Raw genomic sequence first — 57,671 nt, 5'->3', positions numbered from 1 at the left:
TCTGGTCCACTTAATAAAGATATAGAAAATGGCATTAAAAACAAAAACTTAACCGTTGCTGCAGTTTTATCTGGCAATCGTAACTTTGAAGGAAGAATTCATCCGTTAGTCAAAGCTAATTACTTGGCATCTCCGCCACTTGTTGTTGCATATGCACTTGCTGGTACTGTGCAAATTGATCTGACAAAAGATTCAATATGCAAAGATAAGAATGGAAATGATGTCTATCTCAAAGATATATGGCCAACAAACAATGAAATCGAAGATTGTGTTAAAAGTGTGGTAACACGTGAGATGTTCATACAAAAGTATAAGGATGTTTTTTCTGGTGATGAACATTGGCGAAAGATAAAGTGTGAAAAAAGTGAAATCTATAATTGGGATGCAAACAGCACTTACATACAAAATCCGCCTTATTTTGATAACTTATCACCTAAAAATAATAAAATCGATATAAAGGGTGCACAAATATTAGCAATGTTTGGCGATAGCATAACTACTGATCATATTTCCCCTGCGGGAAATATTGCCTCGAGTAGTCCTGCCGGTCTATATTTAAAAGGGCTTGGAATTGAACCACAGGATTTCAATTCATATGGATCTCGTCGTGGTAATCACAATGTAATGATGCGTGGGACTTTTGCTAACATTAGAATAAAAAATGAAATGGTTAGCACCGAAGGTGGATATACAAAATATATTCCTTCTCAAGAAACTATGCCAATTTTTGATGCGGCGATGCGCTACAAGGAAGCTCTCATCATTGTGGCAGGAAAGGAGTATGGCACAGGTTCAAGTAGGGATTGGGCAGCAAAGGGTACTTTATTGTTGGGGATTAAAGTTGTAATTGCAGAAAGCTTTGAGCGTATACATAGGTCCAACTTAGTTGGTATGGGTGTTCTTCCACTTATATTCCAAAATGGAATAACCAGAAAGATATTTGATGGTAGCGAGGTAATAAGCATAAAAGGTGAAATAGTGCCGAGTGGAAATCTAGAATGTATCATCAAAAGAAAGGATAATTCAAGGCAATCAATTCAACTCAAATGCTGTGTACAAACCGCAACTGAGACTAAATACTTGATGTGTGGTGGAGTGTTGAGCTACATACTTGCACAATCTTTTTGATTTAGTGAAGTTATTGCATGGACTTCTTTTAGCCAGCCCTGATCCCTTTGTAAATAGCAATTTGCTCTGCGCAAAGTTATGATATAATTTCACCATACATATGGTGTCGGAGTATTTTTTGGAGATAATTATATATGATAAGCTCTATACAAGAACCTAATGAACTCAGAAAACGTTTACAAGGATTTTATCGTACTGATGAAAAGAGTTATATACGTTATCTTGTAGAAAAAGCAGAGCTTTCGGCTGATTCAAAAAATAGAATTTATAATATAGCAAAACAAGTTATTGAAAAAATCAAACACAATAAATTAAGTATTGTAGATTCCTTTATGCAGCAATACTCGCTTTCCAATGATGAAGGAATAGCGCTTATGTGTCTTGCTGAGTCACTACTTAGAATACCAGATGATTATACAATAGACGAGCTAATCAAAGATAAAATTGCCAATCAGGAATGGAATAAATATTTAGGGCACTCTTCTTCGTTGTTTGTTAATGCTTCCACATGGAGCTTGATGATAGGTAGCAGTATATTGAGAGATAATGAAGGCGATTCGAAGTTCTATTACGCAATTTCTAAGTTACTTAAGAATTTAGGAGAACCGATCATTCGCAAAGCAGTAAAACAAGCAATGTCTATGCTTGGTAATCATTTTGTTGTTGGAGAAACCATAGAAGAAGCTTTAAGGTACGCAAAACTAGATGACAATAGTAAGTTTTTATACTCTTTTGATATGCTTGGCGAAGCTGCTCACACAACTGAGGATGCAGAAGAGTATTTTAATTCATACATGCACTCAATAAAAGCTATAGGTGAATCCACTGAAATAAATGATTGTTTTAAATCCCATGGAATTTCAATCAAACTTTCTGCTTTACACCCACGTTATGAATTTAGTCAATTTGGCCGAATTGCTGGTGAGATATTCACTAAGGTTTTAGAGCTCTGCCGCGAGGCAAAAAAATACAACATTTCACTATGCATAGACGCAGAAGAAACAGAAAGGCTTGAAATTTCCTTAATCTTGTTTGAACAATTACGGCTTGATGAATCACTTTCTGAGTGGGAAGGGCTCGGCTTGGCTGTACAAGCATATCAAAAACGTGCTTTATCTGTTCTTGACTTTGTAGAGGATGTTGCTATTCGATCAAATCATAAAATTATGGTGAGGCTTGTAAAAGGTGCATATTGGGATTCAGAAATCAAGTGTACGCAAGAATTGGGATTAAATGATTACTCAGTATTTACAAGAAAAAGCTATACTGACGTATCTTACCTCGTGTGCGCACAGAAACTTTTGAGTAAACCAAACAGCTTTTACCCATGCTTTGGAACTCATAACGTCTATACTTTTGCTTCTATCATGGAACTTGCTGATAAAAACCACCCTGGATTTGAATTTCAACGCTTACATGGAATGGCAAAAGACTTATATGATTATGCAATGTCAGAGCTTGCAACAAATGTTAGCTGTCGTGTCTACGCACCCGTTGGGGAACATAGTGACTTGTTGCCTTATCTTATAAGACGCCTTCTTGAAAATGGAGCTAATAGTTCGTTTGTTAATCAAATAAGTGATCCTAACGTTAAAATCGATGAGTTAATTTCAGATCCACTGGAAAAAGCTATAAATTTTAATTATGAACCTCATCCAGGCATTCCATTACCACAAGATATTTTGGGACCAGAAAGAAAAAATTCCTTGGGGATGGATATTAGTGATTCTGTGATAGTCTCACAATTTGCAGATGATATAAAGGGTTTTAGTGAAAAAAAGTGGCAAGTTGGACCAATAATTGATGGAAAAGCACTATTTGATAATGCTGAATTTATCGAAGTAGTGAATCCTGCACATTTGGAAAATGTAATTGGAGAAGTGTCAAGTGCAACAAGCGATCAAGCTTTAAACGCTCTTGAAATAGCACATAGTGCTTTTGCTAAGTGGCAGAATGTTTCAGCAGAAGAGCGCGCTAAATGCCTTGAAAAAGCTGCAGATTTGCTTGAGGAAAGGATGAAAGAGTTAATTTACATTCTGATTGTGGAAGCAGGAAAAATTTTATCCGATGCAATAGCAGAAGTAAGAGAGGCAATCGACTTTCTGCGTTATTATGCAATGATAGCAAAAAATGAACTGAGCGACTGGAAAAAATTGCCGGGCCCAACAGGTGAAGATAACTTCATCTTTTTTGAAGGCAGAGGAGTTTTCTTATGCATATCACCGTGGAATTTTCCGCTCGCTATCTTCATTGGGCAGGTCTCAGCTGCACTTGCAGCAGGTAATGCAGTGCTGGCAAAACCGGCAGAGCAAACGCCGATTATTGCCTACGAAGCTGTTAAGATACTACATGAAGCTGGGATACCAAAGAATGTGTTACACCTCATTCCTGGGGATGGTGGATATTTAGGCAAAATATTAGTTCCAGACAATAGAATTGCCGGAGTAGCTTTTACTGGCTCAACACAAACTGCTCAAATAATCAATAAAATGCTTGCAAATAGGGATGGTCCTATTGTGCCACTTATTGCTGAAACAGGAGGGCTCAATGCTATGATAGTTGATAGCTCTGCTCTTTTAGAGCAAGTGGCTATGGATGCTTTGCTTTCTGCGTTTCGTAGCAGTGGTCAACGCTGTTCTGCGCTTAGAGTGCTGTTTATTCAAGAGGACATAGCAGAGAAGCAGATAAAAATGATATGCGGTGCAGCGCAAGAACTCAAGATTGGTGACCCAATACAACTTAGTACTGATATTGGTCCAATAATTGATAAAGCATCTATCGATATGCTCACTCAACATACGCAAAAAATGTCAGAGGATGAAGATTCAAATCTGTTATTTAAAGTACCCATGGATACAAATTCTCATAATGGTTATTTCTTTCCTCCATATATTTATGAGATACAAAAAATTTCGCAATTAAAGCAAGAGGTATTTGGTCCTATTTTACATATCATACGTTTTAACAAGTCACAATTAAATGAAGTTATAAGTGATATAAATAGTACTGGATATGGGCTTACGTTTTCTTTGCAGAGTCGTATACAAAGTCAAATTGACACTATAAGTAAAAAAATATCAGTTGGAAATGTCTACATCAACCGTAACCAGATAGGTGCAGCAGTTGGGATACAACCATTTGGTGGTAGAGGACTATCTGGCACTGGGCCAAAAGCTGGTGGTCCTCATTATTTACAGCGTTTTTCTACAGAAAAAGTTGTAAGTGTTAACACTACAGCATTTGGTGGTAACACTACACTTATGTGTTTGGATTAATTTGCAGGCCCTAATTTTTCTTACCCCTAAACTAGACGTTCGTGCAGTTATGTACACAGCGCTAAAATCCGAAAAGGACCAGCTCATGCACTGAAATAAATCGTATCCGTTCAGCCAATGGCGTCAACTTAAGAACTTTCATTAGCAAACTCTCCTAAAGACATGATGGCGTTTAGGCTTATCTACTTTATTGCGGCTGTCCCGGTCGGATTTTAACTTTAGCGCGTATACTTAAAAAGGGCTTGAAAGTTTTTTGGTGCAATAAGTACCTGATAGAGTTTCTGTCTCATTACACTAAATAAAACTGAAAAATTTAAACGATACTCAGAGGTTGTCCGGAAACTAGTAAATTCAAGCATATTCCCTCTTTAACATAACCCTACTCATAGCTAGGTATATGAAATTCTCAGTGGATGTTGTGAGTAAATCATACTCCTTCGATAGCCTTCTATTCCTATTAACCCAAGCAAAAGTCCTTTCTACAACCCATCTTCTTGGCTGTACTTTAAACCCTTGTTCTCTTGTTGGTAGTAGCTCAGGTGGCGTATCTTTGTGCACCCAAAATCTACATGGAGGCCTTGTAACAATTTCAATATCTATGTCATATTCTTCCTTTATGTGATTCTTTAAATTTCTTCCTTGGTATCCCATGTCAGCCCACATTTTTTTAACTTTAGTATATTTTGTTCTCATATTGTTTAATGCTATTTTAATACCATCTCTATCATTTTCGTTAGCAGCGCCTACGTAACAACCTAGTATAAAACCCTGAGTGTCTGTAATTATATGCCTTTTTCTACCCTTTACTTTTTTACTTCCATCATAGCCTTTGATCCCCCCTTTTCTGTAGTCTTTACAGATTGACTATCTACTATACAGGCACTCGGCTGCTCATTCCTTCCTATTTTTCTTCTACTATATTTTGTAATTTCATAATTCATTTTCTCAAAAATTCCCTGCTTCTTCCATTGCCTGAACTGCTCATACACAGTCTTCCATAGCGGAAAATCATTTGGTAAATACCGCCATTGACACCCTGTACGCAATACATAGAAAATTGCTTCTAATATTTCTCTTTTGCTATACTTTGGCGGCCTTCCTCCTTTCTTGTATGATACTCTGAAGTGTTTTTCTATTCTTGCCCATTCCCTTTCGCTTAGATCTGTTGGATACTTTTTTCTCATCTTTACCCCGTACTAAAATTTCAGATATTATAGCCTTTTACTTGTTTCCGGACAACCTCTGATACCAATTCCCATTACAGGGCAAACAGATGGACAATGATGGAAGAAAAGCCATACTGAAGTAAGTAAAATAGCGAGGTTTAAATGGCATTAAGATCAAAATTATTGGATGAAAAAGTAGTAGAATCAGCAAAAGAAATGCTGAAGAAAGTAAGGAATAATGCATATGTTTCAAAAAAACTAAATGCTGTAATTGCAGCAAAAAAGTACAGTATAACGGCTGTAGCAAAAATATATTGCATTTCAAGAAGCGCACTAACTTCGTGGGTAAAACTCTTGAAAATTGGCAGAGAAGAAAAACTGTTTGCTCCTTCACAACGTCGTAGAAAAACTAAATTAAATCAGGCTCAACTACAGCAAATTGAAGAGTGGATAGAAGAAAATCCTAATATCACCATTAAAGAAATGAGAATAAGAATCCAGGAAAAGTTCGGATTAAATATCAGCAAATCTACAGTACACCGCCATATGCAAAAGATGAAATTCTCATATATTACACCAAGACCAGTTCATAATGGACAAGATAAAAGCAAACAAGAGGAATTCAAAAAAAAATCTCAATGGAGCTATTAGCAAGTATCCAGAAAAAGAGCTATTTTTCTTTGATGAATCATGGTTTGGCACACATTCAAAAGTTGGACATGGGTGGTTTAAAAAGGGGATTAGAACACAGGTTAAAACAAAATTAGGTAGGCAAAATTTCTATCTCTATAGTGCAGTTAATCCTAGAAATCGAGAGAGTTCTAGCTTATTTGCACCAAATGTCAACACTGATTGCATGAACATATTTCTTGAGCAAATTTCGCAATATCTAGAAACACGAGAGGCTTTTCTCGTTATGGACTGTGCTAGTTGGCATAGGTCAAAAAATTTAAAGGTACCTAAAAATATCGACATTATATACCTACCTCCATACTCACCTGAGCTAAATCCTGTTGAGAGGCTTTGGTTATATATAAAACAGAACATTTTGCGCAATAAAATATACGATACAATTGCTCTACTTGAGGGTGCTTTGTGCAAATTTATTACTTCTCTTGCCAGCTCCACAATTAAACAACTCTGCAATGTTTCCTATTTGACTGGACAACAATGAGAATTGGTATTATTATTGTCTTTCTTTGTTACATCTGCTTTGAGCTTGTCTATCAAATACTTGATAATTTCTATTCTGCTATCATCTTCTGCTTCAGTGCACTGCCTAGCAGCTAAAAACAGAGCTGTTCGCCCATTATTGTCCACATCTTCAATATCTTGTCCCTTATCAATTAAGGCTTGTATTATATTTTTGTTCCCATATAAAGCAGCAAAGTGAAGAGGAGTATACCCTTCGGTACTTTCTCTTTCATTAATCAATGCACCATGGCTAGCTAGTAATTCTATAAATTCTGGCGTATTTGCAAAAACTGCAAAGTGCATTGGTGTTAGATCATCTTTACCATGATTTTGAGTTTTTGCATTAACGTTTGCTCCATTTTTTATCAGCAATTTTGCTATTTCTAATTGTTTGCGTCCGATGGCAATATGCAGTGGCGTACGATTGCGTTCATAATGATCATTGACGTTTGTGCCACATTTTATTAGTAGTTCTGCAGCTTCAATATTACCTTCCTGAATTGCAACGTATAAGGAAGCATATCCATCTTTTGTTTCCTCTGTCATACGAAATTGCGAACATGTTAGTTCATATATTATTAAGGATTATTATTAAGTTTTTATTAATACAATATTAATGTAGCGGGATGACGAGCTTATCGTCATCCCGCCGCGAACCGTCATACCACTGCGAACCGTCATACCGCCGCGGTATCTCTAGATCCCGCTAACAAGCAGCGGGATGACGGTTTTTCAAATTATCGTAAGTCAGTTTAGCTATAGCTACAAGTTTCATTCTTCCCTTACAAATAACTTTACTGCGTCCTTTTTTCGGATTCAGAATTAGCAAGAAACGTTCTTGTAAGGTGGTCTACTAAAATTTTGCTTTATAAAACAATGTCTGAACTATGCAATTAATACATTATCAACACAACTGATTCATAAAAGCAAATATTATAACCACGAAGAGAGAAAATGTTATGCTTAGTTTAATAAGAAAGACCTTGAGAAAAAAAATGACTCATCAGGTAAACGATTCGAAATTGAAAGAGAAAGATGAAAAAAGTATTTTAAAATTAGCATCAAAAATAAAAGGCAAAAAAAGTAGCATTGCTGAAGAACTAGAAAAAATATCTAAAAAGGAAAAACAAAGGATTCTTACTACGGAAGTAAGCAAACATCGGGGTAAAGAACCAACTATTATATCACTTGCTTATGCTATACTACGTAAAGATAGTATAGCTGTTGAGAAAATGTTAAGAGTAGCTAAAGAAAACGGTATTCTGAAAGACATTCTTGACGCAACAACAACTATAAAATATCCAGGTGGTCAGGAAGAAACTTGCACACCACTTACTTATGCCATATTATGTAAAAATAGCAAAACTATTGAAGAAACTTTAAAAGTCTCTAAAGAAAACGGTATTCTGAAAGATATTCTTAACGCAACAACAACTATAAAATATCCAGATAGTGAAGAAAAAATCTACACACCACTTACTTATACAATATCATGTAAAAGCAACGAAGCTTTTAATACAACAAGAGATATAAATCAAGATGGTCAGGAAAAAACTCACATCCCATTTCCTACCCTTGATAAAAGAGAAACTGAATTAAAATTAAAAGAAAAAAGACAAAGTAGAAGAGATGAGGGATTAAATTTTAACAATGGTAGTAGTGACAAAAATGTTGAAATAAAAGTTAATGGGGATATCTTGTTGCAGCATAGTAGTGGAATTGAAAATGAAATAAATCATACTGCTGTACGTAATGATGTAAGGGGGGTAAAGCCTCTAATAGAAAGTAGAGTAAATGTTAAAGTACAGAATATAAATGCAGTGATTGCAACTTCTGTGACATTTAAAATGATTGCAACTTCTGTGACACTTGAGTTGGTAGCTAGTAAAATAACATGTGTACTGTCAAAACCCACCACTAAATTGGAAGAAGTAGCTATAACATATTTTCAAGGTTTAGCACTATATTTGTGAAACTTAATTTATATGTGCTAAACAAGATGCTGATTAGTTTTATAGCTAACCCAAGAAAGGTTTCCCTACGTCATACCGCCGCGGTATCTCTAGATCCCGCTAACAAGTAGCGGGATGACGATTGTCGTTTAGCCATAAATATTTAAGAAATTTACCAAATAAAAAAAAAGGCAAAAGAAGCCCTGGGGTTATTATCTGCTTTAAAATATTGGCGTTTTTTATGTTTTAAACGCTTGACAAGCAAGATTTAGCTGCTTTTAATTGCAACTAACCTATGCTGCAAATGTTTAAGAAATTTACCAAGCAGAAAAAAAGACAAAGAATCCCCGAGTTAGCTAGTCTTTTACTATCTCTGTCGAGTATTGGCATTTTTTGATGTCTTGTAACGCTTTATAAGCGCGTTCAGCTTATTTAGATAAAAATCTAGATGTAGATGAAGTTTTGTAAAGACATACAGTATCTATATACTGCAAAAAATTGAACATAAGACGCCGATACATTAAGTAATCCTTACCTTTTAATCTGCAGATTGGCGAAAGCAAATACAATAGCTTCAGTTTCATGATAAGGGGGCTGGCGGAGTTTGTCAAGGAAGTTTTTCGTTTCTGTGAACCACCTGCTAACCGACAGCTAACATTAACTACCGATATCGTATCTGAAGAAGCCCCCTGGCCATTCTAAAAAATTTAATGCTGAGTACACCTTACTTTTGGCTTCCTCTATAGTGCTCCCTTCTGCTACTATATTTAGCACTCTTCCGCCATCGGAAACTAAGTTACCACTTTCATCGAATTTAGTACCAGCATGAAACACCAACACACCAGGAATGCTTTCAATCTTATCTAATCCTTTAATTACTTCTCCCTTTTGATAATCACCCGGATAGCCTTTACTTGCAACAACTACACAAACTGTAGATTTGTTGTTAAGTTCCACCATTTTGACATTTAACTTTCCTTCTGCAACTGACAACATCAATTTTAACAAATCGCAATTTGAATCAAATCTAGGTAATATAGATTGCGTTTCTGGATCACCGAATCTAACGTTATACTCGAGAAGTTTTGGGCTATCTTTGCAAATCATTAAACCAGCAAAGAGTACTCCTTTATAAGACGTACCCATGTTAACCAATGCTTGAGCTGTAGGGTATATTATTTTTTGGATAATTTTTTGCTCCATGTCCTTACTTATAATTGAAGGTGATGAGTACGACCCCATACCTCCAGTATTTTGGCTTTCATTACTTTCATCAACTCTCTTATAATCTTTTGCACACCCAAGAGTTACTACTTTCAACCCATCAATAAGAGCAAAAAAACTTACTTCTTTTCCAACTAAAAACTCTTCTATGATTATTTCTTCACCTGATTCACCAAATTTTTTCTCCACTAGCATTGAATTTATTGCTGAAAAAGCTTCGCTTTCTGTATTACATATAACCACCCCTTTTCCTGCTGCAATTCCATTTGCTTTCACTACAAGTGGAAACTTTATTTTATTGCTACGTACAAAATCTTTAGCTAACCCTTCATCAACAAAACACTCGTACTTGGCAGTTGGTATACCATATCGTTTACATAGTCCCTTGGTGAAAGACTTCGATCCCTCAAGTTTTGCAGTTGCTTGACTTGGAGCAAAAACATTTATTCCCTCTGCAACTAAATCATCAGCAAGCCCATCAATTATTGGTTGTTCTGGACCAATAACAACCAACTCTATATTTTCTCTCTTGCAAAATTGTGTAACATCCACTGAATTTTGAATATTTACATCCACAAGAACTCCCAAATTTTCCATGGCCTGGCGACCAGGAGTTACATATAACTCAGTCAAGATAGGAGATTTTTTTAGAGCCCAAAGTAGAGCGTGCTCACGCCCACCAGAACCTATAACCAGAACCTTCATCTTTATTTCCTCGCTTTTCTATATGTCAAAATTATTATTTGCTTATAACAGTATCATTACTCATGTATTTTTGCAACACGTTTGGTATTGCAATCGACCCGTCAGAATTTTGATAATTCTCCATTATGGCAATAATCGTTCTTCCTATAGCTAAAGCTGAGCCGTTTAAAGTGTGAATATATTTTTTCATCTTTTTATCAGTTTCTGAAGAGTATTTAGTGTTCATCCTTCTTGCTTGAAATGCACCACAATTTGAGCAGCTTGATATTTCTCTATATTTATCTTGCTCAGGTAACCATACCTCTATGTCATAAGTCCTTTGTGCAGCAAAACCCATATCACCACTACAGAGTAGCATTACTCTATACGGTAATTCTAGTTTTTTTAATATCTCTTCAACAATACTCGTCATGCGCTCAAGTTCATCATTTGATTGGTCTTCAGTTGTGATACTAACCAATTCCACTTTACCAAATTGGTGTTGCCTTATCATACCTCTCGTGTCTCGCCCTGCGCTGCCTGCTTCTTTACGAAAGCACTCCGAATATGCAGTAAAGCGAATAGGCAGTTCTTTTTCTTCCATTATTTTGTCAGCAACTAAATTTGTTAAAAACACTTCACTTGTGGGAATCAACCTCAATTCGTCGGTAGTTAAATACGAATCGTCAGAAAATTTCGGTAGCTGACCAACATTATACATAGCCTCGTTTTTCACCAAAGTCGGGTGGTACAGCTCAGTATAGCCAAATTCATTAACATGCATTTCAAGCATAAAATTTATTAGCGCTCGTCCAAGCTTAGCTAACTGTCCTTTTAATATCGTAAATCTTGATCCGGAAATTCTCGCCGCTTGTTCGAAGTCCATTAAACCTAATTTTTCTCCGAGTTCATAATGAGATTCTGGTACAAAATCAAACTGTCTTTTTCCTCCATATCTTCTCACCTCTAAATTAGAGTTCTCATCTGCGCCTATTGGCACATCTTGCGCAGGAATATTCGGCAAGTTAGATAAAACATTCACTAACTTATCCTTTTCTGCTTGTTCTTTTAAGCTGATTGCCTCTATCTCATTTGTGATGCTTTTTGACAACTCTATTTGCTCTTCACAGGGGCTCTTGCTCATTTTAAGCTTTTTTATTTCCTCTGTGATTTCATTGCGCTGCCTATTCAAATCCTGCAGTTTAGTGGTTAATGATCTTTTCTCGTGATCGATTTCTAATATCTCTTCCGCAGTAGATTCTCTAATTCCCCTGCTTTTCATTGCCTTTTCAAATCCTTCAGGGTTTTTGCGTATATATTCTATATCGTGCATATATTGTGCTATTACTAACATTGTTACTGTACTCCAAAAGCTCTTAATATTCAATATTTTCTCATACTACTAAAATTATTATGGTTGATTTTTTTGTTAGAATTTGTTAAAATTTAATTAACTTAGCGTTCATAGGGTGTAGTATGTTGGGCATTACAAAAAATAATCAGAAAGAGAGCACTTACTTTGCTGGTGAGGAATTCGTTATCTACGCTACTTGTGTATGCCTAGCAGCCACATTCGCTGCTGGCTGTTTAGGGGCGGTAATAGGATCCCCTCTATTGACCTTTCCACTTGCTATGCTCATCTCTAACCCCGTAGTTTGGGTTTTAATGGGAATAATTCTTACAGTAGCATACAAAATGGTTGTTGAACCTTTATTTTACTTAGCGAAGAACTATATTAATGGAAAAAGAGCTTCAAAGGGGGAAAAGAGTGAAGAAAAAGATACAGAACTACAAGATTTGCAAGGCAAGACTCCAGAAAAGCAAGCAAGACCGAAAACTCCTGATAGGGATAGTGGTGTTATTACATCGGAAATAGCTATAGATAATAATTCTTTTTTACATCAAACAGAGAAAGAAAAGAATTATAATTACAAATTAACTACTACTGATATTAGAGATATTGTAAAAAGCAAATATGGGTGGATAGCACACAAAAATAAAAAAGGCTTAAAAGATACTTCTGAAGGTGTGATTTTTGCTTGTCCTGACTCTACATCATCTTTAGAGCAAGAACTAAAAGAATATAAAAATAAAGTAGAACGAGAGGGTAGTGATTTAGTGTTCACTTCAATCCTTAATTTAAATGGAAACCATTGGGTAACACTGGGTGTTTCTTACGACGAAAAGAGTGAAAAGTTTAGAGCTTGCTATTGCGATTCATTTGGTGAACCATTACCAGAAGAGGTATCAAGTGCGCTACAGAAAACTCTAGGAATAGACAATAGTAGTATTAGAAACTCAAAAGCTAAACAACAAGATGATAAGTATAATTGTGGAATATTTGCCTTAGAGAATGCTAAGAAAATTACAGATATGCTGAAAGCAGGCAAATCGTTTGATGAAATTGATGATCAGCTAAAATATGAACTTAGCTCAGAGCAATTAATAGAGAAGAGAAAAGAATTTGCAAAAGCGTTGAAAAAGGATGAACAAAGCAGGGCTGGCACGCCAAGCCCTGTATTAGGTGGTCCAGGAAATATAAGTCGTAAAGATAGCGGAGTAAGTTTAGATTCAGTAGAAAGTAAGCAAACAAAAATTGTTCAATATAATACTACAGGTGATGGCAACTGCTTTTTCCATGCGGTATTTGGTGATAATAGCTCTGGTCAATATAAAACTGAAAAAGCACAAGATATGAGAATGGAATGGCACAAATTTTTAAGTCAATTTAACTCTTTGAATAATCCAAGGATGCCTGAGTTATTGAAGGGACAGATGCAGAAAGTTTTTGGTGCATTCTTAGAAAATCCAAATCATTTGATTGGTATGTCGGACTCAATAAAAGATTTGGTTCAGCATACAAACAGACGGGTAGAGAAGATCAAAAAAAAGACTAATAAATTAATAAAAAAGTTATGTTGTCTTACGACATTAAAAGAAAATGAAGTTATAGGTGATTTAAGAAGCATTAGTGCTAGTAATCTCAATATTAGTGAAAGAAAATATGATAGAAATTATAATAGTGATACTGCAGCAAATTCTTTTCTCAATGGCAAATCCATTTATAGATCTTATCTAGAGGCAATCAGCAGCCAAAGTTACCATGTTTTCATAGAAGAAATTTCTATCTTAGCTTCGCTGGCTAATATTGAAATTGACGTCTACTATAAAAATAATGGTAATGATGTAAATACATTGTTTCTGCCAAATGCGGGAATGATAAATGAAGGTTATCAGCAGAACAACGAGCTATGGGGAAATAAAGAACAAGAAACGGTATACTTGGCACCTGGTCATTATGAGAGAGCTGAGATAGTAGAGGTAGAGCCTTCTCTTATGGAAAAAGTAAGTTCGGCTATACAAAGTGTTGTAACAGTATGTGTAAATGCGCTAGGTTTGAACACATAGAATATATGTCCCTACAAGTAGGAAATTTGACAATTGATTCTCCAGTTATTTTAGCTCCAATGTCTGGAGTGACTGATTATCCGTTTAGAAGTATTGTGAAGAAACTTGGTGCAAGTTTGTTAGTTTCAGAAATGATTGCAAGCAGAGCTATGATTATGCAAACTCATCAGAGTCTGCAAAAAGCAAAAGTCGATGCATTAACTGCTGTGCAGCTTGCTGGGTGTGAGCCAGATGTTATGGCGGAGGCTGCAAAATTAAACGAGGACATGGGAGCAAAAATTATAGACATAAACTTTGGTTGCCCTGTTAAAAAAGTTGTAAACGGTTATGCAGGATCAGCGCTAATGCGTGATGAGAAAAAAGCCGCTGAGATAATTGAAGCTGTGGTCAAGGCAGTGAATGTGCCAGTTACAGTGAAAATGCGCACCGGGTGGAACGATGAAAATCGCAATGCACCGAGACTTGCGAAAATTGCCGAAGACTTAGGAGCAAAGATGATTACTGTACATGGAAGAACAAGGGCACAGCTTTATAACGGTCAAGCAGATTGGAAATTCGTTAGAAATGTTAAAGAGCAAGTAAAAATCCCAGTTATAGTAAATGGCGATATTAAAAATTTAAATGATATTCAGAATGCTCTCAAAGAATCTGGAGCAGACGGAGTGATGATAGGTCGTGGTGCCTACGGTAAACCTTGGCTGATTAATCAAGCAATGAACTTTCTCAGTGGAAGTGAAACTTCTGAGCCAACAGCTTCAGAGAGATTAAGCATCATACTCGAGCATTACGACAATATTCTTGAGTACTATGGAAATGACACAGGAATAAAGATGGCCCGCAAACACATAGGTTGGTACAGTAGCGGGCTTCAAGGCTCATCTGAATTTCGTGTGAGAGTAAATAACATGTATCCGTTCAGGAGAGTGGTTTAAGAAACAATAGATAGGAGATTTTGGAAAGGATTGAGACTCCTTTGTTTCCAAGTTAAGTATAATGAAATTATCCGCTCAAGGAATGTATTTCCCCGCTTTGATTGTGTAAAATATGAGTTTTTGCGATAAACGACATAATGCCGAATTTGCCGTTCAGCGTGGTTATTTGTCAGCGGAATATTTTCTGGGTCATCTAAAAATTTCCACATCATTCTTTCAGATCTCAGAACATTTTTTGCAACTCGAGAGGCTCCAATTGCTTCAGGTAAACGAGATATCTCCTTCAAGTAATACTTTGTACGTTTTCTTAATTTTCTGGCACGTCTGACAAACCTCAAAACATCTATCTCACTTTTTAGTAAAGCTTTTTTTAGTGCAAATAATTCAGTGGCCACGTTTCTCAAGTAACAACCCAGAACTTTAACTTCAATATTCCAACTATGTGCTAATCTTTCAAAATCTCTTGATAAATGTGCCCAACAGATTTGCCTGTTTTTATCGGCAAAATAATTGTATGCTGCATACCTGTCAGTTATTACCAAGCTATTGCGATTGCAGAATTTACTATTTTGTAAAACTTTCATTCCTCTTGACTCTGTAAATTTTACAAAACTTGCCGTATTGCTTGCAAACATCCAACACCAAGCGAGTTTACCTTTGTTATAATGGCTCGTTTCATCAATATGTAGAACTTTACTCCTACTTATCTCTTGTTCGATCTGCTCATACATTTTTTTGCATTTTGAAGCAACTCTATGTTCACTATTTGATATGCTACCGACGCTTATGTTCAAATTGAAGATATCATTTACGACACTCGCTATTTCGCGTTTTGAATTTTTGTAGAATCCGCTGAACGCTGCAATTATTGACTTAACCCTTGGACCAAATGTATCTGGCGTAACACCTTCCGGTAACTTGCTACTTCTTCTCTTTCCGCATCTCCGACAACGGCCATGTTCTAACTGATATTCCACTACATAAGGCTTGATTTCTGGAAGATCAACTTTCTGATGAATATATGGTTTTTCACATATTGCAATTTCTCCTCCGCATTCGCAAGTATTAGGCAACTCTATCTTTACTACTTTATCTGCATCCATGTTGGCGCGAAAACTTCCTTTATGACCAACCTGACCGCCAATATTCCTTTCGCTTTTCGGCTTATTCTTTTTTATTTTATACAACTCTTTGGAACTTGGTATTGATGAATTTTTTGAGCTTAAACCGAGTCTTTCTCTTAACTCAGCATTTTCTATCTTTAAAGCCTTATTTTCTGCTTTTAAACTTTCATTCTCTTTTTCCAATCTTTCTATTTTTGCTTCTAACCTTTCTATTTTTTGCTGTAAATTTTTGCAAAGTTCTAAAAGGTTTACCATATTATTTCACTTTTGCTCTATGATTATCTTTTTAGATCACCTTGTCTACCTTATTCTGCCACTCCGCTGAACGGATACAATAACATGACAGATAGCACAGAAGTGAAAGAAAATATTATTGGCTTTTTTGGTCAAGAGACACACTAGCTGTACTCAATTCGACTGATCGTATGCCACTACGCTCTCTTCCTCACCAGAGTGTAAATGACAACCATTATCCATCAACCATTCCTCGTCATAAGTTTCAATATCAAAATATTTTTCATATTTATCCACATTATCACAAAGTGAAAGTGCTCTGATCTTATTCATAATCAAACCTGTACCAGCAGGAATTAATCTTCCTACTATAACATTTTCTTTTAATCCACTTAAAGGATCACTCTTCCCGCAGAATGCTGCTTCTGTAAGTACTTTTGTTGTCTCTTGGAAAGAGGCAGCAGAAATAAAGGAGCTAGTTTCAAGACTTGCCCTAGTAATCCCCTGCAGAATAGGAAGATAATGAGTAGGCCGTTTGCCAGAGTTACTCATAGCATCATTTTCCCTATCAACTTCCAGCTTGTCAATGCTTTCGCCAACCAAGTACATAGTATCACCAGGATCAGTAATTTCCACTTTTTGTAGCATTTGTTTTAAGATCACCTCTAAATGCTTATTGTCTATACGAACACCCTGCAATCTATAAACTTGCTGTATTTCAGAAATCATATAGTGCGCTAAAGCTTCTAACCCAAGCACACGTAAAATATCATGGAGATCAGGGTCACCATCCATCAATAGATCACCTTTACGTACAAAATCACCTTCATTGACTATTACATGCTTACTTCTTGATACCAAATATTCAACTGGAGAAATTTGTTCATCTACAGGTTTAATTAATATACTGCGTTTTCCTCTACGGTCTTTTTCAGAAAACGCTACATAGCCATCTATCTCACTAACAATAGCATGCTCTTTAGGACGACGTGCTTCAAATAACTCTATAACCCTCGGTAAACCACCAGTAATATCACGAGTTTTAACTGACTCTCTTGGTGTTCTTGTAATAACATCACCTGCATGAACCTTCTGGCCATCTTGTACATTGAGCACTGCACCGATTGGTATAAAATAACATGCTTCAACGCCACTTGCGAGTGTCATTACTTTACCATTATCGTCAAGCAGCACAATACGAGGACGTAAATTAGCTCCACCAGAATGCAATTTCCAGTCTTTTACTACTTTGCTTGATATTCCTGTAGATTCATCCATCACTTCAGTGATCGAAATTCCATCTTTTAAGTCCTGATAAGACACTGTACCAGTCTTCTCCGTGATAATAGGCAATGTATAAGGATCCCATTCCGCAACTTTATCGCCAATTTTTACTGACCCACTCTCATCTACATAAAGCTTAGCGCCGTAAGGTACACTGTGCTTCAACTTCTCACTACCAAGGCTATCAATCAACACGACTTCACAGGAACGGCTTATCACAATTTTATTTCCGTTTCTATCTATAATTATATTACTATTGTTTAACTTTATTTTAGCATTAATAGAAGCTATAATATTCGAGGATTCAACGCCTCTAGTCATTACTCCACCTATATGAAAAGTACGCATCGTTAACTGAGTACCTGGCTCTCCAACAGATTGAGCAGCTATAACACCAACTGCTTCACCTATTGAAACAATTTTACCAGTTGCAAGGTCTCTTCCATAACATAAAGAACATACACCAGGACTTATTTCACAAGTTAAAGGCGATCTAATTTTTACAACATCAAGACCTGCAATGCTGATTTGCTTTACTTTATCCTCATCAATTAATTCCCCTGCTTTTACTAATAATTCTTTTGTCACTGGGTTATATATATCATTTGCAGCTGTTCTACCCAGCACAACACTCTCTAGAGATGCAACTATAGTACTTCCTTCAACTGTAGCTCTCACAACAAGACCATTTTTTGTTTTACAGTCATGCTTTGTAACTATGCAATTTTGAGATACATCAACTAAACGACGAGTTAAGTATCCAGAGTTTGCAGTTTTAAGTGCAGTGTCAGCTAAACCTTTACGCGCACCGTGAGTAGAATTAAAGTATTCAAATACGTTCAATCCTTCACGGAAATTAGAAATTATAGGTGTTTCTATAATCTCACCAGAAGGTTTGGTCATGAGCCCTCGCATTCCTGCTAGCTGTTTCATCTGTGAAGTAGAACCCCTTGCACCAGAGTTAACCATCATATACACTGAGTTGTACTTACTATTTCCATCATATATAGATATTGCTTTTAACATATCATTAGCTATCATATCCGTACACTTAGACCATTCATCTATAACCTTGTTATACCTCTCACTTCTAGTTATTAGCCCATCTTGATATTGCATAGAGAATTTCTTAATTTCACCCCTCGCGTGATCAACATGTGTAGCTTTAGTTTCAGGTATAACCATATCACAACGACCAAAAGAGACACCAGAAAATGTGGCATACTCAAAGCCAAGTACCATTAATTTATCAGAAAATGCCACTGTAGCACTTTGACCACAGTTACGATATACCAAATCAACTATACCAGTTATTTCCTTGACTGTTAATATCTGATTTATTAGATCGAAGCCTAGATTCTCATGCTTAGGAAAAATTTGCCATAATATTAAACGGCCAGGAGTTGTACAAACAGTTTTATAGTGAGTTTCACCGCTGCTATTAATATACTCCATCCTATACTTTATACTAGAATGAATATGTAAAGTACCATCACTCAAGGAATGCTCAACTTCACAAAAAGCACCAAAAGATGGTAAATTATCTTCCTTAGGTTCTTGTAAAGTCAGATAATATATACCAAGTACTATATCTTTACTAGGAACTATAATCGGTCTGCCATTAGAAGGACTTAAAACGTTATTAGTGGACATCATCAACACCCTAGCTTCAAGCTGAGCTTCCAATGAAATTGGCACATGCACTGCCATTTGATCACCATCAAAATCAGCATTAAACGCCGTACAGACAAGCGGATGAAGCTGTATTGCTTTGCCTTCAATAAGGATTGGCTCAAAAGCCTGAATACCAAGTCTATGTAGCGTAGGCGCTCTATTCAACAAAACAGGATGCTCTTTTATTACCTCTTCAAGCATATCCCAAACTTCTGGTTTTTCTGCTCTTATCAACTTACTAGCAAACTTAATAGTTGGAGCCATACCATACATCTTAAGCTTTGAGTAAACAAAAGGTTTGAATAGTTCAAGAGCCATTCTTTTTGGTAATCCACACTGATTTAGTTTCAAAGTTGGACCAACAACTATTACAGAACGTCCAGAGTAGTCTACTCTTTTTCCTAAGAGGTTCTGGCGAAAACGACCCTGTTTTCCTTTTAACATATCACTAATGGACTTTTTATATCCAACAGCACCAGCTTTATTTACCAAAGTATTACGACGACTATTATCAAAAAGAGAATCAACTGCTTCTTGTAACATCCTTTTTTCATTACGAATCATAATCTCAGGAGGATTTAAGCTCAACAATTTCCTTAACCTGTTATTTCTATTAATAATAGTCCTATAATGATGATTCAGATCAGAAACTGCAGGACGACCACTCTCAAGCGATACCAAAGGACGCAAATCAGGTGGTAAAATAGGTATAGTTGTAAGTATCATCCACTCAGGCCTATTTCCAGATTTAATGAAGTTTTCAACAATACGCAATCTCTTTATAATTTTCTTTCTTCTTATCTCAGAAGCAACAGATTCTAATTCTAGTCTTAAATCCTTCCTAATTTCATGTAAATCAAGGCGCGTTAGCAACTCTCTTATAGCTTCAACACCTTGCATAGCTACAAAACTATCGATCCCATAGCTATCTTTAGCTTCATTATAAGCTTTTTCACTAATAATCTCACCTTTTTCAAAAGGCGAAACAAGAGGATCTATTACGATATAATTATCGCTATATAAAATATTCTCAATATCTCTGAGAGACATATCCAATAATGCTCCAATTCTTGAAGGAAGCGATTTCAAAAACCATATATGAGCAACAGGAGATGCAAGCTCTATATGACCCATCCTTTCTCTTCTTACTTTAGAAGATGTAACTTCTACTCCGCATTTTTCGCATATGCGACCTCTGTGTCTTCTTTTTTTGTATTTTCCACATAAACATTCATCGTCATTGACAGGGCCAAAAACCTTAGGGCAAAATAATCCACCTTTCTCAACTTTGAACGTACGATAATTTGCAGTTGAAACATCTTCTATCTCACCACAAGATATACGCTTAATACTTTCAGGGCTAGCAATCGATATGCTAACCTCATTAAAAGGTTGTGCAATGTTAGTGTGAGATATATCTTCAATCACTACATCATTTTGCTTTAAATCTACATTTAAACATAAAGAACGTAGTTCTTTTATCATCACATTAAAGGATTCAGGAATTCCACATTCAAAATTACTGTCACCTTTTATTATCGATTCATAAATCTTAACTCTACCATTAATATCATCAGACTTCACAGTTAACATTTCCTGCAAAGTATAAGCAGCACCATAGGCTTGTAATGCCCAACATTCCATTTCACCAAAACGCTGACCACCAAAATGAGATTTTCCTCCAAGAGGTTGTTGAGTAACCAAACTATAAGGCCCTACTGAACGCGCATGAATTTTACCATCAACCAAGTGGTGCAACTTAAGCATGTACATGTAACCAACTGTAACCTTGCGGTCGAATTTTTCACCACTGCAACCGTCATATAATACAGCTTGTCCAGAGTTATCTAAACCAGCAAGTTCAAATAATTTTGCTATTTGTTCATCTTTTGGACCCTCAAATACAGGTGCAGCAACAGGAACGCCATCACGTAATTTGCGTGCAAATTCAATGAGATTATTATCACTAATATTACGAATATCATTACAGATAGATACGTTACTGCCATAGCTATAAACCTCAATCAGGAAGTTACGTAAATTGCTGTATGAACTTTTACAAGAGTTCAAATAGTTCTCTACTAACTCATTCAACTCGTCATTTAGTGCATTCTTATTAGGTGTATTTAAAACAGAAGCCGTTATTTCATCATCATCAATATTTTCAATTTTTTTATTATCAAGGTATGCTACTGCAAATTGTGTAAAATTATCATCGTTAAGGGACCTAATTCCCTTGCAAAAAGCACTTTTGATCTTATTGATCTCATCGAGAATATTACTTACCTTTTCCCCTAATTTTCTACAAGCCCAACCTACATGCGTTTCCAGTATTTGCCCTACATTCATTCGTGAAGGAACACCAAGAGGGTTAAGAATAATATCAACAGGAGTACCATCTTCCAAATAAGGCATATCTTCCACTGGCACAACTCGAGAAATCACACCTTTATTTCCATGTCTACCAGCCATTTTATCCCCTGGTTGCAGACTATGTTTCACAGCAATGAAAACTTTTACTGACATCGACACACCTTGAGGCAGGTCATAACCTTCATGTAATTTTTCTACTTTTCGCTTAAACTGTGCTATTGCATGTGATACTTTTTCATCAAAATCTTTTTTTAAGCTCTTAACTTGCTCAGAAATGGATTGGTTTTTTAATCCTATACCCCACCATTGCTCACGTTCAATAGAGTCAAATTTTTCTCGATCTTGAGAACCAGAATTAATAAGAAGTTTCTTCAGTTCATCATAGAAATATTCACTAGTAACATTGATTATATAATCTCGCTCTTCCTCAAAGTCATTTATCTCTTTTTGTTTGATGAGTAATGCCCTTTCATTTTCTTCAACCCCCCTGCGTGTAAAGACTTGTACATCAATTACTGTCCCTTCAACATCTGGAGATGTATATAAAGAGGAATCCGCACAATCGAATGACTTTTCACCAAAAATTGTCATCAATAACTTCGTTTCAGGAGGCAATGAAAGAGAAGGTTTAGGTGTAACTTTACCTACCAGAATATAGCCTGGACCAACTCTTGTACCAATTTTCACTATACCACTATCATCCAAGTGATATAGATTTTCTTCATTAACACCAGGTATAGCACGAGTTATTTTTTCTGATCCTAAAGGGGTATCATGTACAACACAGTCAAATTCTTCTATATGAATAGAAGTAAAGAGATCTTTTTTAACAACTTCACTAGAAATAATAATAGAGTCTTCAAAATTATAACCTTGCCAAGACATAAAAGCGACTAGCAAATTTTTACCAAGCGCCAACTCACCACTGTTAATTGCAGGACCATCAGCTATTACATCACCCTTTTTAACATAATCACCTACGCACACTAGCGGTCTTTGATTAATACAAGTATTATGGTTAGAACGCTGAAATTTCCTTAGATGATAAATATCTACGTCCAAGTAGTTAACCCTTTCTTTATCAAAAGCACGTATAACTATAGAGTTACTATCAGAACTATCAACTATGCCATCGCGTTTTGCTAAAACTACAGCACCAGAGCCAGAAGCTACAAAAGACTCCATACCAGTAGCAACCAGAGGAGCGGTAGGCTTCAATAAAGGTACGGCCTGACGTTGCATATTTGAGCCCATTAATGCTCTATTAGCATCATCATTTTCTAAAAATGGAATCAAGGAAGCTGCAACTGATATTACCTGCTTAGGAGATACGTCAATGTAACTAACTTGGTCGCTACTTACCATGACGAAGCTACCAGCATATCTACAGTATAGCATGTCATCAACAAAGCAATTATTTTCATCAAGCTTTACGCTAGTGTCAGCTATATGATGTGAGCCTTCGTCTATAGCAGAAAGATACTCAATTTGATCAGTAACAACCCTATTGACTACTTTTCTATAAGGGCTTTCAATGAAACCATATTTATTAATACGCGCGTATATAGCTAAGCTGTTGATTAACCCTATATTTTGCCCTTCAGGAGTCTCAATAGGGCAAATTCTTCCATAATGAGTTGGATGAACATCACGCACCTCAAATCCTGCCCGTTCTCTTGTTAAACCGCCAGGACCTAACGCGGATAACCTTCTTTTATGTGTTATTTCAGATAACGGATTAGTCTGATCCATAAATTGAGATAATTGAGAAGAATTGAAGAAATCTCTTAAAACATTAGTTAACACTTTTGGATTAATAAAATCAGATGGAGAAACTTTATCTAAACTAGAAGTGGACATAGAATCAACTATTGCGCGTTCCAATTTCAACAACCCAGTTCTAAATTGATTTTCTATAAACTCTCCAACTGATCTTACTCTTCTGTTTCCTAAATGATCAATATCATCTACAGATCCTTGACCGTCACGTAACAATACTATTTTTTTCACAATTTCAATAATATCTTCATGCGTTAAAACAGTTAAATCCTCATCATAATTTAATCCAAGGTAAGAGTTAAGCTTCAACCTACCAATGTTAGACAAATCATAATATTCCGGACTGAAGAAAAGATTACGGAAAAACTCTTCTACTATCTCTAAAACAGGAACTTCACCAGGACGCAAAACTCTATATATTTCATATAGTGCATCCTGATAAGACATGTTTTCATCTAAGAAAAGCGTATTTAATATATAAGGTCCAACAAACAAATTATCTATGTTCAACACTGATATTTCATCTACAGATAATAACTCAAGCTTCTTTATGTCTTCCAGCTTTATAGATTCACCAGCAGATAAAATTTTCGTAGAGCTAGCACTATCCATTAAATCTTCTGCGAGGAATAAACCACATATAGAATTAAAAGGAACCAGATACTCTTTCAATTCATTATCATATAGCTTTTTAGCTAGTCTTGAGGTAATACGAACGTTAGCTTTAAGCAGCACATTACCTTCAATATCCATTAAGTCGAAAGGCAGCCTCACTCCTTTAAATTTATCAGGAACAAAAGGCACTTTCCAACCATCTTTATGTTTTACATACTTTATTTTCTCATAAAATCTATCGAGTATATCATTATTTGATAGACCCAACGCCTTTAATAAAACTGAAATTGGCAATTTTCTTTTTCTATCAACACGAAAATACAAATGGTCTTTAACATCAAATTCAATATCAAGCCAAGAACCCCTATAAGGAATAATTCTAGCAGAATAGATCAATTTACCAGAATTGTAAGTTTTTCCCTTATCGCTATCAAAAAATACACCAGGAGACCTATGCATTTGTGAGACGATAACTTTTTCCACACCATTAATGATGAAAGTGCCTTTATCAGTCATCATAGGCAACCCACAAAAGTGGACTTTCTGCTCTTCTATAGATTTTACAACGGTTGCAAGTTTAGAATGATCTCCACTCTCTTTAATCGATTTATATTCATCAAGAGAAATACCATCCTGCATAACAACAAGACGTATAGAAGCAATAACCTGAGCAGAAAAAGTTACACCACGCTTTATACACTCAGATTCATCATACTTAGGATCATCTACCCTACAACTTATAAACTCAATAGTAGCCCTACGCAAAGGATCATTTATTGGAAAGATTGTATGAAAGATAACTTCAAGTCTTTCATTACCCTTATTCTTAGGAGTAAAAGAATCATATGATTCTTTTTGAACCTTAACCAAATCCAATAAAGAATCTTTTAAATCAATCGACCTAGAATAAGAAACTCTAGGAACAAAAGCACCAGAAGCGTACATATAAGAAGAATCAACCATTAAAATACCCCAAACTAATTAAAAGAGCTATATCAATATAAAATTAATACATTAAATATTATTCAAGCTCCACTTTAGTTGCTCCTGCTTCAATAAGTTTTTGCTTGATTTTTTCTGCTTCGTCTTTAGGAACATTAGCAGTCAAATCTTTAGGTAAAGATTCAACCAACTCTTTTGCTTCTTTTAAACCCAATGTAGAATTAACCTCTCTCACAGCTTTAATAACTCCTATTTTTTTACTCGCATCAATTTCTTTAATCACAACTTTATACTCAGCTTTTTCTTGAGCAGCAGGAGCAGCAGCATTATCACCAATAGGCGCCCCAGCACCAACAGCTCCACCAAGAAAAGAACCAGCAGGCAACCCTATTTTCTCTTCTAAAACTTTTACAAGTTCAGAAGCCTCTAATAGGTTTAAAGATAATATTTTATCAACCAAATCACTTGTTACATTACTCATAATTACCACCTTACTTAACAACAAATTTATTTTTTAGAACTATAATAATCCAAAACTCTCATAAGCCTCATAGAAGATGAATTAATAGACAACGCTAACCGAGCAGGAATATCATAAGATATTAAACGCATAATTTTAACACGCAATTCATCCAGAGAAGGCAACTTAGCCAGTTTATTAACATCTTCCACTGTTAACAATTCATTTAAATGAGCTGCGCAAATCACAGACATTTTTTCTTTGTTAGCATTAGTAAAATCAACTATTAATTTTGCAGCTTCTACTATGCCACTAGAGTATATAATAGCAACAGGACCGGAAAATTTGCCTGATAAATAAGAGAATTTACCAGTCCTTTCCAAAGCCAAGCGCGCTAGAGTGTTTTTAACTACTAATACCCCACCTGCTATAGACTTCAGACTATTCCTCAGAGTTAATGAATCATTAGCATTTATAGATTTAAAATTTACTAATATCAAGAAATCATTATTTACAAATACGTTTATTGTGCTCTGTATAAATTCATCCTTATCTTTACGCTTCACGGTATCACTCCCTTAAATTATATCTTCCACTTTGCCTATCTTATAAGCTTTACCCATAGTTGAATTTAAAAAAACACCCTTAAAGTAAATTCCTTTCGCAGAAATAGGTTTATTATCTTTAATTACTTTAAGAAAGGCTTTTAAATTTTCTAGCAAGTCATCAATATCAAATTTAATATTTCCTAATTTACCATGAATAACACCATTTTTATCTGTTCTAAATTTTACCTGACCAGACTTAATGGTTTTAATAGCTTCTGCAATGTTAGAAGTCACAGTACCAAATTTAGGGTTAGGCATCAGCCCTTTAGCACCCAATACTTTTGCAATAGGAGTGATTTTTGCCATAAAATCAGGAGTAGTAATGCACCAATCAACATCTAACTTTCTACCTTTTTTTATTTCTTCAACTAAATCCTCTCCTCCTGCAATATCAGCACCAGCTTTTTCAGCTTCTAATAAATGTTTATCTTGAGCGAAAACAGCTACTTTAATATTCTTCCCGATACCTTTAGGCAAAACTACTGTACCACGCACCTGCTCTTCAGATTTACGTGAATCTACGCCTAAATTGACCGCAATATCAACTGATTCATTAAATTTTGCTGAAGCAGACTCAACAATCTTCCTCAAACACTGCTTAGGATTATCATTATATGTATTCATTTACCTAACCTTCCACAACTTCTATACCCATAGATTTTGCAGTGCCTACAACCATTTTCACTGCTGAATCTTCATTATCCACTTTCATATCAACCATCTTGCACTTTGCTACTTTAATTATAGCAGACATAGGTAATTTAGCCACTAATTCTTTACCAGGATTACCAGAACTTTTACTTAATTTAGCCTCCTGCTTAAGTAAATAAGCCACAGGCGGACCGCTGACAGTAAAATCATGAGAGCGATCATCCTTTATGGAAATTCGCACTGTTACTAAATCGCCTACTTTATAATTAGCGTTAGCAGCACTAGTAACTTTATTAAAAGCTTCACAAAACTTAGGAACAGGTATACCACGTGGACCAAGTACTGAAGCAATTTTCGGTCCTGGAACTGCTTTCCCAGCTTCCATAAGTAAGTTAATCTTAGCAACTATAACACTCATAATTAATCCTCTATTTTCTCTACTTGAGCCAGATCAAGCTCTATTATTGTCGGCTTACCTAAAATCGATACTTCCACATTAATAATTTTTTTCTCATCGTTTACCATATTTACCTTACCAGTAAAATTTTGAAAAAGACCATCATTAATTTTCACTTTTTCACCTTTTTCATAACCATAACCTAACTTCTTTGTCTCTTGAGCATTATAAAGTGCATTACACATTGAGTGAATCTCATCATCCAAAATCACCTTTGGAATATTACCGTTTTTCAAAAATCCATAAACCTTAAGAGATTTTGGTATATTATTGATAAAATTCAATACTTCATCGCATAAATTCACGTATAAAAAGACATAACCAGGAAAGCATTTCCTTCGTGTAGCAATTTTCTTAGATTTCAACTCTACTTCACTTAGCTCTTCATATGGAATAAAAACTTCCTTAAAGTAATCATTAACACCCAATCTCATAGAATTTTCTAATATATGTTGGCGCACTTTCTCTTCACAATTAGAAGCAACTCTCAAGATATACCATTTATACCTATTAAATTCTTTACACTTTAAACTTATCTCATCATCTAAAATCATCTCAAAATTACCAGATTCGCCACTGCAGAATCCAGGCGTTTGATTCAAAATATTTTTGCTTTCATCACACAGATGCATATATACATACACTTCACATAATTCTTTTATATCAGACTTTGAATTACATACCGTTTGATAAGGAATAAACACTTCCTTAAAATAAACAGCATTACTTACCAATTCGCGTATACCTTGCTCATATCCATAATCAACTTTAATGATATACCATTTATATTCACATTCCATAAATAATTCCAAATAAAGCCTTAATTACGTAAAGAGACATAAAATCCACAAAACAGAAGAAAATCGAAAAGCATAATATAACAATCATTACAACAAATAGAGATGACAACACCTCCTGTTTCTTTACCCAAGCAATTCTTCGTATTTCTTGCTTTATATCACAGAAAAAACCACACAAACTTTTTAACATTTCCACCACAACATTAATGCAGGAGCGATAGGAATTGAACCTACAACCTCTGGTTTTGGAGACCAGCGCTCTACCAATTGAGCTACACTCCTATAACTCAAACTCTCACTCCAAAATTTCAGAAACAACACCAGAACCAACAGTTCTACCGCCTTCTCTTATCGCAAAACGCAATCCCTTATCCATCGCTATCGGTACTTGCAATTCTACTTCTATACTCACATTATCTCCTGGCATTACCATCTCCTTCCCATCTAGCAATTTTACGCTCCCAGTTACATCTGTTGTCCTTAAATAAAACTGTGGCTGGTAATTCGCAAAAAATGGTGTATGCCTTCCTCCTTCCTCTTTCTTTAATATATAAACCTCCGCCTTAAACTTTCTATGCGGTGTTATCGTCCCCGGTTTCGCTAATACTTGCCCTCTCTCCACTTCTTCTCTTTTTGTTCCTCTTAACAATATTCCTACATTGAGTCCTGCACTTCCCTTATCCAGCAACTTCTTAAACATCTCAACACCTGTGCATATCGTCTTTTGCGTCGCTTTCAGACCTATTATCTCTATCTCTTCTCCCGTCTTTATCTCTCCCTTCTCTATTCTTCCTGTTACCACTGTTCCTCGCCCCGATATCGAAAATACATCTTCGATTGGCAATAAAAATGGTAAATCCACAGGCCTTGGTGGAACCGCTACATATTCATCTAACTTTTCCATCAATTTGTCTATTGATTTCTTTCCATATTCGCTGCTGTCATCCTCCAGCGCCTTGAGTGCTGAACCAACCACCACAGGCACTTCATCCCCTGGAAATCCGTATTTACTCAGTAATTCCCTCACTTCCATTTCTACTAAATCTATCATATCAGCATCAGCAACATCAGCTTTATTTATATACACCACGATATATCCAACACCTACCTGCTTCGCCAGCAATATATGCTCTCTCGTTTGTGGCATTGGCCCATCAACCCCCGACACTACCAATATCGCCGCATCCATCTGTGCTGCACCTACTATCATGTTCTTTACATAGTCAGCGTGTCCAGGACAATCAACGTGTGCATAATGCCTTTTTTCCGTCTGATACTCAACATGCGCTGTTGCTATCGTTATCCCCCTCTTCCTTTCTTCTGGCGCTTTATCTATCTGATCGTACGCTACAAAATTTCCATAATGCTTCGTTATCGCCGCTGTTAACGTCGTCTTCCCATGATCCACATGTCCTATTGTTCCCACATTTACATGCGGCTTTCCAAATGCTTCCACTACTGCTGTCATAATTATTACCCTTAATTATACTCTAACTTTAACTCATCAACCACATATTGTGGCACTTGCTCATAACAAGAAAAATGCATACTATACTGCGCCCTTCCCTGAGACATAGAACGCAAAACGTTGATATAACCAAACATATTTGCAAGAGGTACCGAAGCAGTAATTATTTTACTATTATTACCTAAATCGAGCATATCAGCAACATTTCCTCTTCTACTATTTATATCACCCATAACATCACCCATATATTCTTCAGGAGTAATGATTTCAACTTTCATTATAGGCTCCAGCATTTTTGGACCAGCTTTATTTGCCATCTCTTTAAAAGCACCTTTAGCAGCAAGTTCAAAAGCTAAAGGACTAGAATCAACCTCATGAAAAGCACCATCAAGAAGGGTAGCCTTAAAATCAATCAACGGAAATCCCGAAATTATACCACCTTCTTTTATCAACTCCAAGCCATTTTCTACCCCAGGAATATACTCTTTTGGAATAGCACCACCTACAATTTTACTTTCAAATTGAAACCCAGAACCAGGCTCAAGAGGTTCAAATTTTATTTTAACCTTAGCAAACTGACCAGCTCCACCAGATTGTTTTTTATGAGTGTAATCAATTTCAACAGATTTAGTGATAGTTTCACGATATGCAACCTGAGGAGCACCGACGTTAGCCTCAACGTTAAATTCGCGCTTCATTCTATCAACAATAATCTCAAGATGGAGCTCACCCATGCCTTTCAATATAGTCTGGCCACTTTCCGCATTTACTGACATTCTCAAAGAAGGATCTTCTGCAACCAACCTATTTAGAGCAATACCTAATTTTTCCTGATCTGAAGTGGTTTTAGGTTCCACAGCAATTTCAATAACAGGCTCAGGAAATTCCATACGCTCCAATAATATAGGAAAATCAACAGAACATAAAGTATCTCCGGTGGTTGTTTTCTTTAGCCCAACTAAAGCAACTATATCTCCAGCCCTAGCCTCAGTTATATCTTCTCGGTTATTTGCATGCATAAGTAACATTCTGCCAATCCCTTCAGTTTCGTTTTTTAACGCATTTGAAGCGGTAGATTTAGACTTTAATTTACCAGAATAAATACGGATAAACGTCAAGCTGCCTACAAATTTATCCGTCATCACTTTAAATGCAAGAGCAACAAATTTCTCTTTTTCTGAAGGTTTGACCTCAATTTTCTTTTCTGAATCTTTAGGATCAATTCCAACAATTACATCAACATCAATAGGAGAAGGTAAAAAGTCAACCACACCATCTAAAAGTGGTTGTACGCCTTTATTTTTAAAAGCTGATCCACACAACACAGGAACAAATTTTCCTTTAATGGTCCCATTTCTCACGCATTTTTTCAGTAAATCCACTGGCAGATCATTAGACTCAAAGTAAGTATTCATCGCTTCATCATCCATCTCAGCTGCAGCATCTAATAAAAGATTTCGATATTCTTGAGCCTTATCAAGCAAATCAGAAGGAATATCTTCATAAGAAAATTTAGCGCCCAACGTTTCTTCTTGCCATATAATGGCTTTCATAGAAATAAGGTCAATTATACCTTTGAAATCTTTCTCACTCCCTATTGGTAAATGAATAACTAAAGGTGCTGCACCAAGCTTCGTCTTTATCATATCAACACATCGATAAAAATTTGCCCCTATTCTATCCATCTTATTAACAAAGCAGATACGAGGAACGCTATATTTATCAGCTTGACGCCACACTGTCTCAGATTGAGGTTCAACTCCAGCAACTCCATCAAATACAGCAACTGCACCATCCAAAACCCTTAAAGATCTCTCAACTTCAATAGTGAAATCAACGTGACCAGGAGTGTCTATTATATTGACCCTATGATCATTCCAAAAACATGTTGTTGCAGCAGATGTGATTGTAATACCACGCTCTTTTTCTTGCTCCATCCAATCCATAGAAGCTGCACCATCGTGCACTTCACCAATTCTATTTTGCTTACCAGTATAAAATAAAATACGCTCTGTTGTGGTAGTCTTACCAGCATCTATGTGAGCCATTATCCCTATATTTCTGTATTTAGATATTCCAATTTCCATATCACAATTAATTAGCTAACATTAAAAACGAAGATGAGAAAATGCCTTATTAGCTTCAGCCATTTTATATTTTTCTTCGCACATCTTAAACGCACCACCGCGTTTATTATAAGCATCCAGTATTTCAGATTGCAAACAATCAACAGTGGTTTTTCCACTCTTTTTTCGAGCAGCAGAAGTTGCTTTAGCAATCCACCTTAACGCTAAAGAAACCGCTCTATCTTGTCGAACTTCAACAGGTACTTGATAAGTTGCACCACCAATGCGTCGAGAACGCACTTCTATAGAAGGAGTAACATTTCCTACTGCTGTCTCAAAAATTGATAACCCACCTTCGCCTATTTTCTTTTCAGCTAAAGACAAAGCGTCATAGATAATCTTTTCTGCAGTAGATTTTTTACCACATTTCATGATTGTATTAATGAAACGCATCAGCAAAACACTGCCGTAACGCGAATCAGGACTTATTTCTCTTTTTTTTGCTTTATTCCGACGAGCCATAAACTTTAACCAGATTTCTTTACACCATATTTTGAACGAGCTTTCTTTCGATTTTGCACACCACGCAGATCAAGGGCACCTCTTATTATGTGATAACGCACACCTGGCAAATCTTTAACCCGCCCACCACGTATCAAAACAACAGAGTGTTCTTGTAAATTATGACCTTCACCAGGTATATAAGCCGTCACTTCACCATACCCACTAATTTTTACTCTGGCTACTTTACGGAGTGCTGAGTTAGGCTTTCTAGGAGTTGTAGTATACACCTTAGTGCAAACACCTCTCCTTTGAGGGTTGCTTTCTCCCAAAGCTGGTACCTTTTTCTTATGGGTCAATCCTAATCTACCCTTACGTATTAATTGATTTATCGTAGGCATATGTTATAAACTCAAGCTCATTAAAATAACTAAGTTTTTAGTTATAAAATAATAAACCTCAATAGTCAATATAAAAATAAACATTACTACTCTAATAATTAAGCTCAACTGCCTTGAAAGCCATCAGTAGACTTCTTGCACTACCTCCCAAGCCACAACTGTCATTCAGTAGAAACGAAAAAATTACTTTACAAGCTTCGCCAGCCCCCTTATCATGAAACTGAAGCTATTTATTTATCTTCTCTGTACAGATTAAATGACAAAAAAACTCACGTATCTGGCGTATCATGTTTAATTTTTTGCACTATGTGCACTCTATGTCTTTATAAAATTTCTAGGTTTTTACCTAATATAAGCTGAAATGCGCTTATAAAGCATTTAAAACATTAAAAAACGCCAACTTAAAAAATGGATAGTGAATAACTAGCTACCCTAGGGTTTCTTTTGCCTTTTTTTCTGTTTAGTAAATTTCTTAACGTTTATAATTTAGATTAGTTGCGGTTTAAAAGCAGCCAAATCGCGGTTATTAAGTGTTTAGAATAAAAAAACGCCATACTTGAAAGTATAATGTAAGTAATTAGCCAACCACGGGGCTTCTTTTGCCTTTTTTTTATTTGGTAAATTTCTTAAATATTTATGGCTAAACGACAATCGTCATTCCGCTACGTGTTAGCGGGATCTAGAGATACCGCGGCGGTATGACGTGGACTGCTGTCATTCCGCTACGTGTTAGCGGCTAAGATACCGCGAATGAATCGCGGTATGACGGTTCGTGGCGGTATGACGTAAAGCTCGCGTTAGCTATACTTTTATGCTCACCAACTTAGCTGGATCCAAGTAGTCAAGCTACTTGGATCTGCAAATTGCAATGTTCGTACAGCTGCGTGCTTGACACCGGGATTTAGTGCAGCTACCCTAAACTGGAAGCTCATCTTGCTATTCTTGGCTGAAAGGAACATATTTTTAGAATAATGAAAACAATCAGCACTTTAATTCAAGAAGGATCGGAGTTATTATCGTCACATAAAGTTGAATCACCACATTTAGATTGTGAAATCATCATGCAGCACGTACTTGGAGTGGAAAGATCATTCATAATTATGAACCATGCTGATCAAGTGCCGATGGAGAAAGAACTTTTATTTTGGAAATTAACAAAAAAAAGAGCGGAAAGATATCCAATATCGCAAATAATAGGTAATCGTGAATTCTGGAGTAAAAATTTTATAGTTAACCAGCATGTTTTGGATCCAAGACCAGATAGTGAAACATTAATCTCAACAGTGTTAAAATATTACCCAAATAAAAAGCAGAGACTAAAAATTGCAGATTTTGGTACAGGCACAGGTTGTTTATTGATATCCGTACTTAGTGAGTATGAATATGCCGTTGGTATCGGTTTTGAAAAAAGCTTGGAAGCATACAAAGTTGCCTATCAGAACACAAAGAAACATGATCTTCTCAGCAGAGCCAAAATATTTCCAAGCTCATGGACAGAGTGCAGAGGTTCATTTGATCTGATAATTAGCAATCCTCCATATATTAAAAGAAGCAAATTAAAAGACTTACAAGCCGAAGTGCAAAAAGAGCCAAGAATTGCTCTTGATGGTGGAATTGATGGTTTAAACTGTTACTTGAGTATTTTTCCAATATTGAAAAAGTGCCTTAAAAAAAATGGGTTTGCAATATTGGAGATAGGTGAAGATCAAAATGATATTGACAAAATAATACCCTCATACAAATTAGCTTTTCAGGAATATGTACATGATTTGGCAGGAATGAAGAGGTGCATTGTTATGCAAAAAACATAGCTAATGTTTTCTTCCTTCATCCCATATTATCCTATGTCATCCCAGCACCCTCTAGCTAGTCATCCAAGTAGCGTGACTACTTGGATCTATATTTACTATGGTCAAGGCATAGGATGACAGGAACGGTTTTATGCATTTTTTAAAAGGGCAACATGTTTAAGCTTTGCTGGCAAAGTGGAAAGTAAGGCCAGCCTCTATACCGTGTGTGTAAAACAATGTATTACCTATATTTATATCTTCTTTTGCTGCATTTGCTGGTTTACTCTGATCATCAAGCTTCTTTTTACCCCTGTTATTAGGATCATCTATAATTTCTCCAAGCGCATCCGTTGTAAGTTTAAGACCATCACCAATAACACCACCAATAGCACCAAAACCTCTATATCCGATATGCATATTTACATCTTCGTTTATGTGATAATCAAGGCCAGCTTTTAATTGACCTGCGGGTCTTATTGACGATTTTTCAAACATTGTCATTCTTGTTGCACCGACTCCAACCCCAACATAAGGAGAAAAAGAGAAACGGTCACTCTTCCAATGATGATAAACATTTGCCATTAGAGACATGTTTTCAATTTGGTCATGATTAACTGTAGCACTATAGATATAAGTTTTTTTACCAGCATCCTTACCAATGTCCTTTAGGTATGAAACAGTTATTTGACTACTTGTTAAACCAACATTATCCACTTTTACAGAAGAATACATCCCTTCCAATTCAGCTCTATAGCTGTTGTTACCCAATTCTCCTGTGTAACCAAATGCCACATTTGCGGCAAAAGGTGGATTATAATTTCCTTTATACTCACTTAGTGACTGACCTTTTGTGTTCTGAGCATCCCTGTCATTTATAGACAAATTTTTGATATCTGTAGTGCTTGTTTTTAGTTCACCCATGCCATTAAAAAATTGACCATAATACCCACTACCAAAGTAAAACCCTTCTGTTTCACTCGCAAAAGATTGTTGTGACAACAATAAAGCAAGTGCTGTAACCGCTAATGTTTTTTTACTAATCATTACTACTCCCCTAGTTAAAATAGCTAATCTAATACTAATTAATTAAAAATGGCTTAATATGAAAAACCTAATTATTTGCATAACTTGCACTTTTCTGAGCTAAAAATAGGCAAAGTTAACCTTACTTCTCGTCATTTTTTAATTTATCCTCATCTTCAAATTCATCCTCCTCTTCTTCGTCATCAAACCCATCATCGCTCCTATCCTCATCTTCCTCGTCATCATCTTCAAACTTATCGTCGATATCTTCATCATCAATATCTTCGTCTGCAAATTCATCTGATTCATCATATACTGCATCTTCGGTTTTAGTTTCAGCAGGATAATCAACTGAATTAGGTCCCTCAAGAACATTATTCCCCTCGTTATTAACCTTATCTTTGCTCGCAGCGGCAGAAAGAACTTTGTTTGGGTCATATGGTTCTTGTGTAGGCACACGAGTTTGTTTGAGCAGCCTTCTTGTGAAGGTGGTATCACTGTAGTACAAAATTTTCTTTGATTTAATTGGGTAAGTCGACTCTATTAAAATTATCTGATCGTCACGTGGCAACATAATAACTTCTTGAGGCAATAGCAATGCTCTCTGTATTTCAGAGATATGTAATGACCTTGAAGCAGGATTTAAATCTAAAAATTTAGGCTTATTCAACGATTCTTGTTGTACAGTTTTGTTTCCTATAAGTTGCGATATTAAATTAGCTGTTTCAATATTATTGGCTGCAAAAGTTATTCTGTAAGTCGAGTTTGACAAAAAGGAGTTCATCCCTGCTTCTTCGTATATTCCTTTGAGCTGCTCAGTATCTTGAACAATTAAGAATAACCTAACTCGATAACCACGAAAATATGCAATACCTGTTTGAAATTGCTCCATTTTTCCAAGTGTAGGAAACTCATCTATTAAAAACAATACGCCATAAGGCTCGTCATCCGATGGCAATTTTCTACATAAAAACTCAGTTGCCTGTTGGTAAAAAACCTGCATTAAAGGCCTGAGCCTAGTCAAGTTGTCAGGAGTTAAACCAACATAAACTGTAATTTTCTTCTTTTTAAAATCTAGAATATTAAAATCACTTGACGCAGTTGCAGTATCAATCAATGGGTTTGCCCACAATTCAAGTGATGAGTTCATGGTTGATACAACACCTGACCTTTCTTTATCAGCTTTTTGTAAAAAAGCTGCAATATTCATATATGCTACAGGGTGTAGTATTTTACCCATTGTATCAAGAGCAACAGCAAGATTATAAACCACGTCATCACTACGCATCGTACGCACAACTTCACCAAAAGATTTAACTTTCTCTGGTGCAGCAAGTAAGTATAATACCACTCCAACAAATAAGCTTCTTGCTTCATTCTGCCAAAAGTCTTGTTCAGGCATGATTAGGTTAGCTATTTTCTGCACATCGTCAACCATCTGCCCAGGTTTTTCACTAATCCATTGTAATGGATTGTAACAGTGACTTATTCCATCTGGCTGCGCTGGATTCCATACGTATACTTTTTGTCCTTGTCGTTCTCGCCAACCACTTGTTATTTCATAGTTTTCTAATTTTATGTCGTGTACAATTACCGAGTCAGTCCAAAATAATAAATTAGGAATTACAAAGCCAACACCCTTACCAGAACCTGTAGGTGCAAATAACAATGCATGCTGAAACCCATCAGAAATGAAGTATCCTCTTTTATCTTTACCAAGCAATAATCCCTTTTTGCTTCTTAATCCTGCTTTTCGTATGTCTTTCTCTGATGCCCACTGCGAATCTCCATGAAGTGATTCCTTCTTTTTAAATGGTCGCCACTCAATTATCCTTTCTCTTAAATTCCATAAGATAATCATTAAAACAATGATAGGCAGTGCAGAAGATATAATTAATGTGATTTTGAGCTCAAGGCTATATAACTCTGGATGATGCCAACAATATTGTATATGATCAAAAATCGTTGGCCAAAGAGCTTGAGGGAAAGGCGTCAAACTAGGATTAATTGCCTTAAAATCCACAGCATCCGGACCATCAGCAAACAGAACAAACAATATACCAGATAGATAGAAGCAAAACTCAAGTACGCTAAAAGCTACTACACCTCCTATGAGAATATTACGTAGGTGATTTCCATTACTCATAAACTACTCTTCCTTAACTTATGTATAAATTTAAGCATTTTCGCTCGCAGATCTAGTAAATAATATCTCAGAAATGCTTCTTTTGCCCCCACCGGTTCTTTTTAGCTGAATAACAATATCAATCACATTTCTAATGTATGGTATAATTTGGTCTGGAGGAATGCCAAGATTTGCCTGCATAACCATCAATTTTATTTGCTCAAGGGCCATTGTTGGACTATCTGCATGAAGGGTTGATATTGATCCAGGGTGACCAGTATTTATCGCCCTGAGAAAACTAAAAGCTTCCGCTCCACGGAGCTCACCAACTATTATTCTGTCTGGCCTTAAACGTAAGCACGCTTCTATCAAATCTTGAGTGGTTACTTTTGCTCTGCCCTGCCCTCCTTTAGAGGCAATTAGATGGACTTTATTGGGATGATCGTTCAAAACGATTTCCCTTGCATCCTCAACAGTAATAATTCTTTCCTCAGCTGGAATAGCACGCAAAGTAGCATTAGTAAAAGTAGTCTTACCAGTGGAAGTTCCACCACTAATTATAATATTTTTCTTACTTATTACAGCGTATTCTAAAAACTCTTTTATTTTTTTTTGCCTTAACAATAAATCCAAATGACGGTCAACTGGATTATCAGTTGCTTCTGTGACAGTTTCAGAAAAAGCCCCCATTTTTTCGTAATCATCGAGTGCTAACTGCATGCTAGAAGGCTTACGAATCGACATGACTACTTTATCAGGTTCACATGCTGGCGGAAATACTATCTGTATACGATAACCATTTGGTAATGTTGCCGAAAGTAACGGCGCTTCTTCGCTAAGTTTTTGTTCTGTAGCTTGAGCAATCAGTCTGCCAAGAGATTTCAAATGGTTAAGATCGAATACTTCTAATTTTTCACACCTTATTTCACCGCGATTTTCAATCCATACTTCCTTTGGCTTATTTATTGATATTTCATTTACGCCTTCTTCTTGAAATATGCCTTGTAATGGCCCCAAATATGTATCAAGTGCAGCATAGTTCATTTCATTGATTTAATATTGCCTGTGGAGGAAATACTATATCTTGGTTAACAAATACTTTCAATGCAGTGCCTTGATCAACATAAATAGTTGGTTTTTTATCTGTATATCTGCCCACTACATCCCGCATATCTTTAGAAAAATCCTCGATTGATTTCCCGATTGCTTCATCATAAACAGACTTGCTTTTTCTTTGAATTTGTTCTAACAGTTGATTTACAATTTCCAGGCTTATATTTACCTCGTCTTCTTCAATTCCTAGTGCTTTTGCTATTTCCTCTTTCATTATTTTTAGTAAATCTTGTCTGCTTTTGGCACTCCGAATTCTTCCGATAGCCCCAAGGCCTAATTTCCATTTGTCACTAGATATCTTCTTTTCTGGGTCAATAATGAGTTGGAGAGAAGAAAAATCTATTTCGGTTGCAGTGATAGACTTTACTGCATCTCTGATAGTTAGCGTATCAACAAGATTAGAAGCCTTTTGCCCTATAACAGCAGAACCAATCGAAACACCAGCAAGTGTCACTGAAGAGAATAACGCACTTACTATTTTGTTATCAACTATTCCTGCTATTCCTGCTCTACCAAGCTCGTCAGTACTAAGTGATGAGATTGCAATATCTATTCCATGTGGCAGAATCACTCTATTCCAGTTTATATTTACACGAGATTTAGCAACATTCGAGTCAAATGAATAACTGCCTATCAATCTTGAGCCTTTAGGTATTAAAACTGTATCACCAGTTTCTGCATAAACATCTCTACTCACCATAGCACGCAGCATTCCTTGCAGATCAGAGTTTATTGCAGTTTCAAGAACAGCATCAATAATTTTACCTTGAGTAATCATTAAACCAAGCTTTCCTACTCTGGTAGCTTTGCTCGATTGTGCTGAAGTGTCGGATAAAATAGCATCAGCAGCCTTGTTCTCTCCACTACCACCTGAAATTGTCAACATCTGTGCACTACGTCTGTCTCTAGGATAACCGCCACCCCCTATTGTAGGAAACGAGGTAGGTAAATTGCCCATAACATTACTAGAAGGAAAATTTTGCTTTGGCAAAATAGGTATATTTGACACAGGAGTTTCTTTTGGTTTCTCTTCTTCTTTTTTCATCACTTCTTCTTTTCTAATTTGTTTTATTTCTGGTATGATTAGTGGTGTAGGAAGAGGAGGTAAGGGTGGTAAGTGATCAGTTATTATTCTTTCAGGAACCATTACATTATCTGGAACTTGTTCCAACTTTCCTTTTAATTCTTGAACGTTTTGCTTTGTTTCCTCTTTTTTAATAACTTCTGAACCCTCTTTAGGAGAAGGACTAAAATAGAGATAATACACTCCACCAACCAGAAGCACTAAAATAATGACCATCAATGCCCTATGACCTTGATTAGAGCCAACTGTTACTACCTTATTCTCTATTTCTGATTCATCTTCTGAATTGTTACGCCTTTCTTTATTCATATTGCATGTACCACAGCTAAAGTGACCTATTTATAATTTCAACTTCACCATCTTCATAACGCATAAATAGCTTTTTATGTACTCCTTTTATTATAACATAATCATCAAATAACAGCCTTTTACAAGGTTTATCCTCCCCTTCTACAAAAATCTGAGGTATTTTATTATTATTTCTAAATTTTAAATAGGTTAAATAACCATCATCAAATAACTCAATCGGAACTATATCCGCATTACCACCTTCATCAATATATGTATAATTGTACTTCGTATCATTTTCTTGTATTATTTTTTCTAGCTTGTCTGTAGTATATTGCATTTGAGTAGGTAAAGAAACCTCATCTAAATCAACATCAAATTCACCTTCTTCTTGAGGATAATAAAAACGTACTACGTAAGATATATCCTTTTCAGCAGAATAATCGTGATCCACTTTCTTAGCATCAGTACCCGGGTATTTATCGTAGTTTGGCCTTGAGATTAAATCAAAAATGTAATTTCTTTTTTTAGTTGTCGTAATAATCATGTTAGTGCGACTACTAACTTCAAATGGCATGATAAGCAATTTATTGTCATAAGGATTAATTTTCCAACTTGATGCATCACCAACAGCGATATTTTTAACTTTTTCTCCTTCCGCAAATTCAATATAAGAATAGTAACCCTGACTAAAAACCACCGTAAATACTTCATTAGGGCTATACACAAAAGTCTTTATTCTACTATCTATAGAAATAGGCTCATTATAATTAATGGATGCGTTTAAATTGCCACTTACAAGTAAAGCTAAAACTAATAATATCCTATACATATTCATCATCTACTCTATATGAAATAACTTGAAATCCTAATGGGTTAATATATCTTTGCTGATCATCCATTTCAAGCGATGCATATCTATATGACATAATAACTATCTTATTTTTTCTCGTAGAACTTCCATCTTTCCGTGTAAATTCCACAAAAAATCTCACCTGAAGAGCATCGTTACCCAACTTTTGAATTGAGCGAATTTTAAATTCACTTTTGGTATCTGAATATAAATTAAAAAGATCATCCATATTCTGCGATCCTACATAATTTCTAAATTCATTATACACATTAGGTGAGGAAAACAACCTCACCTTTGTATAATAGTTATAATTATAATGATATGGATCAAAAACCTCCCTTGCTTTTATATACTCTGAAATAAAATAATCGTTTAGCGCTTCATCTGCAGAATACTGTTTTACTGTGACAGGATCAACCAATTGCACTATTCCTGATTTCTTGTCAATTTCTATAACAAATGGCTCAATAGTGCTACTTGTGCTAATTTTAAATACGACTAATATGCTGATAGAGATCGTTGCTAATAATATTAATGCAAATAAAAGTAGAATATTCCTTTGAGCAATAACTGTGCTGTAGCGGTTTGAATTCCAATTTATATCCTTATCTAAGGATTCAGTATTTTTTTCTCGCTTAAAAAATCTTAGCATTTTAGTATTCCTAAAAATCTTAACTTATGTTAATAAACATAGCAAATTAACAAAGTAGTTACAGCAAAAAAGCTAAAAAACTCTTAATCTATGGCCTAATTTACCAAACTTTGTCTCCATATATGAATCGTTATATTTATTACGTTCCACAATAAGTGGTAGACACTTTGTAACTCCTATACCACTACTTTCCAATTCTGACAATTTCCTATCATTGTTTGTAAGTAATTGGATTTTGTTAATGTTCAATTTCTTAAGCATTTTAGCTGCAACAGCAAAACTCCTTTCATCATCTTCAAAACCCAATATTCTATTTGCATCAACAGTATCAAGATTATGTCCTCTTTGCATACTGTACGCTCTTAACTTATTAGTTAAACCAATGCCTCTTCCATCTTGCATCAAATACAATATAATACCACTTCCAGAGTCAGCTATCATTTGAATTGCTTGATGTAACTGACTTCTGCAATCGCATGACAAGCTATCTAACAAGTCACCCGTATAGCACGAAGAATGAATTCTCACTAATGGTTCGTCATCTTTATCTGGATTGCCAATGATAATTGCATGATGTTCTCTTCCACCACTTTCGGTTCTATAAGATATGATATTTACTTCTTGAGTCTGTTTTAAAAATAATGATGTTTTGCACACTTCATATACATCCTGATTTTCTTGAAAATTATTTATGAATGACGTGTCCAGTGCAATAACGTCATTTTTCTCGCACCAATTTCGCATTTCATGGTTATTCTCAAAAGTCATATCAGCCACTAACGCGTATGGCAATAATTCTGAGAACTTAAGCAAGGCAATAGCACATTCATCTATTGTCTTTGAGCATTGCAACTCTTTTATGCAATCTTCCTTTGAACAGTTTATTAAATAGAGCAGTTCATCAAAATTATTCACCAACAGACGTTTGCTGTTATGTTCTTTATTCTGAGATATGTATTTTACCTTACTTGAAGTTAAAGTAACATATACATTACTTGATGTAAGCTTGTATTGATTAAATAAATCTCTTTCTAAAGCCTCAGCAGCAGCAAACAATAGGTAATTACTTTCATCATATATTACAATTGGCCGACCGCGCCTGATTTCGCTGATAGCTCTTTCTACCTTATTGCTACTCTGATTTCCTATAAACATTTTTACCCATATTAAACAGCGATAAAAACTGGTGCGGCCGAGAAGACTTGAACTTCCAAGGCCTTATGAGCCACAGCGACCTCAACGCTGCGTGTCTACCAATTCCACCACGGCCGCACTATATTCTAGTTTTTATATAATTATTTTAAATTACTTAATCATTTTAGAATTTTTCATCTAGAGTGTCAATCTGATACTAGAATAATTTAGAAATTGTTTGTATAATTTGATTATGAATTTTGTGATTATAAATTTTAATCATTTAAGATAACCTTACTACTAATTTTTAACTTAGGTTTTTATACAAATGAATATAGCTAATATCTTTATTTTTTTAGCTCTCTCTCTTATAACTAGCTTTCATTTCGTCCATGCACAAATATTATACACATGGTCTCAAGTTATCCCAGAAAATAAACTAAGCATACGCGCAATTACGGACAATGACATGTGTCCCATTGTTTATGTTGATGGCGAGGAAACAGAAATGCTGAATCGCAGCTCAATTAACAATGGTGATCATAACGAAACAGTTTGTGAACTGACAGTACAAACAAGTGCCAAAAACATTAGTATTGAGGATCTACGGGTTCCTATATTACCAAAAAAGGTTAATAAAATTGCTTTCATTGGTGACACGGGCTGTAGAATAAATATGTTATTTCAGCAGGAATGTAATTCGGTAGATAGCTGGCCTTTAAAAAAAAATTTAGATTCAATCGCCCTTCATAAACCAGATTTAATTATCCATGTTGGTGATTATCATTATAGACAAACAAAATGTAGAAATACAAAAAAGTGTGGCGATATTTATGGATATAATAAAGAAGTTTGGTACGCTGATTGGTTTGAGCCTGCAAAGGATATTTTATCACAATCCCCTTTCCTTTTTGTTCGTGGAAACCATGAGAGTTGTGATAGAGCTTATGAAGGATGGTTCAGGTATCTAGATTCATACCCCTTTTCGTCTGAAAAATGTGGAAACTTCGTTTCTAGTTGGTCCTTAGATGCTGGACCGATGAAATTTTTTATCTTCGACTCTTCATCCGGTGAGGATATTTTTACAACCCAAAGCACAATTGATGCTTTTGAGAGGCAATTTGATAAATTGATACAAAATAGTTCTGACAAGCCCATGTGGTTTTTAACTCATAAACCGCTTTGGAGATCTCCAAAAAAAGAATTTTTGACATTAAAAAGCCATGGTAATCTTACACAAATCGAAGCTTTTGGAGATAAATTTCCAAGCAATGTTACTACCATAGTTTCTGGCCACATTCATATAGCCCAGATTTTATTAATGGATAATGTTCCAGACCAAATTATAGTTGGAAACGGTGGTGCATCATTACACGCTCAAGATCAAGAATCTGTTTATCAAAATGTAGAATTTGACTATTTAAATGGTAAAAACTACTTAGCACACGAGGTTAGAAACTTTTTTGGCTTTGGCTTTGCAATACTAAATTTAGATGATCACGAATTTACCTTCTATAATCAACACAATAAGGAAATGTATTCTGCGAAGCTAACAGAAGATTTTAAACTTAAACGGATTAAAACTATAGTCGATTCATTTTAGGATTTGTTATTAGCTATTTTAAAAACGCTACTTAAACATTTTTTTTAATCGATTGATTTCATCAGCAAATTTTGAGTCGGTCTTTATAAAATTTTCTACTTGTTTTACTGCATGTATAACAGTAGCATGGTCTCTGCCACCAAAGTTTCTCCCAATATCTAGTAGGCTTTTTTGCGTAAATTTTTTGGCAAAATACATAGCTATTTGTCTTGGCCTTGCAAGACTGCGAAGCCTTCTATTGGATTGCATATCTGCAACCTTTATATTGAAAAATTCAGCTACTTTCTTTTGTATTTCTTCTATTGTGACTGACCTATGATTTGACCTAAGAAGATCGATTAGGGTTTCACTAGCTGATTCTACCGTCATACTTCTTCCAATTAATGAGGTATGGGTAACCTTATTTAATGCTCCTTCTAATTCTCTTATATTAGATTTTATGTTCCTTGCTAAAAACTCTAGGACATCTTTCGGAACATACATATTCATCTGCTCCACTTTTGCCTGCAATATACCAAGCCTTAATTCAAAAGTTGTTTCATTAATATCTGCCACCAACCCCCAACCGAGTCGTGATTTTATTCTTTCTTCCACTCCATCAAGATCACTAGGAGACCTATCAGCTGATATAACCAATTGTTTATTTTGGTCTATCAATGCATTGAAAGTGTGAAAAAATTCTTCTTGTGTACTATCTTTACCACTGATAAATTGCACATCATCTACCATCAATACATCTACTGATCTAAATTGCTCTTTAAATAACATAATATCTTTGCTTCGCAGCGCTGTAATATATTGGTACATGAATTTCTCTGCTGATAAATACACCACTTTTCTTTTTGCTGATGGGGAATTGACTATGTGCCAAGCTATAGCATGCATTAGATGTGTTTTACCAAGTCCCACTCCACCATATAGAAACAAAGGATTGCTGCCTAATATTGGATCTATAGATTCTGCCACACGCTTTGCCGCCGTAAATGCTAATTCATTTGGCTTTCCCACTACAAAATTATCAAAGGTGAACCTTGGATCCAGCGGCGAACCAAGATTATGATTACTTTCCTCTCTGTTTTTTAGTATAACATTAAAATTTGAATTCCTCTCCTCAATTACTTGAATATCAATAGAACGTATACTTTTATCTTCGCTTTGCCATAATGATAATATTTTTTTCATGTAATGAACTGTAATCCACTCTTTTATAAACCTTGTTGACACGGATAAAAGAACTTCCCCATTTCTGCTACTGACAAATTTTAGTGAACTCAGCCAACTATTATATGTTGCTTCTCCATAAAGATTATAAAGACAATTTTGGATTTTTTCCCAAGTAACATTGTGATCCGTTACTGTAATAACCTGATCAAAAAACATAGTAGAAACCTTAGGGCTAGTTAAGTTCATATACCACACCAAGAAAAAAGCAATAATTAGAAAAATACAAGATAATCAATAGCTTACTGCAAAATGAAAAGCTAATACTACTTAATACATACTAAAAATTATGGTGATTTTTTGATGGGTTGTAAAGGGTATAAAAACATTAAAATTGATCATTTTTATTTCAAAAAAATGAAAAATTTGTAAATGTCGCTTGTATCGAGGATTAGAAGCATGCTATTAAAAACAGTAATACATTATGTATAAATAAGAGGTTGTCCGGAAACAAGTAAAAGGCTATAATATCTGAAATTTTAGTACGGGGTAAAGATGAGAAAAAAGTATCCAACAGATCTAAGCGAAAGGGAATGGGCAAGAATAGAAAAACACTTCAGAGTATCATACAAGAAAGGAGGAAGGCCGCCAAAGTATAGCAAAAGAGAAATATTAGAAGCAATTTTCTATGTATTGCGTACAGGGTGTCAATGGCGGTATTTACCAAATGATTTTCCGCTATGGAAGACTGTGTATGAGCAGTTCAGGCAATGGAAGAAGCAGGGAATTTTTGAGAAAATGAATTATGAAATTACAAAATATAGTAGAAGAAAAATAGGAAGGAATGAGCAGCCGAGTGCCTGTATAGTAGATAGTCAATCTGTAAAGACTACAGAAAAGGGGGGATCAAAGGCTATGATGGAAGTAAAAAAGTAAAGGGTAGAAAAAGGCATATAATTACAGACACTCAGGGTTTTATACTAGGTTGTTACGTAGGCGCTGCTAACGAAAATGATAGAGATGGTATTAAAATAGCATTAAACAATATGAGAACAAAATATACTAAAGTTAAAAAAATGTGGGCTGACATGGGATACCAAGGAAGAAATTTAAAGAATCACATAAAGGAAGAATATGACATAGATATTGAAATTGTTACAAGGCCTCCATGTAGATTTTGGGTGCACAAAGATACGCCACCTGAGCTACTACCAACAAGAGAACAAGGGTTTAAAGTACAGCCAAGAAGATGGGTTGTAGAAAGGACTTTTGCTTGGGTTAATAGGAATAGAAGGCTATCGAAGGAGTATGATTTACTCACAACATCCACTGAGAATTTCATATACCTAGCTATGAGTAGGGTTATGTTAAAGAGGGAATATGCTTGAATTTACTAGTTTCCGGACAACCTCTAAGATGTTAAATTTACTGGCAAATAAGTAAAGTATTCATATAAATATAGCTAACCTAATATAGATTTACTGAAGCAAATTTATGATTATATTAAGTAATTTGAGTTGTTATGCTGTATTCGGTATTGAACTAGAGTTTTACATTGAAGGAATAGAAAAAGAATACTTATTTCTGAATAGCATCAAAAATAAAATAGCATCTCTTGAATTTTCTTGCGAGAAGGAGAATTCTACACATCAGTATGAGATAAAAAGTGGTTGTTATACGAACTCCGACAATTTAATTAAGCATTTTGAGTTAGCAAAACAATCACTTACTGAAACAGCACAAAAACTAGGTGGGAATATTTCTTTTAAAGCAAAGCCCTATTTGGATAGAGCAGGCAGTGCATTAAATGTGCATGTTAATCTCGTGAATTCAAATAACGATAACTTATTTTATATCAATGAGCAAAAGTACAGTGACTATCTGATTCATAGTATTGGTGGATTATGTGCAATGATGAAAAAACATATGTTGTTTTTTGCTCCAAATGATGATTCATATTTAAGATTTCAGTACCCGGATATTCACACTCCAACTACGATTAGTTGGGGAATAAATAACAGAACTGCTGCAATAAGAATTCCCTATTTTGGCAACGATTCCAAAAGATGCCGCCTAGAGCACCGTGTTCCTGGAGCAGATTGCAACCTTGAAAAAGTACTCACAGCAATAATTGAAGGTATAGTTTTTGGTATAGAGAACAAAATTGCTCCGCCAAATAGAGTGTATGGCATTGCATCTGATCCTCAATATAAGATGGAGAGTTTGATATAGCAACTACATCTAAAACCCTAACCCGTTAAATGGCTGTTGGATAATTGGCTGTTTTAGCACTTCCCTCACATCATTATTTACATTCCCGCACTGTAATAGCCACTCTGCAGGAGATAGTTTTCTCTCAGGTTTAGATTCTATACTAATATTTGCACTTGGTCTTTCAGGAAGTGGATTACCAAGCGCATCCATGTGTTTAGGTAAAGGTTCCATAACAATATTTGTAGCACTAGAAACGGAATGACTATCTTTAGTATCAGCGCTTTTAGAAAGTGAATTACCTTTGAAATCCATATGTTTAGGTAGTCCATTTTTCATTTCTTCTTCTGCTCTTTTATTTTTTAATTCTTCTTCTAGCTCAGTTTCAGTTCTTTTTGGTTCTTTTACGGTATCTTTTTCTTCACCTTCATCTTCTGAAACTTTATCTCCTGAAACACGAGTAATTTCAGCTTTAGTTCTTATTTTATGAATCAGCGAAAGTAATAAGTAAGTAACTGCAGCAGCAGAAACGATAATGGCTATCTTTGCGGCAATGTGGATTGCTGTTAAAAATATTAAAGCTGATAAAGCTCCAGCTAATCCAGACACAATAACTTTATTTTTGCCTTTTGTTACATTTAGAATTGCCACCATAATAACCTCTCAAATACTGTTCTAGAATTATTATACAGGAATTTTCTTATACTTGCAATTTTGCGAAAATTTTAATTATTTGCATAAAGTTTTAAAGCTACACAAGGATTAATTAATATGCAATGTATCTCGACTATAATATTGTACAAACACACATATTCAGCTAACATTCAACATGCAGAGCTTACTCATAGAGCGAAACAGGGCGGTGGTATTATTACTTATAGTAATTTTTATCTTCGGTTCATACGTTTATGTAAAAATGCCAAGGGAAAGCAATCCTGATATACAGATTCCTATAATCAGCGTGTTTGTTGGACTTCCTGGGATTTCTGCTCAAGATAGTGAAAAGCTATTAGTGCTTCCTATAGAAAATGAACTAAGATCGATCGAAGGTGTAAGAGAATTGAGAGCTTTTGCAACTAATGATGGTGCTCACATGATACTCGAATTTGGAACAGAGTATGATAATAAAGAAGTGCTCGATAATGTCCGTTCAAAGCTTTCAAACATAAAATCGAAGTTACCTGTTGAAGCGGAATCTCCAATAATAAATGAAATAAACTTGAGTCTATTTCCCATATTAAATGTTGGCTTAATTGGTAATCTGCCAGAAAGAGCCTTAACTGAAATAGCACGCAAGTTAAAGAAAGAAATAGAATCTCTGCCAAATGTTCTCAAAGTTGAAGTGGCAGGTATTCGTAAAGAAACAGTGGAAGTTATAATTGAGCCCACAGTTCTAACAAAATATAACATTCAATCAAACGAAATATTCCAAGCTATATCAAGCAATAATAGACTAGTGGGAGCTGGGTCACTGGCCGGTAAATATTCGATTAAAATATCAGGGTTATTAAAAGATATAGAAGATATTATGAATATTCCTATTAGATCTCAAGGCGATGCAGTTTTGAGAATCAAAGATATAGCAAAAGTATACCCTAGGTTTGAGGATCACCAAGGATTTGCTCGCATTAATGGATTACCTAGTGTCATGCTAGAAATTTCAAAACGTAACGGAAAAAACATAATAGACACAGTAAATCAAGTAAAATACTTAATGGATAAGGCAAAAGATCAATTACCTGAAAATTTAAAAGTGGTGTACTTAAACGACCAGTCAAAAAACGTCCGCGATGTGCTTGATGACTTGGAAAACGGCATAATATTTGCTGTGTTGTTAATATTGATTATAATGATGCTTTCTATGGGAACAAGGATTGCTATTCTTGTGGCACTCTCGATACCCGGTTCCTTTCTCATTGGGATAATAGCTCTTTACTTTATGGGTATAACCTTAAATATCGTTGTGCTCTTCAGTTTAATTATGGCTGTTGGCATGCTGGTTGATGATGCAATTGTGATCAGCGAATATGCCGATAGAAAGATGATCTGCGGAATGGATAAAGTAGAAGCTTTTTACACTTCAGTTCGTGATATGTTTTATCCGGTTCTATCATCAACGTTAACTAAATTAGCAGTGTTTTTTCCTCTATTATTCTGGCCTGATACTGTTGGTAAATTCATGCAGTACATACCAATTACAATAATTCTAACTTTGACTGGATCGCTCATTATGGCTTTGGTTTTTATACCAACACTTGGTGCAATATTTGGTAAGCCTTCGATAACTTCAAAAAAAGAAATAAAAAAAATGAGTGCTATAGAAAGTGGTGAAATAAAAAATGCTGGGCCTATAATAAGAGCTTACGTACGCATGCTAGAGAAGGTTTTGGATAATCCTAAAAAATTCGTATGTGCTACTGTATTCGTTTTGTTTTCATTTAGTGTGCTGTACTTTACTTTTGGTCCTGGAGTAAAGTTTTTTCCGAAAGTGGATTCAGATAATATTTTAATCAGTGTTAAAGCAAAAGAAAGCTTATCAGCCAAAGAACGAGATCTGATACTCAAAGAAGTGGAAGAACGCATTTTGAGCATTGAAAAAGAAATTCATGTTTCTTATGCTAGATCAGGAGCATTTTCAGACAACGTTATCGCCAGAATACAACTAGAACTTATGGATTGGCGCTTCAGGCGCAAAGCTAAGCACATACTAAATGATATAAGGAGCAGTGTGCAAGACATGAAAGGAATAATAATTAATGTTCAAGAGGAAAAGCCAGGACCGTCGGCTGACAAGCCAATACAAATTAACCTCAGCGGGAGTGTATCCAGTTTGAATTTAGCAGCAGAGAAAATTCTAGAAATTATGAACCAACCTTCATCCGGGTTTATAAATATTCAAGATAGCAGATCAGCACCTGAAATAGAGTGGAATATGAGTGTTGATAAGAGTAAGGCTACAAGCTCTGAAGTAAGTGTTGCAACCATTGGCGATTTTATAAAGATGGTTACAAATGGAGTGTTGATTGGAAAATATAGACCAAATAACACGGATGAAGAAATCGATATTGTACTCCGTTTCCCTGGAAAGGATCGCAACATGAAGACTATAGACAATCTTTTTATCAATACAGTTAATGGCCCGTATCCTATGAGCAATATAGTAAAATATGCTCCCGAAAAAAAGGTAAACAAACTAAACAGGATTGATGGATTACGCATAGTGACAATCTCTGCTGACGTTGATACTGGCTATCTTGTTGATGAAAGAGTAAAGTTCATTCAGAATTCTATTGCCCAGGATTGGGACAAGGGAGTAAAAATTGATTTTAAAGGCGACAAAGAAGATCAACAAAAATCAGGAGCATTTTTGTTAAAGGCTTTTATATTAGCGATTACACTAATGATATTGGTATTAGTGACACAGTTTAATAATGTATACCATACATTTATCGTAATGACAGCAGTGTTTTTATCCACAACATGTGTGTTTTTTGTTTTCTTTCTTATCCAACAAGTTTTCGTAGTTGTTATGTGTGGAGTGGGGATAATTGCTTTGGCGGGAATTATAGTGAATAATAACATACTATTACTTGATGCCTTTCATCACCAAATTAAGGTACACAAAAATGACATCAAGCGATGTGTAATAAACGCTGCAATTTCTCGCGTTAGGCCAATATTGCTTACCGTTGCAACCACAGTTCTTGGTTTAATACCGATGATTACCAGGTTAAATATCAATTTTTTTACGCTACAAATCACATATGATGCTCCATCAAGCCAGTGGTGGGTTGACATTTCAACAACCATAGCAAGTGGAATATTGGTTGCAACGGTTTTAACTTTATTCTTTACTCCTGCGTTGCTTGTTATACAAAGACATGAAAAAACTTGACTTAAATTAGCAATCATTTAACATTTAAGATAGTGTTCTTTGCCCGTTGGAGCTATAATTATAACTAATTACATTGGATTTATTTATTATGATTGCTAATCGTAAAAGCAGTGTTAAGCAGAAAAGTAACAAGAATAACATAGTTGGAAGCCTTGATGTAATAAAAACAGCAGGAGAGCTTTCACTTCAAAAAGGTTTAGATTTTGATGTTGTAATAAAGGCACTAGAAAGTGCTATAGAAGCAGTGGCTTATCAAAAATATGGTAGCAAAAGTAAAATTGTAGTTAATATAGATAGAAACACAGGCAAAGTTACTTCATACAGAAAACTAAAAGTTATTGATGACGAATCAAATAGAGAAGAGAATACTGAGTATGAATCAATTACGCTGACACAAGCTAAATTAATAAAAGAAGATGCAAAAATTGGAGATACTGTTAGTGAATTACTCTCTCTTAACACTGATCTTGCTTCAGCAAGAATTGCCCAGCAAAAAATTGCTCAAATAATTAAAGATGAAGAGTCAAAAAAGCAATATGAGGAATTTAAAGATAAGGTGGGAGAAATAAGGTATGGTATTGTTAAACAAGTAGAATATTCAGATCTTATTATAGACATAAATGGCACTAAGGCATATCTTCCATTACGAAATTTAACCGGTGGTGAATCATTTCGTGAAGGCGATAAGGTTAAAACTTATATACAGACTGTTAAGCGCTCTGATGATGGACGTCAAATTATTCTTTCTAGGACTCATGAAGGCTTTTTAGAGGCATTATTAAATCAAGAAATACCAGAAATTGCTGATGGGTTAGTAACAATTAAAGGTATAGCTAGAGACGCCGGCTCAAGGTCTAAGGTTGCTGTTTTCTCTCCTGACAAGAACATTGATCCAGTAGGTGCTTGTGTTGGAGTTAAGGGAGATAGAATAAAAACCATTATACACGAATTAAATGGTGAAAAAATTGACGTTATAAATTACTCCTCAGATTTGGGTCAATTTGTTATTAAAGCCATTACTCCTGCAGAAGTATCGAAGGTTATTATTGATGAAAATGAAAATTGCATAGAATTAATAGTTGCTGAAGATCAATTGAGTTTAGCTATAGGAAAAAAGGGCCAGAATGTAAGATTAGCTTCAGAGCTTGTTGGATGGAAAATTGAGATATTAAGCACTCAGCAAGAATCAGAAAGGCGAAGTAAAGAACTTAGTCAATGTTCAGCTTTATTTGCTGAAGCTTTAAACTTAGAAGAGATTATGGGTCAGCTATTGGTGACAGAAGGTTTTTCAAGCGTAGAAGATATATCCAGCGCTTCAATTAAAGAGCTTGCTTCAATAGAGGGCTTTAATGAGGATATTGCAAACGAACTTCACAATAGAGCAAACAAGTATCTGAAAGCAGAAAATGATAGAAAAATAGAAGAGCTAAAAAGTCTAGGTATGGAAGATGATGTAATCAATTTAACTTTATCAATAGACAATAAAATTGCTCTTAGTAAACATGATATTAAGACTTTAGAGGACATAGCAGATTTATCAAGTTATGAGTTTTGCAGCATACTCTCTTCCTCAGCTGATAATAAGATGAATTCAGAAAACCTAAAAGATACAGTAGACTCAATAATCATAGAAGCACGTAAAAAGCTTGGGTTAATATAATAAAATAATATGAATAATGAAGATATCAGTAATAAAAAATTAACGCTCCAAGGCTTAAGCAAGCTTAAATTAGACCTCAATTTAAACTCTTCAACTAGCCCAAGTACTGGAGCTACAATAGTAAAAAAAAGAAGAAAAAAATCTCATGATGCAGAAGAACATAATTTATTTGACGAGAGTAAATTAGGTTCTTTAACAGAGAAAGAACAAATTTTCCGCATTAATGCTGTGCAGAATGCTGCTTTGCTGAAAGAAAAAAATCAGAGAGAAGAAAAAGAGAAAACAGCAAAAGAAGACAGCAATAAAGAGATTGACGAGAAAAATGAAGCGGACACTTTATCTAAAGAAATAAATAAGCAAGTTTTAAGTGATACTCACTTAGTTGAACTAAAAGAAGATAATATTGACTATGAGGGCGACGATAAAAAGTCTTCTAAAGTCAACAAAGATATATATTCTAAGCATTCTAAACTGGTAATTGCACAGGCAATAGATGAAAAAACTGAACAACCCCCTGTATTTAAGCAAAGATTTGGTATAAGAAGTAGAAAGTCAAAGTTTACCAAGGGTAAAAATATATCAAGAGAAGTTATTATACCAGACAAAATAACTATCAGGGAGTTATCTATTCGCATGGCAGAAGATAGCAAGAGTGTGCTAAAAATGTTCAAAGAAGAAGTCGGTGAGAGTTATAGAGTAGATGATCTGGTGGATCCAGATATAGCATGTGAAATAGTGGAAAAATTTAATCATATGGCTAAACGAGTGAGCGATACCAACAGAGAAAAAGATTTATTTTTTATAGAAGGCAGAGAAAGCCTGCCTAAAAAACCTAAACCACCAATCGTCACTTTTATGGGACACGTCGATCATGGTAAAACCTCATTGCTCGATGCATTTCGTGAATCTAATGTTGCAGAAAGAGAGTCAGGTGGCATAACTCAACACATAGGTGCTTATCAAATAACGACAAAAGATAAGCAAAAAATTACCTTTATTGATACACCAGGACATGAAGCGTTCACTGCGATGCGTGCACGTGGTGCCAATATTACTAATATAGTTGTAATAGTAGTTGCAGCTGACGATGGAATCATGAAACAAACAGTTGAAGCAATAAATCATGCAAAAGCAGCAAATGTTTCCATTATAGTTGCTATTAATAAAATTGATAAATCTGAGCCTGGTGATGTAGAAAAAATAATTAATAGTTTGCCTCAATATGATCTCATCCCTGAAGGGCTTGGTGGTGATGTTATGATTGTGCCAGTATCAGCAAAAAAGAAAACTAATTTAGATAAACTAGAAGAGACGATTTTGTTAATCGCTGAATTAATGAAGCTAGAAGCAATAGAAGATTGTCGAGCACTTGGATGGGTAATAGAATCCAAAATAGATAAAGCGAAAGGAATATCAGCCACATTGATAGTTGAGGAAGGAACGTTAAAGGTTGGTGATATATTGGTAGTTGGTACAACATACAGCAAAGTACGTAGTATGGTTAATCACCTCGGTCAAAGAGAAAAAGCAGCACTACCCTCCGCTCCAATTGAAATTACTGGTCTAAATGGTGTGCCAAATGCTGGAGATAAATTTGTTGTTATAAATTCTGAAAAGCAGGCGCGTGAAATTGTTGAATACAGGCTAGAGTTAATCAAGAAAAAGAAAGAAGATTTGGGCGACAATAATTTAGATATATTCAGTCGTAATAACAGCGAAACAGAAGAACTATCTGTAGTTTTAAAGTGCGATGTAACTGGTTCTATTGAAGCAATATCAAGTTCAATTGATAAACTCGGTAAAGACCAAGTGAAATTAAATATCCTACACAAAGCAGTAGGAGGGATAACAGATTCAGATGTGCTGCTTGCAGAAGCATCAAGTGCAGTAATTTTAGCTTTTAATGTAAAAGTGGATTCAAAAATAAGGGACTTGGCAAAACAAAAAGGTGTAGAAATACATACTTATAACATAATATACGAGCTCATTGACGACATGAGAATGTATTTAACTAAAATGTTAAAGCCTGTTACACGAGAGGTTCGTGTTGGCTTTGCATCTGTGAGGCAAATATTTAACGTATCTAAAGCTGGTAATATCATTGGATGTTACGTAAGTGATGGAGTCATAAGAAAAGATTCTTTAATTAAGGTAATGCGTGGTGGCAAATTGGTGCATGAAGGAAAGTTAAAAGCACTACGTAGATTTAAAGATGATGTTAAAGAAGTAGGTGTAAACTTTGAATGCGGAGTATCACTAGAGGGTAATATCGATATTAAAGTTGGAGATATTTTAGAAGCTTATCAATTAGTGCAAGAAGAAAGGGTATTATAGTAGCTGGATATGAAAAAGGAAATTAGAAACCTAAAAATAGCATCGGTATTGCATAGAGCGATATCAAGAGTCCTAATGGAAGGTAAGGTGTTCAATAAAAATGTAGCGGTATCTGACGTAAAATTAAGTAAAGATTTGAAAAAAGCAGATGTATATATTGTGTTATCTTCATTGAATATTCAAGTAGCTGACTACTTAGATCCAGAAAAAAGACGCACTGGAGATCCTTCTGAGAATAATTGTGATATTAATACTGTTGTTAATGAAATGAACCAATCTGCATGGTCAATACGTAAATCTATATTGTGTTATGTTGATTTGCGATTTATACCTGAACTAGTTTTCAAGCCTGACTTAGCGTTCGATAATTTTGTTAATGTAAGCAAAATATTACATAATCACACTTAATTAATGCATTTCAATCGTTACTTTTCATTAATGAGGTTGCACAGTTTAACGGGTTTGTGGCTTGTGCTATTTCCCAGTTTGAGCGGTATTCTTTTAGCCTCAACTTCTCTATCGTATCAGGTTCTTTTTCTCCTTGTTTTGTTTACTATAGGTGCATTTTTAATGAGACCCGCAGGGTGCATAATCAATGACATTTTCGATAGGGAAATAGATGCGCACGTTGAACGAACAAAATATAGGCCACTTGCAAGTGGTGCATTAAACATAAAGCAGGCTTTAGCTTTACTTTCACTGTTACTGTCTATTGCCCTGGTAATCTTATTATTAACTAATAAAACTACACTCATACTTGGAATAATCTCAATGTGTATGATAGCTACTTACCCTTTATTAAAGCGGTATGTTTGGTGGCCACAATTGTTCTTAGGGTTTACCTTCAATATGGGATCGCTCATGGGCTCAGCAGCAATAACAAACCAGATCAGTATAGAATCCTTGCTGTTTTATATAGGATGCGTCTTTTGGACACTTAGCTATGACACCATATACGCCCATCAAGATAAAAAAGATGATGAAAAACTCGGGATGAAATCTACCGCATTATATTTTGGTGATACAACAAAATCTTGGTTGAAAAGATTTTATTTAATATCTCTTATGACGTGGCTATATGCTGGTATTTTATCATCATTAAATAACATTTTTTATATTGCTCTACTTGCTGTAGGGTTCATATTTCACCGCCAATACAAAAATTTCAATCCTGACGATCCCAGTCAATGCATGTCCATATTTAAAAATAACTCCTACGTAGGGTTGCTGCTCTTTTTCGGCATTCTTTTAGATAGAATTATCACCTAGGTCTCAAGAGTTTCGGCTCTAATGAAATCAATAGACTCAGGTAGCCCGCAGAAACAAAAAAACTTGCTTGACAAACTCCGCCAGCCCTCTTATCATGAAACTGAAGCTATTGTATTTGCTTTCGCCAATCTGCAGATTAAAAGGTAAGGATTACTTAATGTATCGGCGTCTTATGTTCAATTTTTTGCAGTATATAGATACTGTATGTCTTTACAAAACTTCATCTACATCTAGATTTTTATCTAAATAAGCTGAACGCGCTTATAAAGCGTTACAAGACATCAAAAAATGCCAATACTCGACAGAGATAGTAAAAGACTAGCTAACTCGGGGATTCTTTGTCTTTTTTTCTGCTTAGTAAATTTCTTAAACATTTGCAGCGTAAGTTAGTTGCAATTAAAAGCGGCTGAATCTCGCTTGTCAAGCGTTTAAAACATAAAAAACGCCAATATTTTAAAGCGGATAATAACCCCAGGGCTTCTTTTGCCTTTTTTTTCATTTGGTAAATTTCTTAATATTTACAGCTAAACAACAACCGTCATCCCTAAGTATCCCGCTGCTTGTTAGCGGCTGAGATACCGCGAATGAATCGCGGTATGACGGTTCGCGGCAGGATGACGATAAGCTCGTCATCCCACTACTTGTTAGCGGCTAAGAGATACCGCGGCGGTATAGCTATAGGATGACAAAAAAAGGGCACTGTGACGAACTTAAATCACAATTATCAGTTAATGCTAATTACGGCATTATAAAAAACGCCAAACTTTTTTCTGCTTTTATGCAAGAAGTCTAGTCCATATATTCCTCCCACTTTTCCGTGACTTTTCTTACTATTTCCTCACTCATTTTAATTTTCTTTCCCCATTCTCGTTTGGTTTCAGGCGGGATTTTATTTGTCGCATCAAATCCCATTTTACCTCCAAGTCCACTTTCAGGGGAAGCAAAGTCTAAATAATCAATAGGTACACTTTCTATCATGATTGTATCACGCACAGGGTCCATCCTCGTTGACATTGCCCACATTACTTCCTTCCAATCACGTACATTTATATCATTATCAACAACGATAATAAACT

At 35.4% G+C, this 57,671-nt stretch carries 40 protein-coding genes, 2 tRNA genes and 3 pseudogenes (2 of these 45 running past the window's edge); 15 read left to right on the top strand and 30 right to left on the bottom strand.

The genetic code is table 11. The features are described 5' to 3' along the window. Both acnA and putA read left to right on the top strand, forming a co-directional pair. Positions 1-1,128: the 3' end of an aconitate hydratase AcnA gene (acnA, locus tag AAGD51_RS02300; RefSeq protein ID WP_236514421.1), read on the top strand. Its footprint begins 1,458 nt before the window's first position; only the last 1,128 of its 2,586 coding nucleotides appear in the window; the start codon falls outside the window, past its left edge; its stop codon occupies positions 1,126-1,128. A gap of 134 nt (positions 1,129-1,262) precedes the next feature. Next, positions 1,263-4,403 (top strand): bifunctional proline dehydrogenase/L-glutamate gamma-semialdehyde dehydrogenase PutA, encoded by a 3,141-nt coding sequence (gene putA, locus AAGD51_RS02295; RefSeq protein ID WP_236514422.1) that lies wholly within the window; start codon positions 1,263-1,265, stop codon positions 4,401-4,403. 141 nt (positions 4,404-4,544) lie between these two features. Here the strand turns inward: putA and AAGD51_RS02290 are convergent. Beyond that, a pseudogene (locus AAGD51_RS02290) lies at positions 4,545-4,732 on the bottom strand (IS4 family transposase); the annotation flags it as partial. Positions 4,733-4,754: 22 nt separating this feature from the next. Then, positions 4,755-5,587, bottom strand: a pseudogene (locus AAGD51_RS02285) (IS5 family transposase). Positions 5,588-5,731: 144 nt separating this feature from the next. Here AAGD51_RS02285 and AAGD51_RS02280 point away from each other — a divergent pair. Further along, a protein-coding gene (locus tag AAGD51_RS02280; RefSeq protein WP_236514338.1) for an IS630 family transposase occupies positions 5,732-6,743 on the top strand; the annotation gives its coding sequence in 2 pieces (ribosomal slippage) (positions 5,732-6,193 and positions 6,195-6,743; 1,011 coding nt in all). Between the two features lie 8 nt (positions 6,744-6,751). Here the strand turns inward: AAGD51_RS02280 and AAGD51_RS02275 are convergent. Next, a pseudogene (locus AAGD51_RS02275) lies at positions 6,752-7,309 on the bottom strand (ankyrin repeat domain-containing protein); the annotation flags it as partial. Positions 7,310-7,722: 413 nt separating this feature from the next. Between AAGD51_RS02275 and AAGD51_RS02270 the strand changes: the two are divergent. Next, positions 7,723-8,736 carry a hypothetical protein gene (locus AAGD51_RS02270; protein ID WP_341810487.1) on the top strand — a complete coding sequence of 338 codons (1,014 nt, stop codon included), beginning with the start codon at positions 7,723-7,725 and terminating at the stop codon, positions 8,734-8,736. Between the two features lie 636 nt (positions 8,737-9,372). On the opposite strand, the gene purD is transcribed toward AAGD51_RS02270, so the two are convergent. Together purD and serS are read right to left on the bottom strand one after the other, a co-directional pair. Beyond that, entirely contained in the window at positions 9,373-10,644 is a 1,272-nt protein-coding gene (gene purD / locus AAGD51_RS02265) for a phosphoribosylamine--glycine ligase (RefSeq protein ID WP_077188477.1), read from the bottom strand. Between the two features lie 34 nt (positions 10,645-10,678). Continuing rightward, positions 10,679-11,956, bottom strand: a complete 1,278-nt coding sequence (serS, locus tag AAGD51_RS02260) for a serine--tRNA ligase (protein ID WP_077188478.1) — start codon at positions 11,954-11,956, stop codon at positions 10,679-10,681. Positions 11,957-12,099: 143 nt separating this feature from the next. Here serS and AAGD51_RS02255 point away from each other — a divergent pair, with 143 nt between their 5' ends. Both AAGD51_RS02255 and dusB read left to right on the top strand, forming a co-directional pair. After that, positions 12,100-14,031 carry a Ulp1 family isopeptidase gene (locus tag AAGD51_RS02255; protein ID WP_077188476.1) on the top strand — a complete coding sequence of 644 codons (1,932 nt, stop codon included), beginning with the start codon at positions 12,100-12,102 and terminating at the stop codon, positions 14,029-14,031. 5 nt (positions 14,032-14,036) lie between these two features. Then, positions 14,037-14,963 (top strand): tRNA dihydrouridine synthase DusB, encoded by a 927-nt coding sequence (gene dusB / locus AAGD51_RS02250; RefSeq protein ID WP_341810486.1) that lies wholly within the window; start codon positions 14,037-14,039, stop codon positions 14,961-14,963. Here dusB and AAGD51_RS02245 read toward each other — a convergent pair. From AAGD51_RS02245 to rpsL, 13 genes are all read right to left on the bottom strand, one after another. Further along, on the bottom strand, positions 14,960-16,342 hold the full coding sequence (locus AAGD51_RS02245; protein ID WP_341810389.1) for an IS66-like element ISWen3 family transposase: 1,383 nt from the start codon (positions 16,340-16,342) through the stop codon (positions 14,960-14,962). The genes dusB and AAGD51_RS02245 overlap by 4 nt on opposite strands. Positions 16,343-16,495: 153 nt before the next feature. Next, the gene (locus AAGD51_RS02240) at positions 16,496-25,009 is read right to left on the bottom strand and encodes a DNA-directed RNA polymerase subunit beta/beta' (protein WP_264329621.1); all 8,514 of its coding nucleotides are present in this window, start codon (positions 25,007-25,009) and stop codon (positions 16,496-16,498) included. 58 nt (positions 25,010-25,067) lie between these two features. Then, on the bottom strand, positions 25,068-25,469 hold the full coding sequence (rplL, locus tag AAGD51_RS02235; RefSeq protein ID WP_007551887.1) for a 50S ribosomal protein L7/L12: 402 nt from the start codon (positions 25,467-25,469) through the stop codon (positions 25,068-25,070). Positions 25,470-25,495: 26 nt separating this feature from the next. Continuing rightward, complete coding sequence (rplJ, locus tag AAGD51_RS02230) at positions 25,496-26,014, bottom strand: 50S ribosomal protein L10 (RefSeq protein WP_006279539.1); 519 nt, start codon at positions 26,012-26,014, stop codon at positions 25,496-25,498. A 12-nt stretch (positions 26,015-26,026) separates the two neighbouring features. Then, on the bottom strand, positions 26,027-26,680 hold the full coding sequence (gene rplA, locus AAGD51_RS02225) for a 50S ribosomal protein L1 (RefSeq protein WP_077188473.1): 654 nt from the start codon (positions 26,678-26,680) through the stop codon (positions 26,027-26,029). A gap of 4 nt (positions 26,681-26,684) precedes the next feature. Continuing rightward, complete coding sequence (locus AAGD51_RS02220; RefSeq protein ID WP_006279541.1) at positions 26,685-27,125, bottom strand: 50S ribosomal protein L11; 441 nt, start codon at positions 27,123-27,125, stop codon at positions 26,685-26,687. A gap of 2 nt (positions 27,126-27,127) precedes the next feature. Further along, on the bottom strand, positions 27,128-27,964 hold the full coding sequence (gene nusG, locus AAGD51_RS02215) for a transcription termination/antitermination protein NusG (RefSeq protein WP_065094731.1): 837 nt from the start codon (positions 27,962-27,964) through the stop codon (positions 27,128-27,130). Then, on the bottom strand, positions 27,954-28,154 hold the full coding sequence (secE, locus tag AAGD51_RS02210) for a preprotein translocase subunit SecE (RefSeq protein ID WP_022626186.1): 201 nt from the start codon (positions 28,152-28,154) through the stop codon (positions 27,954-27,956). The genes nusG and secE overlap by 11 nt, the downstream gene beginning before the upstream one ends. A gap of 19 nt (positions 28,155-28,173) precedes the next feature. Next, positions 28,174-28,246 (bottom strand) — tRNA-Trp (locus tag AAGD51_RS02205). Positions 28,247-28,259: 13 nt separating this feature from the next. Next, positions 28,260-29,432 (bottom strand): elongation factor Tu, encoded by a 1,173-nt coding sequence (gene tuf / locus AAGD51_RS02200; protein ID WP_236514501.1) that lies wholly within the window; start codon positions 29,430-29,432, stop codon positions 28,260-28,262. 11 nt (positions 29,433-29,443) lie between these two features. Then, positions 29,444-31,519, bottom strand: a complete 2,076-nt coding sequence (gene fusA, locus AAGD51_RS02195) for an elongation factor G (protein WP_236514502.1) — start codon at positions 31,517-31,519, stop codon at positions 29,444-29,446. Between the two features lie 21 nt (positions 31,520-31,540). After that, on the bottom strand, positions 31,541-32,020 hold the full coding sequence (gene rpsG / locus AAGD51_RS02190; protein ID WP_007549313.1) for a 30S ribosomal protein S7: 480 nt from the start codon (positions 32,018-32,020) through the stop codon (positions 31,541-31,543). Positions 32,021-32,025: 5 nt separating this feature from the next. Continuing rightward, on the bottom strand, positions 32,026-32,400 hold the full coding sequence (gene rpsL, locus AAGD51_RS02185) for a 30S ribosomal protein S12 (protein ID WP_006279787.1): 375 nt from the start codon (positions 32,398-32,400) through the stop codon (positions 32,026-32,028). A 971-nt stretch (positions 32,401-33,371) separates the two neighbouring features. On the opposite strand from rpsL, the gene prmC reads away from it, so the two are divergent. Then, complete coding sequence (prmC, locus tag AAGD51_RS02180) at positions 33,372-34,211, top strand: peptide chain release factor N(5)-glutamine methyltransferase (protein ID WP_077188468.1); 840 nt, start codon at positions 33,372-33,374, stop codon at positions 34,209-34,211. A 156-nt stretch (positions 34,212-34,367) separates the two neighbouring features. On the opposite strand, the gene AAGD51_RS02175 is transcribed toward prmC, so the two are convergent. The 8 genes from AAGD51_RS02175 to AAGD51_RS02140 all read right to left on the bottom strand — a co-directional run bounded on the left by AAGD51_RS02175 (position 34,368) and on the right by AAGD51_RS02140 (position 42,600). After that, a complete protein-coding gene (locus AAGD51_RS02175) occupies positions 34,368-35,234 on the bottom strand; it encodes a P44/Msp2 family outer membrane protein (RefSeq protein WP_236514503.1) in 867 nt (288 codons plus the stop codon). Positions 35,235-35,355: 121 nt separating this feature from the next. After that, positions 35,356-37,359 (bottom strand): type IV secretory system conjugative DNA transfer family protein, encoded by a 2,004-nt coding sequence (locus tag AAGD51_RS02170; RefSeq protein ID WP_341810485.1) that lies wholly within the window; start codon positions 37,357-37,359, stop codon positions 35,356-35,358. A gap of 30 nt (positions 37,360-37,389) precedes the next feature. Next, on the bottom strand, positions 37,390-38,382 hold the full coding sequence (virB11, locus tag AAGD51_RS02165; RefSeq protein ID WP_236514504.1) for a P-type DNA transfer ATPase VirB11: 993 nt from the start codon (positions 38,380-38,382) through the stop codon (positions 37,390-37,392). A gap of 1 nt (position 38,383) precedes the next feature. Beyond that, on the bottom strand, positions 38,384-39,844 hold the full coding sequence (locus AAGD51_RS02160; protein ID WP_006279782.1) for a TrbI/VirB10 family protein: 1,461 nt from the start codon (positions 39,842-39,844) through the stop codon (positions 38,384-38,386). Positions 39,845-39,860: 16 nt separating this feature from the next. Then, entirely contained in the window at positions 39,861-40,661 is an 801-nt protein-coding gene (gene virB9 / locus AAGD51_RS02155; RefSeq protein ID WP_265040885.1) for a P-type conjugative transfer protein VirB9, read from the bottom strand. Next, positions 40,648-41,328, bottom strand: a complete 681-nt coding sequence (locus tag AAGD51_RS02150) for a virB8 family protein (RefSeq protein ID WP_236514507.1) — start codon at positions 41,326-41,328, stop codon at positions 40,648-40,650. The genes virB9 and AAGD51_RS02150 overlap by 14 nt, the downstream gene beginning before the upstream one ends. A 72-nt stretch (positions 41,329-41,400) precedes the next feature. Further along, the gene (locus tag AAGD51_RS02145; RefSeq protein WP_010082649.1) at positions 41,401-42,483 is read right to left on the bottom strand and encodes a GTP cyclohydrolase II; all 1,083 of its coding nucleotides are present in this window, start codon (positions 42,481-42,483) and stop codon (positions 41,401-41,403) included. Positions 42,484-42,512: 29 nt separating this feature from the next. Next, a tRNA-Leu gene (locus AAGD51_RS02140) sits at positions 42,513-42,600 on the bottom strand. A 190-nt stretch (positions 42,601-42,790) separates the two neighbouring features. Here AAGD51_RS02140 and AAGD51_RS02135 point away from each other — a divergent pair. Next, positions 42,791-44,065: a metallophosphoesterase gene (locus AAGD51_RS02135; protein WP_006279778.1), complete on the top strand. Its 1,275-nt coding sequence runs from the start codon at positions 42,791-42,793 to the stop codon at positions 44,063-44,065. Positions 44,066-44,092: 27 nt separating this feature from the next. On the opposite strand, the gene dnaA is transcribed toward AAGD51_RS02135, so the two are convergent. Continuing rightward, positions 44,093-45,475, bottom strand: coding sequence for a chromosomal replication initiator protein DnaA (gene dnaA, locus AAGD51_RS02130; RefSeq protein WP_341810484.1), 1,383 nt, complete (start codon positions 45,473-45,475; stop codon positions 44,093-44,095). A gap of 306 nt (positions 45,476-45,781) precedes the next feature. Between dnaA and AAGD51_RS02125 the strand changes: the two genes are divergently transcribed. Beyond that, positions 45,782-46,614, top strand: a protein-coding gene (locus tag AAGD51_RS02125; protein ID WP_236514306.1) for an IS5-like element ISWpi1 family transposase whose coding sequence is annotated in 2 segments (ribosomal slippage) — positions 45,782-46,151 and positions 46,151-46,614 — 834 coding nt in all. Because the reading frame shifts where the segments join, the coding sequence is not laid out codon by codon here. Between the two features lie 106 nt (positions 46,615-46,720). After that, a complete protein-coding gene (locus tag AAGD51_RS02120; RefSeq protein WP_006279775.1) occupies positions 46,721-47,458 on the top strand; it encodes a glutamine synthetase in 738 nt (245 codons plus the stop codon). A gap of 9 nt (positions 47,459-47,467) precedes the next feature. Here AAGD51_RS02120 and AAGD51_RS02115 read toward each other — a convergent pair whose 3' ends face one another. Continuing rightward, positions 47,468-48,091: a hypothetical protein gene (locus tag AAGD51_RS02115; RefSeq protein WP_236514509.1), complete on the bottom strand. Its 624-nt coding sequence runs from the start codon at positions 48,089-48,091 to the stop codon at positions 47,468-47,470. A gap of 175 nt (positions 48,092-48,266) precedes the next feature. Between AAGD51_RS02115 and AAGD51_RS02110 the strand changes: the two genes are divergently transcribed. The 5 genes from AAGD51_RS02110 (at position 48,267) to ubiA (ending at position 56,595) form a co-directional block, all read left to right on the top strand. After that, the gene (locus AAGD51_RS02110) at positions 48,267-51,332 is read left to right on the top strand and encodes an efflux RND transporter permease subunit (RefSeq protein WP_320157274.1); all 3,066 of its coding nucleotides are present in this window, start codon (positions 48,267-48,269) and stop codon (positions 51,330-51,332) included. An 88-nt stretch (positions 51,333-51,420) separates the two neighbouring features. Then, the gene (gene nusA, locus AAGD51_RS02105; RefSeq protein ID WP_006279771.1) at positions 51,421-52,992 is read left to right on the top strand and encodes a transcription termination factor NusA; all 1,572 of its coding nucleotides are present in this window, start codon (positions 51,421-51,423) and stop codon (positions 52,990-52,992) included. A 9-nt stretch (positions 52,993-53,001) separates the two neighbouring features. Next, entirely contained in the window at positions 53,002-55,326 is a 2,325-nt protein-coding gene (gene infB / locus AAGD51_RS02100) for a translation initiation factor IF-2 (RefSeq protein ID WP_341810482.1), read from the top strand. A 9-nt stretch (positions 55,327-55,335) separates the two neighbouring features. Further along, positions 55,336-55,734 (top strand): ribosome-binding factor A, encoded by a 399-nt coding sequence (locus AAGD51_RS02095; protein WP_006279769.1) that lies wholly within the window; start codon positions 55,336-55,338, stop codon positions 55,732-55,734. 3 nt (positions 55,735-55,737) lie between these two features. Then, positions 55,738-56,595 (top strand): 4-hydroxybenzoate octaprenyltransferase, encoded by an 858-nt coding sequence (gene ubiA / locus AAGD51_RS02090; RefSeq protein ID WP_077188461.1) that lies wholly within the window; start codon positions 55,738-55,740, stop codon positions 56,593-56,595. Between the two features lie 322 nt (positions 56,596-56,917). Here the strand turns inward: ubiA and AAGD51_RS02085 are convergent, their stop codons facing one another. Together AAGD51_RS02085 and AAGD51_RS02080 are read right to left on the bottom strand one after the other, a co-directional pair. Beyond that, positions 56,918-57,094: a hypothetical protein gene (locus tag AAGD51_RS02085; RefSeq protein ID WP_179945710.1), complete on the bottom strand. Its 177-nt coding sequence runs from the start codon at positions 57,092-57,094 to the stop codon at positions 56,918-56,920. Between the two features lie 290 nt (positions 57,095-57,384). Further along, positions 57,385-57,671, bottom strand: the final stretch of a protein-coding gene (locus AAGD51_RS02080; RefSeq protein WP_077188460.1) for a UbiD family decarboxylase. It continues 1,192 nt past the right edge of the window; 287 of the gene's 1,479 nt are visible here — the last part of the coding sequence; its start codon lies beyond the right edge, outside the window; the stop codon is at positions 57,385-57,387.

It is taken from the genome of Wolbachia endosymbiont (group A) of Volucella bombylans, from assembly GCF_964026965.1.
GTDB lineage: Bacteria > Pseudomonadota > Alphaproteobacteria > Rickettsiales > Anaplasmataceae > Wolbachia > Wolbachia pipientis.
This window is presented reverse-complemented; position numbering and strand designations above follow the sequence as displayed.

Coding starts and splice junctions, on each gene's coding strand:
- dnaA (WP_341810484.1), bottom strand. CDS start 45,475: ATGAACTTAACTAGCCCTAAGGTTTCTACTATGTTTTTTGATCAGGTT.
- tuf (WP_236514501.1), bottom strand. CDS start 29,432: ATGACAGCAGTAGTGGAAGCATTTGGAAAGCCGCATGTAAATGTGGGA.
- rplL (WP_007551887.1), bottom strand. CDS start 25,469: ATGAGTAATGTAACAAGTGATTTGGTTGATAAAATATTATCTTTAAAC.
- prmC (WP_077188468.1), top strand. CDS start 33,372: ATGAAAACAATCAGCACTTTAATTCAAGAAGGATCGGAGTTATTATCG.
- AAGD51_RS02120 (WP_006279775.1), top strand. CDS start 46,721: ATGATTATATTAAGTAATTTGAGTTGTTATGCTGTATTCGGTATTGAA.
- putA (WP_236514422.1), top strand. CDS start 1,263: ATGATAAGCTCTATACAAGAACCTAATGAACTCAGAAAACGTTTACAA.
- AAGD51_RS02220 (WP_006279541.1), bottom strand. CDS start 27,125: ATGAGTGTTATAGTTGCTAAGATTAACTTACTTATGGAAGCTGGGAAA.
- AAGD51_RS02135 (WP_006279778.1), top strand. CDS start 42,791: ATGAATATAGCTAATATCTTTATTTTTTTAGCTCTCTCTCTTATAACT.
- purD (WP_077188477.1), bottom strand. CDS start 10,644: ATGAAGGTTCTGGTTATAGGTTCTGGTGGGCGTGAGCACGCTCTACTT.
- rpsG (WP_007549313.1), bottom strand. CDS start 32,020: ATGGCTCGTCGGAATAAAGCAAAAAAAAGAGAAATAAGTCCTGATTCG.
- AAGD51_RS02115 (WP_236514509.1), bottom strand. CDS start 48,091: ATGGTGGCAATTCTAAATGTAACAAAAGGCAAAAATAAAGTTATTGTG.
- AAGD51_RS02245 (WP_341810389.1), bottom strand. CDS start 16,342: ATGGTAAACCTTTTAGAACTTTGCAAAAATTTACAGCAAAAAATAGAA.
- serS (WP_077188478.1), bottom strand. CDS start 11,956: ATGCACGATATAGAATATATACGCAAAAACCCTGAAGGATTTGAAAAG.
- AAGD51_RS02110 (WP_320157274.1), top strand. CDS start 48,267: ATGCAGAGCTTACTCATAGAGCGAAACAGGGCGGTGGTATTATTACTT.
- AAGD51_RS02085 (WP_179945710.1), bottom strand. CDS start 57,094: ATGAAAAAAAAGGCAAAAGAAGCCCTGGGGTTATTATCCGCTTTAAAA.
- secE (WP_022626186.1), bottom strand. CDS start 28,154: ATGTTAAAAAGTTTGTGTGGTTTTTTCTGTGATATAAAGCAAGAAATA.
- AAGD51_RS02095 (WP_006279769.1), top strand. CDS start 55,336: ATGAAAAAGGAAATTAGAAACCTAAAAATAGCATCGGTATTGCATAGA.
- AAGD51_RS02160 (WP_006279782.1), bottom strand. CDS start 39,844: ATGAATAAAGAAAGGCGTAACAATTCAGAAGATGAATCAGAAATAGAG.
- virB11 (WP_236514504.1), bottom strand. CDS start 38,382: ATGAACTATGCTGCACTTGATACATATTTGGGGCCATTACAAGGCATA.
- dusB (WP_341810486.1), top strand. CDS start 14,037: ATGTCCCTACAAGTAGGAAATTTGACAATTGATTCTCCAGTTATTTTA.
- AAGD51_RS02170 (WP_341810485.1), bottom strand. CDS start 37,359: ATGAGTAATGGAAATCACCTACGTAATATTCTCATAGGAGGTGTAGTA.
- AAGD51_RS02255 (WP_077188476.1), top strand. CDS start 12,100: ATGTTGGGCATTACAAAAAATAATCAGAAAGAGAGCACTTACTTTGCT.
- nusG (WP_065094731.1), bottom strand. CDS start 27,964: ATGGAATGTGAATATAAATGGTATATCATTAAAGTTGATTATGGATAT.
- rpsL (WP_006279787.1), bottom strand. CDS start 32,400: ATGCCTACGATAAATCAATTAATACGTAAGGGTAGATTAGGATTGACC.
- AAGD51_RS02175 (WP_236514503.1), bottom strand. CDS start 35,234: ATGATTAGTAAAAAAACATTAGCGGTTACAGCACTTGCTTTATTGTTG.
- rplA (WP_077188473.1), bottom strand. CDS start 26,680: ATGAATACATATAATGATAATCCTAAGCAGTGTTTGAGGAAGATTGTT.
- AAGD51_RS02150 (WP_236514507.1), bottom strand. CDS start 41,328: ATGCTAAGATTTTTTAAGCGAGAAAAAAATACTGAATCCTTAGATAAG.
- fusA (WP_236514502.1), bottom strand. CDS start 31,519: ATGGAAATTGGAATATCTAAATACAGAAATATAGGGATAATGGCTCAC.
- ubiA (WP_077188461.1), top strand. CDS start 55,738: ATGCATTTCAATCGTTACTTTTCATTAATGAGGTTGCACAGTTTAACG.
- AAGD51_RS02240 (WP_264329621.1), bottom strand. CDS start 25,009: ATGGTTGATTCTTCTTATATGTACGCTTCTGGTGCTTTTGTTCCTAGA.
- infB (WP_341810482.1), top strand. CDS start 53,002: ATGAATAATGAAGATATCAGTAATAAAAAATTAACGCTCCAAGGCTTA.
- nusA (WP_006279771.1), top strand. CDS start 51,421: ATGATTGCTAATCGTAAAAGCAGTGTTAAGCAGAAAAGTAACAAGAAT.
- AAGD51_RS02145 (WP_010082649.1), bottom strand. CDS start 42,483: ATGTTTATAGGAAATCAGAGTAGCAATAAGGTAGAAAGAGCTATCAGC.
- AAGD51_RS02270 (WP_341810487.1), top strand. CDS start 7,723: ATGCTTAGTTTAATAAGAAAGACCTTGAGAAAAAAAATGACTCATCAG.
- virB9 (WP_265040885.1), bottom strand. CDS start 40,661: ATGAATATGTATAGGATATTATTAGTTTTAGCTTTACTTGTAAGTGGC.